We start from the raw sequence: 57671 nt of genomic DNA, 5'->3' as shown, positions 1-57671 counted from the left end.
TACGGGACGGCGCGGTGTACGCGCCCGTCCTGGCGAAGGTCCGCGCGGCGGCCGGGGAGCCCCCGGCCGTGCCCGGCCAGGTACTGATCACCGGCGGCACCGGCGGCCTGGGCGCGCTGGTCGCCCGCCACCTGGTGGCCGAACGCGGCCTGCGGAACCTGCTGCTGGTCAGCCGCCGCGGCCTGGACGCGCCCGGCGCGGCCGACCTGCGCGACGACCTGATGGGGCTGGGCGCGAACGTCGAGATCGCCGCCTGCGACATCGCCGACCGCGACGCGGTGGCCGGGCTGCTCGCGGGCCGTACGGTCGGGGGGGTGGTGCACGCGGCCGGGGTGCTGGACGACGGCGTGATCGAGTCCATGACCCCGGACCGGATGGCCACGGTGTTCCGGCCCAAGGTGGACGCGGCCTGGCACCTGCACGAACTGCTGCCCGACGCGTCGGCGTTCGTGCTGTTCTCCTCGGCCACGGGCGTGCTCGGCGGCCCCGGCCAGGCCAACTACGCCGCCGCCAACGCCTTCCTGGACGCCCTCGCCGAACAGCGCCGGGCGGACGGGCGGGCGGCCGTGTCGCTGGCCTGGGGCCTGTGGGAGCAGGCCACCGGCATGACCGGCGAACTCGCCGGCCGCGACCTGTCCCGCATGGCCCGCGAAAGCGTGCTCGCCCTGACCGAACGCGAAGGGCTGGCCCTGCTGGACGCCGCGCTCGGCCTGGACGCCGCGACGCTCGTCCCGGTGAAGTTCGACCCGGCGTCCATCGCGCACGCGACCTCGCCGATGCTGCGCGGCCTGGCCCCCGCCAGGCGCCGCGCCACCGGCGATGACCCGGCCGACGGCCAGGACCTCCGCCGCCGCCTCGCCGAACTCCCCGGCGCCGAACGCGAGCGCGCCCTGCTCGACCTGGTACGCGCCCAGGTCGCGACGGTACTGGGGCACGCCTCCACCGACGAGGTGTCCGCCGACCGGGCCTTCAAGGAGGTCGGATTCGACTCGCTCACCGCGCTCGAACTCCGCAACCGGCTGGGCGCGGCCGTCGCGCTGCGACTGCCCGCCACCCTCGTCTTCGACTACCCGACCCCGGCCCACCTGGCCGCGTACCTCAAGTCCGAGCTGTTCGAGGACGCCGATCCCGCCCAGGACGTGCTCAAGGACATCGACCGGCTGGAAGCGGCCCTGGCGGGGCTGGCCTCCGGCACGGGCGGCACGGGCGGCTCCCGCATCACCGCGCGCCTGGAGGCGCTGGTCCGCCAATGGCAGGACAAGGACCAGGGCCTGGACGGACTGCCTGTGACCACGACGGACCTGGAGTCGGCCACCGACGACGAGCTGTTCGCGGTGCTCGACGGCGAATTCGGTGTCCACGGCGACGAGAACCTTTGATCGTTGACAGAGATTGGTGTCTCCCATGGCGACTGACGACCAGCTTCGCGAATATCTCAAGCGCGCCGCCGCCGACCTGCAACAGGCCCGCCGCCGGCTGCGCCAGGTGGAGTACAAGGCGCGTGAGCCGATCGCCATCGTCGGCATGTCGTGCCGCTTCCCGGGTGGCGTGACCAGCCCTGAGGGGTTGTGGCGGCTGGTGGACGGGGGCGTGGACGCCATCTCCGCGTTCCCGGCCGATCGCGGGTGGGACATCGACGCGGTGTTCGACCCCGACCGTGGCAAGGCCGGCACGTCGTACGTGCGCGAGGGCGGGTTCCTGTACGACGCGGCGGCGTTCGACTCGGAGTTCTTCGGGATCAGCCCGCGCGAGGCGCTGGCGATGGACCCGCAGCAGCGGTTGCTGCTTGAGGTGTCGTGGGAGGCGCTGGAGCGGGCCGGGATCGACCCGCACGCGCTGCGGGGCAGCCAGACGGGCGTGTTCGCCGGGGTCATGTACGACGACTACGCGACCGGCGGGCCGATCCCCGAGGAACTGCACGGATACATCGGGACCGGGGTGCACGCCAGTGTGCTCTCCGGGCGGGTGTCCTACACGTTCGGGCTGGAAGGGCCCGCGATCACCGTGGACACGGCGTGCTCGTCGTCGCTGGTGACCTTGCACCTGGCGGCGCAGTCGCTGCGGCAGGGGGAGTGCTCGCTGGCGCTGGCGGGCGGCGTCACGGTGATGGCCACGCTGGGGACCTTTGTGGAGTTCAGCCGTCAGTCGGGGCTGGCGCCCGACGGGCGGTCGAAGTCCTTCGCGGCCGCTGCGGACGGGGCGAGCTGGTCCGAGGGCGCGGGCGTGCTCGTGCTGGAACGGCTGTCGGACGCCCGGCGCAACGGACACCAGGTGCTGGCGGTGCTGCGCGGCTCGGCGATCAACCAGGACGGGGCCTCCAACGGGCTGACCGCGCCGAACGGGCCTTCGCAGGAACGGCTGGTACGGCAGGCGCTGGCCAACGCGCAACTCTCGACCGCCGACGTGGACGCGGTGGAGGCGCACGGGACGGGGACCACGCTGGGGGACCCGATCGAGGCGCGGGCGCTGCTGGCGACGTACGGGCAGGATCGGGCCGCCGAGCCGCTGTGGCTGGGGTCGATCAAGTCGAACATCGGGCACACGCAGGCCGCCGCCGGTGTGGCGGGTGTGATCAAGATGGTCATGGCGATGCGGCACGGGGTGTTGCCGCGTACGTTGCACGTCGATGAGCCGACGCCGCATGTGGACTGGTCGGCGGGTGCGGTTGAGCTGCTGGTCGAACCCCGGGAATGGCCTGAGGTGGATCGGCCGCGCCGGGCGGCGGTGTCGTCGTTCGGGATCAGCGGGACGAACGCGCACATCATTCTGGAGCAGGCTCCGGAGGAGGAGCCTGCCGAGGTTCAGTCGTCCGGTGTGCTGCCGGTGGTGGTGTCGGCGCGGAGTGAAGCCGGGTTGCTTGAGCAGGCCGGGCGGCTGGCCGAGCATCTGCGCGAGCATCCTGAGCTGGAACTGTCCGACGTGGCGGTCTCGCTGACGGCGCGGGCGGCGCTGGAACGGCGTGCGGTGGTGGTCGCCGGGGACCGTCAGGCATTGCTCGATGGGCTTGATGGGCTGGTCCCGGGTGCCGAGCCGGTGGGCGGTCGGACCGGGATGCTGTTCTCGGGGCAGGGCTCTCAGCGTCTCGGTATGGGCCGGGAGCTGTACGAGACCTTCCCCGTGTTCGCCGGTGTGGTGGACGAGGTCTGTGCCGTCACGGACCAGGTTTTGGACCGTCCGCTGCGTGAGGTGATGTGGGGGTCGGACGCTTCGGCTCTGGAGCAGACCGCCTATGCGCAGTGCGGGCTGTTCGCCCTTCAGGTCGGGCTGTATCGGCTGGTCGAATCGTGGGGTGTGCTGCCCGATGCGGTGATGGGCCACTCCATCGGCGAGCTGGCCGCCGCGCACGTCGCAGGAGTTTTCTCGCTGAGCGACGCGGCGGCCCTGGTCGCGGCCCGGGGCCGGTTGATGCAGGCCCTGCCCGAAGGCGGGGCGATGCTGGCCGTCGCCGCCGCTGAGGCCGATGTCATCGACGCCATGGCAGGGCTTGATTTGTCGGTCGCCGCCGTGAACGGGCCTGCTGCGGTGGTGGTGTCCGGGTCTCGGGAGGTCTTGGAGGAGTTCGCGGCGAGGGTGGAGTGGCGGTCCCGCTGGCTGCGGGTCTCGCACGCCTTCCATTCGGCGTTGATGGACCCCATGCTCGACGCCTTCGCGGAAGCGGCCTCCCGGGTGACGTACGAGAGCCCGCGTATCCCACTGGTGTCGAACGTGTCGGGGACCTGGGCGGGCCAGGAGGTGGCTTCGCCGGAGTACTGGGTCGAGCATGTGCGCCGGACAGTGCGTTTCGACGATGGCGTGACCGCGATGGCTCACGACGGTGTGACCCGGTTCGTGGAGATCGGCCCCGATGGCGTGCTGTCCGCCATGAACGAGGACCGGTTGTCCGTACCGCTGCTGCGCAAGGACCGCCCCGAGGTCGAGGCCCTGTGGTCCGGCCTTGGCCGCGCCTGGGCCTCCGGCCTGACCGTGGACTGGAAGACCGTCCTCATCGGCCGGGGTCGCCGGGTGGATCTCCCGACGTACGCCTTCCAGCACGAGCGCTACTGGTTGCAGACCAGCAGCGCTAGCGGCGACCCCGCCTCCCTCGGGCAGACGGCGGCGGACCACCCGATGCTCGGCGCGGTGATCACACTGCCCGGTTCCGTCGTGCTGACCGGCCGCCTGTCCGTGCAAGATCAGCCCTGGCTGGCCGACCACACCGTACTCGGCCAGGTCGTCCTCCCCGGCACCGCGTTCGCCGAACTCGCCCTCCAGGCCGCCGACCAGACCGACTGCCGCACGATCGAAGAGCTGACCCTGCACGCCCCCCTCCTCGTCCCCCAGGACGGCGGAGTCGCGATCCAGGTGGTCGTCGAGAACGCGGCGGACGAGGCCGGACGCCGGATGGTGGCCGTCTACAGCCGGGACCGGACCACGACGACCCTGCACGCGTCCGGCACGCTGTCCCCCGACGACCCCCAGGACGTCTGGGAGGAACCGGTCGCCTGGCCCCCGCCCGGGGCCGAGGTCGTGGACGTCGAAGGCGTGTACGACGAAGACCGCCCCGCTGTTGCCCACGGCCCGGCGTTCCAGGGCCTGCGGGCCGCCTGGCGGCGCGGCGACGACCTGTACGCCGAGGTCGCCCTCCCCGACGAGGTGAAGTCCGCAGGCTACGCCCTGCACCCCGCCCTTCTCGACGCCGCCCTGCACGTCAGGACCCTCCTGGACACCACTGAGCCCACCGCCCCGGCCGTCCTGACCGGCCTGCGGCTGCACGCCTCGGACTCCCGCACCCTGCGCGTCCACATCAGCGGCCCCCGCCTGACCGTCACCGACGAGACGGGGCAGCCGGTCGCCGAAGCCACCTCGATCACCCTGCGCCCGCTGCCCGTCGAGCAGATCATCTCCGCGCAGGCCGCGCGGGACGGCTCGCTGGAATCCCTCTACCGGCTGACCTGGTCGCGGCACACCCCGCCCCGGGCCGCCGCCCCGGGCGCGTTCCTGGCGACCGGCCCCGACGCGGCGGCGCTCCAGGCGGCGCTGCCCGGTACGCCGGTCCACCCGGACCTCGCGGCGCTGGCCGAGGCGGGCGTCCCGGAGACCGTGGTGCTGGTGTGCCCGGCTTCGGCGGGCGACGTGCCGGACGCGGTCCGTCAGACGCTCGCGTACGTGCTGGCCGTGACCCAGGAGTGGCTGGCCGACGAGCGGTACGCCGCCGCGCGCCTGGTCATCGCCACCCGGGGAGCGGTCGCCGCGCGGCCGGGCGAAAGCCCGGCCGACCTGGCGCACGCCGCCGTCTGGGGGCTGTTGCGCTCGGCGCAGACCGAGCACCCCGACCGGTTCGTCCTGGCCGACCTGGACGATCTGACCGCGGTGGAGATCGCGGCGTCGGCGGCCGAGCCGGAGCTGGCCGTCCGCGAAGGCCGGGTCCTGGTACCCCGCCTGACCAGGGCGGCGGCGGACGGCGACACCCCCGGCTGGACTCCCGCCGGCACGGTACTGATCACCGGGGCCACCGGCGGCCTGGGCCCCGTGGTGGCCCGGCACTTGGTCGCCGAGCGCGGAGTACGGGACCTGCTGCTGGTCAGCCGCCGCGGCCCGGACGCCCCCGGCGCGGCCGAACTGCGCGACGACCTCACCGCCCTCGGCGCGAACGTCGAGATCGTGGCCTGCGATGTGGCCGACCGCGACGCGCTGGCCGCGCTCCTGGCGGGCCGCGACCTCGACGCCGTGTTCCACGCCGCCGGAGTCCTGGACGACGGCGTCATCGACGCCATGACGCCGGAACGGCTGGCGGCGGTCCTGCGGCCGAAGGCCGACGCGGCCTGGCACCTGCACGAACTGCTGCCGGACGTGTCGGCGTTCGTGCTGTTCTCGTCGGTCGCGGGTGTGCTGGGCGGCCCGGCGCAGGCCAACTACGCCGCCGCCAACGCCTTCCTGGACGCCCTGGCCGAACAGCGCCGGGCCGAAGGCAAGCCCGCCCTGTCCCTCGCGTGGGGTCCATGGGACGAGGAACGCGCCATGGCCGGGCGGCTCGCCGGCGGCGACACGGCCAGGATGCGGGAGTCCGGCGTACTCTCCCTGCCCACGGACGAGGCGCTGGACCTGCTCGACCGCGCGCTGTCCGGGGGCGTCGCGGCGAGCCTGGCCCCCGTCAAGATCGACCACGCGCGGCCGGGGGCGCTGGCCGCCAAGCTGCGCGGCCCCTCGCGCCGGTCGGCGGCGACCGGCTCCTCGCTCGCCCGCCGCCTGGCCGGGCTGGACGAACGCGAGCGCCGCGAGCAGGTGCTCGCCCTGGTACGTACGCACGTCGCGGCCGTGCTCGGCCAGAAGTCCGCGGCGGCCGTCGAACCGGGCCGGGCCTTCCAGGATCTCGGGTTCACCTCACTGGCGGCCGTCGAACTGCGCAACGCCCTCGCCACCGCCACCGGCCTGCGCCTGCCCGCCACGCTGATCTTCGACTACCCGACGCCGCTCGCCCTCACCGGCCACCTGCTCGCGGAGGTGTCGGGGGCCAAGGCCGCGCAGGGCCCCCGCGTGACCACCGCGGCCGACGACGACCCGATCGTGATCGTGGGCATGTCCTGCCGCTACCCGGGCGGGGCCGACAGCCCCGAGGAACTGTGGCGGCTGGTCGCGGGCGGGGTGGACGCCATCTCGCCGTTCCCCGCCGACCGCGGCTGGGACCTCGACGCCCTGTACGACCCGGACCCGGAACGGCCGCACACCACCTACGTCCGCGAAGGCGGATTCGTGGACGGCGTGGGCGACTTTGACAACGCGTTCTTCGGGATCAGCCCGCGCGAGGCGCTGGCCATGGACCCGCAGCAACGGCTGGTGCTGGAGGCGGCCTGGGAGGCGCTGGAGCGGGCCGGGATCGACCCGGCCGGGCTCAGGGGGACGCCCGCGGGCGTGTTCGTCGGCTTCGGGCTGCCCGACTACATGATGGACGGCCAGTTCAGCGTGCCGGAGGACACCGAGGCGTACCTGAGCACCGGCACCTCGGGCTCGGTGATCTCGGGGCGGGTCGCGTACACGCTCGGGCTGGAGGGGCCCGCGGTGTCGGTGGACACGGCGTGCTCGTCGTCCCTGGTGGGGCTGCACCTGGCGGCGCAGTCGCTGCGGCAGGGGGAGTGCTCGATCGCGCTGGCGGGCGGCGTGACGGTGATGTCCACTCCGAGTACGTTCGTCACGTTCAGCAGGCAGCGCGGGCTGTCCCCGGCGGGGCGCTGCGGCGCGTTCTCCGAGAGCGCCGACGGCACCAACTGGGCCGAAGGCGTCGGGCTCGTGGTCCTGGAACGGCTGTCGGACGCCCGGCGTAACGGGCACGAGGTGCTGGCCGTCGTACGCGGGTCGGCGATCAACCAGGACGGGGCCTCCAACGGCCTGACCGCGCCGAACGGGCCCTCCCAGCAGCGCGTCATCCGCCAGGCGCTGGCGAACGCGGGGCTTGAGGCCCACGAGGTGGACGCGGTGGAGGCGCACGGCACCGGTACCACCCTGGGCGACCCGATCGAGGCGCAGGCGCTGCTGGCCACGTACGGGCAGGGGCGGGACGAACCGCTCTGGCTCGGTTCGATCAAGTCGAACATCGGCCACACCCAGGCGGCGGCGGGCGTCGCGGGCCTGATCAAGATGGTCATGGCCCTGCGCCACGAGACCCTGCCGCGCACCCTGCACGTCACCGAGCCCACCACCCACGTCGACTGGTCGGCGGGCAACGTACGACTCCTCACCGACCCCGTCCCCTGGCCCGCCGGCGAACGCCCCCGCCGCGCCGGCATCTCCTCCTTCGGCGTCAGCGGCACCAACGCCCACGTCATCATCGAACAACCCCCCCACCAGGAGGCCCCCCCGACCCGCCCGGACCAGCCGGAGTCGTCGGGCCTGCCGGACCAGCGGAACGGGAAGGACCAGTCGGGCCGGCCTGCTCAGCCGGGCCAGCCGACCCACTCGGGGCGGCCGGCGGCCGTTGTTCCGTGGGTTTTGTCGGCCGCCTCGGAGGCCGCGTTGCGGGCTCAGGCGGGCCGCCTCACCGCCCACCCCGCTGAGGACGCCGATTTGCGGGACGTGGCGTGGTCGCTGGCGAGCACGCGGTCGGCGTTGGGGCGGCGGGCCGTGGTGGTCGGGGCGGAGCGGGAGGCGCTGGCGGGCGGGCTCGCCGCGCTGGAGCGTGGGGAGGGCGCCGACAACGTCGTGGCCGGTGGGCCCGGCGCGCTGGACGAGAGCGCGGCGGCCGGTGGCGTGGTGTTCGTCTTCCCCGGCCAGGGTTCGCAGTGGGCGGGCATGGCCGTGGACCTGCTGGAGTCCTCGCCCGTCTTCGCCGCCCGCCTGGCCGAGTGCGAACGCGAGCTGTCCACCCTGGTGGACTGGTCCCTGACCGCCGTACTGCGCGGCGACCCCGGTGCCCCCGGCCTGGAACGCGTGGACGTCGTGCAGCCCGTCCTGTTCGCCGTGATGGTCTCCCTGGCCGAGACCTGGCGGGCCGCCGGGGTGACCCCGGCCGCGGTCGTCGGCCACAGCCAGGGCGAGATCGCCGCCGCCTGCGTGGCGGGCGCGCTGAGCCTGGCCGACGCCATCCGCGTCGTGACGCTGCGCAGCCGCGCCCTCGGCGTGCTCGCCGGGCGCGGCGGCATGCTCTCCCTCGCCGAGGGCGAGAGCGCCGCCCGCGACCGGCTGGCCCCCTGGGCGGGCCGCGTGTCCATCGCCGTGGTGAACGGCCCCGGCACAGTCGTGGTGTCCGGCGACCCGCAGGCGCTGGACGAGCTGATGGCCCAGGCCACCGAGGACGGCGTACGCGCCCGCCGCCTCCCCGTGGACTACGCCTCGCACTCCCCGCAGGTCGAGGAGATCGCCGACGCCCTGGCCGAGACCCTGGCCGGAGTGTCCCCCGTGCCCGGCACGGTGCCGGTGTACTCCACGGTGTCCGGCGAACGTATCGACGGCTCCGGCATGGACGCCGCCTACTGGTACCGGAACCTGCGCGAGACGGTGAACTTCGAGGCCGCCACCCGGCGGCTGCTCGACGACGGCCACCGCGTGTTCGTCGAGATGACCCCGCACCCCGTGCTCACCGTGGCCGTGCAGGAGACCGCGGAGGCGGCGGGCGTGCCCGCCGCGGCCGTCGGCAGCCTGCGCAGGAACGACGGCGGCCTTGACCGGCTGCTGCTGTCCTTCGCCGAGGCGTGGGTGAACGGCGTGGCCGTGGACTGGCCCGCGCTGACGGCGGGCGGGCGCAGGGTGGACCTGCCGACGTACGCCTTCCAGCGGCAGCGCTACTGGCCCGACGCCGCGCCCGAGGAGGCCGCCGGCGCGACCACCGTGGAGTCCGGCTTCTGGCAGGCCGTCGAACGCGGTGACCTGCAAGCCCTCGCCGCCACCCTGGAGATCGACCACGAGGGGCCGCTCGGCGAGGTACTGCCCGCACTGGCCACCTGGCACCGCAGGCGCAACACCGAGGCCGTGGTGAACGGCCGGCGCTACGAGGTCACCTGGAAGCCGGTGACCGTCACCGGCCCGGACCGGCTCGACGGGACCTGGGTCGTGGTCGGCCCGGACACTCAGGGCGTGCACGAGGTACTGGCCGCGCACGGGGCCGACGTCCTCACCCTGGCCACCACCGAGGCCGACACCGACCGGGACGCCCTCGCCGCCCGGCTGTCCGCCCTGCTCGGCGACCGCGTTCCGGCGGGCGTACTGTGCCTGGCGGCGCTGGACGAGACGCCCCTGACAGATCGGCTCCATGTGCCGGTGGGCCTCGCCGTCACGCTCGCCCTGGTCCAGGCCCTGGACGCCCTCGAACTCCAGACGCGCCTCTGGTGCGCCACCGGCGGCGCGGTGTCCATCGGCCGGTCCGACGCGCTGCGCCGCCCGGCGCAGGCCCAGACCTGGGGTCTCGGCCTGGTCACCGCCCTGGAACGCCCATCCACCTGGGGCGGCCTCATCGACCTCCCCGACGCCTTGGACGGGCGTGCCGCCGACCGCCTCTGCCGGGTCCTCGCCGGTTCGCACGGTGAGGACCAGATCGCGCTGCGCCCGTCCGGGGTGTTCGCCCGCAGGCTGGCGCGGGCCACCGCGCCCGCCGAGGCGCGGCCGTGGACGCCGGGCGGGGCCGTACTGATCACCGGCGGTACCGGCGCGCTCGGCGCGCACGTCGCCAGGGACCTGGCCCGCGCCGGGGCCACCCGGCTGGTCCTCACCAGCAGGCGCGGCGCGGACTCGCCCGGCGCTTCGGACCTGCGCGCCGAACTGGCCGGACTCGGCGCGGACGCCGAGATCGCCGCCTGCGACGTGGCCGACCGCGACCAGGTCGCCGCCCTGCTCGGACGCCTGGCGGCGGAGGGAACGCGGATCACCGCCGTCGTCCACGCCGCCGGGGCGGCCACCTCGGCGACGATCGAGGACACCACCCCGGAGGAACTGGCCGACGCCCTCGCCGCCAAGGCCGGTGGCGCGGCCAACCTGGACGAACTGCTCGGCGACCTGGAGGCGTTCGTCCTGTTCTCCTCCGGCGCGGGCATCTGGGGCAGCGGCGGCCAGGCCGGATACGCCGCCGCCAACGCCTACCTCGACGCGCTCGCGCGGAACCGCGTGGCCAGGGGACTCCCGGCCACCGCCATCGCCTGGGGCCTTTGGGCCGGGGCGGGCATGGGCGAGAGCGTCGCCGCCGACCAGCTCCGCAGGCGCGGCCTCTACGCGATGCCGCCCGAGGAGGCCGTCGCCGCGCTGCGCCTGGTCACCGGCCAGGGCGAGGCCAACGCCGTCGTCGCCGACATCGACTGGGCGCGGTTCGTGCCGGGGTTCACCGCCGCCAGGCAGAGCGCGCTGATCGGCGACCTGCCCGAGGTACGGGCCCTCGCCGCCGAGACCCCGCAGGCCGGGACCGACTCGGGGCTCGCGGGCAGGCTCGCCGGGGTCTCCCGCGCCGAGCGTGACGCCGTGCTGCGCGAGCTGGTGTCCACGCACGTCGCGGCGGTGCTCGGGCTGGGAGGCGCGGACCAGGTCGAGATGAACCGGGCGTTCAAGGAGCTGGGGTTCGACTCGCTGATGGCGGTCGAGCTGCGCAACCGGGCCGCCGCCGCGACCGGCCTGCGGCTGCCCACCACGCTCGTCTTCGACCACCCCAACGCCGCCGCGCTGGCCGCCCACCTCGGCACCCTGCTGCCCGGCGGGGACGACCTGCCCGCCCGCGCCGAGACCGTACCGGCCGCCGCGCTCGACGACGACCCCATCGCGGTCATCGGCATGAGCTGCCGCTACCCCGGTGGCGCGGACACGCCACAGAAGTTGTGGGAACTGGTCGCCGGGGGCGTGGACGCCATCGGCGCGTTCCCCGCCGACCGAGGCTGGAACCTGGACGCGCTCGGCGACGTACAGGTCCGCGAGGGCGGCTTCCTGTACGACGCGGCGATGTTCGACGCGTCCTTCTTCGGGCTCAGCCCGCGCGAGGCGGTCACCATGGACCCGCAGCAGCGGCTCATGCTGGAGACCGCCTGGGAGGCCATCGAGAGCGTCGGCATCGACCCGGCCACGCTGCGCGGCAGCCAGACCGCGGTGTTCACCGGCGTCGGCAACGCCGACTACTCCGACGACGTGGAGGACCTTCCTGAGGAGGCCGAGGGCTACCTGCTCACCGGTACTTCGGGGGCCGTGGTGTCCGGGCGGGTCGCGTACGTGCTGGGCCTGGAAGGGCCCGCCGTGACCGTGGACACCGCCTGCTCGTCCTCCCTGGTCACGCTGCACCTGGGCGTGCAGTCGCTGCGCAACGGGGAGTGCTCGCTGGCGCTCACCGGCGGCGTGGCGGTGATGTCGAGCCCGATGGGGTTCACCGAGTTCGGCAAGCAGGGCGGCCTGGCGGCCGACGGGCGGTGCAAGGCGTTCGGCGCGTCGGCCGACGGCACCGGCTGGGCGGAGGGCGCCGGGGTGCTGGTGCTGGAGCGGCTGTCGGACGCCCGGCGTAACGGGCACCCGGTACTGGCCCTGGTCCGCGGCTCGGCGATCAACCAGGACGGGGCCTCGAACGGGCTGACCGCCCCCAACGGCCTGTCCCAGCAGCGGGTCATCCGGCAGGCGCTGGCCAACGCGGGCCTTACGGCCGGCGACGTGGACGCGGTGGAGGCCCACGGCACCGGCACGGTACTCGGCGACCCGATCGAGGCCGAGGCCCTGCTCACCGCGTACGGCCAGGACCGCGCCGAGCCGCTGTGGCTGGGCACGGTCAAGTCCAACATCGGGCACACCCAGGCGGCGGCGGGCGTCGCCGGTGTGATCAAGATGGTCATGGCGATGCGGCACGGCGTACTCCCCCCGACCCTGCACGCCGACCGGCCCACCCCCCACGTGGACTGGTCCTCCGGCGACGTACGCCTCCTCGCCGAGCCCGTCCCCTGGCACCCCGACGGCCACCCCCGCCGCGCGGGCGTCTCCGCCTTCGGCATCAGCGGCACCAACGCCCACATCATCCTCGAACACCCCGAAACCCCCGCTCCGGCGGTCGAGGACGGTGGGGCGGATCGAACGCTGCCCTATGTGGTGTCCGGGCGGAGTGTGGAGGCGTTGCGGGCGCAGGCCGGGAAGCTGCGGGATCACCTGGCCGCGCATTCCACGCTTGCGCCGGACGCGGTGGCGCGGACGTTGGCCACCGGGCGGACGCACTTCCAGTACCGCGCCGCGGTGGTCGCCGCCGATCGGGCGGCGTTGCTGCGCGATCTCGACGCGCTCGCGCAGGGCACGACCGCCAGTGCGCAGGCGCGGCCCGGTAAGGTCGCGTTCCTGTTCACCGGGCAGGGCAGCCAGCGCGTGGGCATGGGGTCCGAGCTGTACCGGCGGCACCCCGCGTACGCCGAGGCGTTCGACGAGGTGTGCGCGTACCTGGACCGGCACCTGGATCGCCCCCTCCAGGACGTGCTCGCCGACCCCGGCCTGATCAACGAGACCATGTACGCCCAGGCGGCGCTGTTCGCCGTCGAGGTGGCCCTGTACCGGCTGATGGACGGCTGGGGCGTACGCCCCGGCCACCTGCTCGGCCACTCCATCGGCGAACTGGCCGCCGCCCACGTCGCGGGAGTCCTGTCCCTGGAGGACGCGACCCGGCTGGTCGCCGCCCGGGGCAGGCTCATGCAGGCGCAGCCGCGCGGCGGCGCGATGATCGCCGTCCAGGCGGCCGAGACCGAGGTCACCCCGCTGCCCGAGGGCGTCGCGCTGGCCGCCGTCAACGGCCCCGCGTCCGTGGTCGTCTCCGGCGACGAGGAGGCCGTTTCCGCGTTCGCCGCCGGCTGGGCGGCCCAGGGCCGCCGCACCCGCAGGCTGCGGGTCAGCCACGCCTTCCACTCCCACCACATGGACGGCATGCTGGAGGAGTTCCGCCGGGTGGCGGCCGAGCTGACCTTCCGGCCGCCCGCCGTCCCCATCGTCTCCAACCTCACCGGCGCACCCGTGCCGGACGAGGAGCTGTGCTCCCCCGACTACTGGGTACGGCACGTCCGTGAGGCCGTACGCTTCGCCGACGGCATCGACTGGCTGGCCGCCCAAGGTGTCACTGCCTTCCTGGAACTGGGCCCGGACGGCACGCTCACCGCGATGGCCCGGCACTGCGTCACCGAGGACGTCTTCGCCACCTCCGCGCTGCGCGAGTCGCGCCCCGAGGAGCAGACGATCATCCGGGCGGTCGCCGACCTGCACGCCAACGGCGTATCGGTGGACTGGGCGGCCGTACTGGGCGACGGCGAGAAGGCCGCGCTGCCCACGTACGCCTTCCAGCGCACCCGCCACTGGCTGACCGGAGGCCCGAAGCGCGGGTCGGGCGGCGCCGAAGGGCTCGGCCTGGACAGCGTGGATCACCCCATGCTCGGCGCGGCGCTCAGCCTGGCCGACGGCGAAGGCTGGATGTTCACCACCCGCCTGTCGCAGAGCACCCACCCGTGGCTCGCCCACCACGACGTCATGCACATGCCGATCCTGCCCGGCATCGGCCTGCTGGAACTGGCGCTGTCGGCCGGCCGCCGGATCGGCTGCGACCGCGTGGACGAGCTGAACTTCCAGGCCCCGATCATCCTCCCGGAGACCGGCGGCGCGCAGCTCCAGATCCGGATCGGCGCACCCGACCCGGCCGGACGCCGCCCGATCGGCATGCACTACCGCTTCGACGGCGACGCCCGCCCGGACCTGAACGAACCCGGTGAGTGGATCCGCAACGCCACCGGCTTCCTCAGCACGTCGGACGGCACACCGGCACCTGCCACCGGCCTGACCGTGTGGCCGCCGACCGGCGCGGAACCCGTGGACACCACCGACCTGTACGCCCGGCTGGCCCGGCTCAGCTACAACTTCGGCCCGTCGTTCCGCAGCCTGCGGGCCGCGTGGCGGCGCGGCGAGGAATGGTTCACCGAGGTACGGCTGCCCGCCGAGTACCAGGCCGACGCCGCGCTGTTCGCCGTCCACCCGGCCATGCTGGACTCCGCCGGGCACGTCCAACTGGTCGAGGAGGCGGAGAACATCCCCGGCGGCCTGGTGCCGGTGCTGCTCTCGATGCGCGGCGTACGGCTGTACGAGGGCGGCCCGGCCTCCCTCCGGGTACGGTTGGTCCCGCCGGACGCGCACAACCGCAACGACGGCATCGCCATGGAGGTCGCCGACGAGACCGGCAGGCTCGTCGCCACGATCGAGTCGATGGTGGCCAAGGCGGTCGCGCCCAAGCAGTTCAGCAGCGGCCCGGACGGTTCGCTGCTGCGGGTGGAGTGGAACCCGGCGGGCGATCCTTCGCTTGAGACCGACGCGTACGTGCTCAGCGGGGACCGCTTCGACTGGGACGGCCAGGCCCCGGCGACGGTGGTCGCGATGTGCCCGCAGGCCGGGCCGGACGACGGCCCGGAGGCCGTCCACCAGGCGACCCGATGGGCGCTCGGGCTGGTGCAGCGGTGGCTGGCCGACGACCGGTGCTGCGACTCGCGGTTGGTGATCGTGACGCGTGGCGCGGTGGCCGCTACCGCCGGGGAGGTCGTGGAGGACCTGGCGGGTGCGGCGGTCTGGGGTCTGGTGCGGTCGGCGCAGACCGAGCACCCGGGGCGGTTCGTGCTGGCCGACACCGATGGGCCGGTACTGCTGGCGGGCGACGAACCGGAGTACGCGGTCCGGGACGGGCGGGTGCTCGTGCCCCGGCTGGCCCGGGTACGGCCGGCGGGCGAGGAGCCGCCACGGCTGACGGGTCCGGTGCTGGTGACCGGTGGCACGGGCGGACTGGGCGCGCTGGTGGCCCGGCACCTGGTTTCCGTGCACGGGGTTCGGGAACTGCTGCTGGTCGGGCGGCGTGGGCTGGACGCTCCCGGCGCGGCGGAACTGCGTGATGAGCTGGCCGGGCTGGGCGCTTCGGTCGAGATCGCCGCGTGTGATGTGGCCGATCGGGACGCGGTGGCCGGGCTTCTGGCGGGCCGTGCCATAGGTGCCGTGGTCCACGCGGCCGGTGTGCTGGACGACGGTGTGGTGGAGGCTTTGACGCCGGAGCGGCTGAGCACGGTTCTTCGGCCGAAGGTGGACGCGGCCTGGCATTTGCACGAGCTGTTGCCGGATGTGTCGGCGTTCGTGGTGTTCTCGTCGCTGTCGGGGGTGCTGGGTGCGGCCGGGCAGGCGAACTACGCGGCGGGCAACGCGTTCTTGGACGCGCTGGCTTCGCGGCGGCGGGGAGGTCTGTCGCTGGCCTGGGGTCTGTGGGAGCAGGCCGAGGGCATGGGCGGTTCGCTGGCCGACGTGGACCGGTCGCGGGCCGGGCGCGGCGGAGTCCTGGCGCTGAGCGCCGAGGAAGGGCTGGCCCTGCTGGACGCGGCGCTCGGGGTGGACGCCCCGGCGCTGGTGCCGGTGAAGCTGGACCTGGCCGCGCTGCGCGCCCAGGGCGAAGCCGTGCCCAACGCACTGCGCGGCCTGGTACCGGTCAAGCGGGACCGGACCGCTGAGGCGGCGCCGCAGGACGGACTGGGCGCGCGGCTGGCCGGGCTGACCGAGGCCGAACGCGCGCGGGTGGTCATCGACCTGGTTCGGACGCAGGTGGCGTCGGTACTGGGGCACGGGTCGGCGGAGGCCGTGGAAGCGGAACGGGCGTTCTCGGACCTGGGCTTCGACTCGCTGACAGCGGTGGAACTGCGGAACGGGCTGGGCTCGGTGACCGGGCTGCGGCTTCCGGCGACGCTGGTCTTCGACTACCCGTCGCCGAGCGCGTTGGCCGAGTACCTGCTGGGCGAGCTGGCCGGGACCGCGCGTGCGGCGGCTCCGGTGCAGGCTGCGGCGGTGGCCCTCGATGACGATCCCGTGGTGATCGTGGGGATGTCCTGCCGGTACCCGGGCGGGGTGGACTCGCCCGAAGGGCTCTGGCGGCTGGTGGCCGGGGGCGTGGACGCGATCTCCGGGTTCCCCGCGGATCGCGGGTGGCCCACCGACGCGGTGTACGACCCGGAGCCGGGCCTGCCCGGTCACACGTACGTCCGCGACGGCGGGTTCCTGTACGACGCGGCGGAGTTCGATCCGGGGTTCTTCGGGATCAGCCCGCGCGAGGCGCTGGCGATGGACCCGCAGCAGCGGCTGCTGCTCGAAGTTTCCTGGGAGGCGCTGGAGCGGGCCGGGATCGACCCGCACGGGCTGCGCGGCAGCAGGACCGGCGTCTTCGCCGGGGTGATGTACCACGACTACGCCGACTCCAGCAGCAGCGGCAGCGTGGTGTCGGGGCGGGTGTCCTACACGTTCGGGCTGGAAGGTCCGGCGGTGTCGGTGGACACGGCGTGCTCGTCGTCGCTGGTCGCGCTGCACCTGGCCGCGCAGTCGCTGCGGCAAGGGGAGTGCTCGCTGGCGCTCGTCGGCGGTGTGACGGTGATGGCCACGCTGGACTCCTTCGTGGAGTTCTCCCGGCAGCGCGGGCTCGCGCCGGACGGGCGGAGCAAGTCGTTCGCGGCGGCGGCCGATGGCGCGGCCTGGGGCGAGGGCGCCGGGGTCCTGGTGGTCGAGCGGCTGTCGGACGCTCAGCGCAATGGTCACCAGGTACTGGCGGTACTGCGCGGCTCGGCCGTGAACCAGGACGGTGCTTCCAACGGGCTGACCGCGCCGAACGGGCCTTCGCAGGAGCGGGTGATCCGGCAGGCGCTCGCGAACGCCCGACTGGAGACCCGTGATGTGGACGTGGTCGAGGCGCACGGGACTGGGACGACGCTGGGGGACCCGATCGAGGCGCAGGCGTTGCTCGCCACCTATGGACAGGACCGCGAGGAGCCGCTGCGGCTGGGTTCGATCAAGTCCAACATCGGCCACACCCAGGCGGCGGCGGGCGTGGCCGGTGTGATCAAGATGGTAATGGCCATGCGGAACGGCGTACTGCCCCAGACCCTTCACCTGGACGAGCCGACCCCGCATGTGGACTGGTCGGCCGGAGCGGTCGAGCTGCTGGCCGACGCGCAGCAGTGGCCCGAGGTGGATCGGCCGCGCCGGGCGGGGGTGTCCTCGTTCGGGATCAGCGGGACGAACGCGCACGTCATCCTGGAACAGGCCCCGGAAGCGGAGCCCGCCGAATCGCAGCCGTCCGGCGTGGTGCCGGTGGTGGTGTCGGCGCGGAGCGAGGCGGGGCTGCGCGAGCAGGCCGGACGCCTGGCCGAGCACCTGCGTACGCACCCCGAGTTGGAGATCGCCGATGTGGCGGTCTCGCTGACCAATCGGGCGGCGCTGGAGAACAGGTCGGTCCTGGTGGCCGGGGATCGTGATGAGCTGCTGGCCGCGCTGGACGGACTGGTCCCGGGGACCGGGCCGGTGTCGGGCCGGACCGGGATGCTGTTCTCGGGGCAGGGGTCTCAACGGCTGGGGATGGGCCGGGAGCTGTACGAGACCTTCCCGGTGTTCGCCGGGGTCATCGACGAGGCCTGCGCGGTCACCGATCAGATGTTGGACCGGCCGCTGCGCGAGGTGATGTGGGGCACCGATGCTTCGGCTCTGGAGCAGACCGCCTACGCCCAGTGCGGGCTGTTCGCCCTCCAGGTCGGTCTCTATCGGCTGGTCGAATCGTGGGGTGTGCTGCCCGATGCGGTGATGGGCCACTCCATCGGCGAGCTGGCCGCCGCGCACATCGCAGGAGTCTTTTCGCTGACCGATGCGGCGGCGCTCGTCGCGGCCCGGGGCCGGTTGATGCAGGCCCTCCCCGAAGGCGGGGCGATGCTGGCCGTCGCCGCCACTGAGACCGACGTCGCCCAGGCGATAGCGGGACTTGATCTGTCGATCGCGGCGGTGAACGGGCCTTCGGCCGTGGTGGTCTCCGGGGCGCGGGAGGTGCTGGAGGACTTCGCGGCCGGGGTGGAATGGCGGAGCCGGTGGTTGCGCGTCTCGCACGCCTTCCATTCGGGGCTGATGGACCCGATGCTCGACGCCTTCGCCGAGGCGGCTTCCCGGGTGACGTATACGAGCCCGCGTATTCGGCTGGTGTCGAATGTGTCGGGGACCTGGGCGGGCCAGGAGGTGTGTTCGCCGGAGTACTGGGTCGAGCATGTGCGCCGGACAGTGCGTTTTGATGACGGCGTTACGGCGATGGCGGCCGATGGTGTGACCCGGTTCGTGGAGATCGGCCCCGATGGCGTGCTCTCCGCGATGAACGAGGAGCGGCTGTTCGTCCCGCTGCTGCGCAAGGACCGCCCCGAGGTCGAAGCCCTCTGGTCCGGCCTGGGTCGCGCCTGGGCCTCCGGCCTGGCCGTGGACTGGAAGCAGGCGCTCGCCGGCCGGGGTCGCCGGGTGGACCTGCCCACGTACGCCTTCCAGCGCGAACGCTACTGGCTGGAACCGGCGCACGAGGCCGGGGACGTGACCCGGATGGGCCAGCGCCCCGCCGATCACCCCCTGCTGGGCGCGATGATCTCCCTGCCCGGCTCGGGTGGCGTGGTCCTGACCGGCCGCCTGGCCATCGGCGAACAGCCGTGGCTGGCCGACCATGCCGTACTTGGGCAGGTCATCCTGCCCGGCACGGCCTTCGTGGAACTGGCGTTGCAGGCCGCAGACCAGGTCGAGTGCCGGAGCGTCGAGGAATTGACGCTCTACGCGCCGCTGGTGGTGCCCGATCAGGGCGGAATCGCGATTCAGGTAGTGGTCGAGGGCGCGGACGAGGCCGGGCGTCGGCCGGTCGCGGTCTACAGCGTGGCCCCGTCCGGTACGACGTTGCACGCATCCGGCACGGTGACCCCCGACGACAAGCGGGAGGTCTGGGAGGCGACGGCCTGGCCGCCGCAGGGGGCCGAGGCCCTGGACGTCACCGGGGTGTACGACGAACTGGCGGCGGCCGGTTACGGCTACGGCCCGGCCTTCCAGGGGCTGCGGGCCGCCTGGCGGCACGGCGACGACCTGTACGCCGAGGTCGCCATGCCCGACGACGTCACCACCACGGGCTATGGCCTGCATCCCGCCCTGCTGGACGCCGCCATGCACGTCAACTCCCTCGCCGTCCGCGCCATGGACGGGCCGCAGACCCCGATGGTCCCCTTCGCCTGGAGTGGAGTGTCGCTGCACGCGACGGGGGCGTCCGCCGTCCGGGTACGGGTCGTCACCACAGGCGATCAGATGGCGGTCGAGCTGGCCGACCCGGCCGGCAGGCCGGTGGCGTCGATCGGATCGCTGGTCGCCCGGCCGGTGTCCGTCGAGCAGATCCAGGCCGCGCAGACCCGGCAGGGCGATTCGCTCTACCGGCTGGACTGGTCCCCGACCGACCTCCCATCCGACGGGCCGGTGCTGGAGGCGGTGGTGTTGCAGTGTCCGGCCGGTGACGGGCCCGAGGGGGTACGGGCAGCCGTTCAGGAAGTGCTCACCACGCTTCAGGAGTGGGTGAGCGAGGAGCGGTCCCCCGAATCGCGGCTGCTGATCGTGACCCGTGGCGCGGTGGCGGTTTCTGACACCGAAGCCGTGAGCGATCTGGCGGGGGCTGCGGTGTGGGGTCTGGTGCGATCGGCGCAGGCGGAGTACCCGGGCCGGTTCGTGCTGGTGGACACCGATGGCCCGGTCCTGCTGGCCGGGGACGAACCCCAGCTCGCCGTCCGCGACGGACGGGTCCTGATCCCGCGCCTGACCCGGGCGGAGACCACCGAATCCGCAGAGCTGCGGGGCCCGGTGCTGATCACCGGAGGCACGGGCGGTTTGGGCGCGCTGGTCGCCCGCCACCTGGTCACCACCCACGGAATACAGGACGTGGTGCTGGTCAGCCGCAGCGGCCTGGACGCCCCCGGCGCAGCAGAGTTGCGTGATGAGCTGGGCGCGGAAGTCGTGGCCTGTGATGTGACCGACCGCCAAGCGGTGGCCGATCTGCTGGCGGGCCGCAGTTTCGGCACGGTGGTGCACGCGGCCGGGATCGGCTCCAACGCGGTGCTGGCCGAGTTGGCCCCTGAGCAGGTGGAACAGGTGCTGCGGCCGAAGGTGGACGCCGCCTGGCATCTGAACGACATGCTGCCCAGGGAAACGGCGCTGGTGTTGTTCTCCTCGATCGCCTCCCTTGTGGACAACCCCGGCCAGGCCAACTACGCGGCCGGGAACGCGTTCCTGGACGGCCTGGCCCAGCAGGCATGCGCCCAAGGGCGTCCGGCGGTGTCGCTGGCCTGGGGCCTGTGGGGCGGCGACCACGGTCTCGGGAGCCGGCTCGGCGAAACCGAGGTCCAGCGGATCCGCCGCTGGGGCATGGTCCCCTTCGAGGCAGAAGAGGCCCTGTCCCTGCTCGACACCGCGCTGGCGGTCGGCGCGCCCGCGTTGGTGCCGGTCCGGTATGACCTGACGGCGCTGCGTGCCCGCGCCGACACCCTGCCCCACCTGCTGCGCGGCCTGCTGCCCAAGGAACGCCGTACCGCCGCCACGACCGCGACGAACGCCGAAGCGTTCCGCGGAAAGCTGGACGCGCTCTCCCCAGAGGAACGCGACCAGGCGGTACTCGACCTCGTGCGCACCCACGTCGCCACCGTCCTCGGCCACCGCTCCGCCGACGCCATCGGCCCGCAGCGCGCCTTCCAGGAGCTGGGCTTCGACTCCCTCGGCGCGGTGGAGTTGCGCAACGGCCTCAACGCCGCGACCGGCCTGCGCCTGCCCGCCACCGTCATCTTCGACCACCCGAACGCCCAGGCCCTCGCGGAGCGGATCCGCAAGGAGCTGGCCGGGAGCGAGGAGGACGAGGCGATCCGGAAGATCATCGAGTCGATTGCGCTGACCAGCCTGAAGAGTTCCGGCCTGCTGGACCGGCTGATGGAACTGGCCGGCCACAACGGCGGTGCGGCCCAAGCACACAACGGGGGCGACATCGACGACATGGACGCCGAAAGCCTGATCAACCTGGTACTCGACGACACCTCAGGGGAAGCGTGGAAAGCCGATGAGTAAGTCCGAAGAGCGGCTGGTCGAGGCCCTGCGGGCGTCGGCCAAGGAGACCGATCGGCTGCGCAAGGTGGTGGCCGCGTCGCGGGAGCCCATCGCCGTGGTCGGCATGTCGTGCCGGTACCCCGGAGGGGTGGCCTCGCCGGACGATCTGTGGCGGCTCGTGGCCTCGGGGGAGGACGCGATCTCCGAGTTCCCCGGCGACCGTGGCTGGGACGTGGAGACGCTCTACGACCCGGAGGGCGCGCGGCCCGGCAGTTCGTACGTGAACGTGGGCGGGTTCCTGCGGGAGGCCGCCGACTTCGACCCGGTGTTCTTCGGCGTCGGCCCCCGCGAGGCGCTGACCATGGACCCGCAGCAGCGGCTGTTGCTGGAGGCGGCCTGGGAGGCGCTGGAGCACGCCGGGATCGACCCGCACACCAGGCGCGGCACCGACACCGGCGTGTTCGCCGGGGTCATGTACCACGACTACGGCGACAACAGCACGGCGGGCAGCGTGGTCTCCGGCCGGGTCGCCTACACCTTCGGCTTCGAGGGCCCGGCCGTGTCGCTGGACACCGCGTGTTCGTCCTCGCTGGTGGCGCTGCACCTGGCGGTGCAGTCGCTGCGCCAGAGGGAGTGTTCGCTGGCGCTGGCGGGCGGCGTGACGGTGATGTACTCGCCGGTCATGTTCATCGAGTTCAGCAGGCAGCGGGCGCTGGCGGCGGACGGCCGGTGCAAGGCGTTCGCGGCGGCGGCCGACGGGGCCGGCTGGTCGGAGGGCGTCGGGCTGGTCGCGCTGGAACGCCTGTCCGACGCCCGCGCGAACGGGCACCGCGTACTCGCCGTGATCAAGGGCAGCGCCGTCAACCAGGACGGCGCGTCCAACGGCATGATGGCCCCCAACGGGCCTGCCCAGGAGCGCGTGATCCGCCAGGCGCTGGCCAACGCCCGGGTGCCCGCCGACCAGGTGGACGCCGTGGAGGCGCACGGCACCGGCACCAAGCTGGGCGACCCGATCGAGGCGCAGGCGCTGCTGGCCACGTACGGGCAGAACCGGGATCGGCCGCTCGCCATCGGCTCGATCAAGTCCAACATCGGGCACGCGCAGGCGGCGGGCGGCGTCGCCGGTGTGATCAAGATGGTCATGGCGATGCGGAACGGCATGCTGCCCCGCACCCTCCACGTGGACGCGCCGACCCCGCATGTGGACTGGTCGGCGGGCGCGGTCGAACTGCTCACCGAGGAACGCCCCTGGCAGCCGAACGGGCATCCGCGACGGGCCGGGATCTCGTCGTTCGGGGCCAGCGGCACCAACGCGCACATCATCCTGGAGGAGGCCCCGCGCGAGGAGCCGCCCGAGCCGTCGCGGCCCGCCCCCGCGCCGATCGTGCCGCTCGCCCTGTCGGCCCGGACCGAGGCCGCGGTACGCGCCCAGGCCGGACGCCTCGCCGCCCACCTGCGCGCTCACCCCGGCCTCGACCTCACCGACGTCGCCTACTCGCTGGCGACGACCCGGGCCCGCCTCGAACACCGCGCGGTCGTGGCGGGGCTCGACCGGGCCGAGCTGCTGGACGGGCTGTCCGCCCTCGCGGACGGCCACGGCGACGTCGGCCTCGCGCCGCCCGCGCAGCCCAAGCCGGTGTTCGTCTTCCCGGGCCAGGGTTCGCAGTGGGTGGGCATGTGCCTGGAGCTGCTGGAATCCTCGCCCGCGTTCGCCGAGGCCATGGAGGCGTGTGCGGACGCACTCGCTGAGTGGGTGGACTGGCGGCTGCCGGACGTCCTGCGCAGCGCGCCGATGCTGGAACGGGTGGACGTGGTCCAGCCCGTGCTGTGGGCCGTGATGGTGTCGCTGGCCGAGCACTGGCGGGCCCACGGAGTACGTCCCGCCGCCGTCGTGGGGCACTCGCAGGGCGAGATCGCCGCGGCCTGCGTCGCCGGGGCGTTGAGCCTGCGCGACGGGGCCCGGGTGGTGGCGCTGCGCAGCAAGCTGATCGGCGAGACGCTGGCCGGGCTGGGCGGCGGCATGATGTCGGTGGCGCTGGGTGAGGCGGACGTGGCCGGGCTGCTGCGCACGACCGGCCTGCCCGGCCTGTCGGTGGCGGCGGTGAACGGCGCGGCCTCGGTCGTGGTGTCCGGCGACGGGCTGGAGCTGGAAAAGCTGGCCGCCGTACTCGCCGAACGCGACATACGGCACAAGCGCCTCCCGGTGGACTACGCCTCCCACTCCGCGCACGTCGAGACCCTGCGCGACCGGCTCCTCCAGGACCTGGCGCAGGTCGAGCCGCGTACCGCCGACATCCCGTTCTACTCCACCGTGACCGGCGGCCCGCTGGACACGGCCCGGCTCGACGCCGAGTACTGGTACACCAACCTGCGGGAGACGGTCCGCTTCGCGCCCGTCATCGAGACGCTGCTGGAACGCGGCATGCGGGCGTTCGTGGAGTCCAGCCCGCACCCGGTGCTCACCGTCGGCATCACCGAGACCGCCGAGGCGGCCGGGGTGGACGCCCTGGTGGTCGGCACGCTGCGCAGGGACGAGGGCGGGCCGCGGCGGTTCCTCGCCTCGCTGGGCGAGGCGTGGGCGGGCGGGCTGCCCGTGGACTGGGCGGCGGCGACCGGGCCGGGCCGCCGGGTGGAGCTGCCGACGTACGCGTTCCAGCGCGAACGCTACTGGCTGGAACCCACCGCCGAGGCCGGTGACATGTCCGCCGCCGGGCTCACCGCCGCCGATCACCCGCTGCTCGGCGCGGTGCTCACGCTGCCGAGTTCGGTGGTGCTGACCGGGCGGCTTTCGGTCGGGACGCAGCCCTGGCTGGCCGACCACGCCCTGCTCGACCAGGTGATTTTGCCCGGCACGGGGTTCGTGGAGCTGGCCGTCCGCGCCGGGGACGAGGTGGGTTGCGGCGTCGTGGAGGAACTGGCGCTGCACGCGCCGCTGGCGATCCCGGCGGACGGCGGGGTCGCCGTCCAGGTGATCGTGGAGGCGGCCGACGAGGCCGGACGTCGCTCGCTGACCGTACGCGGCCCGGGTGACACTCTGCACGCCTCCGGCGTTCTCGCACCTGGCGGCGGTACCGGGGCCCGCTGGCCGGCCTGGCCGCCCCCGGACGCCGAACCGATCGACCTGACCGGCTTCTACGACGACCTGGCCGACCGAGGCTACGGCTACGGGCCGGTCTTCCAGGGCGTACGGGCCGCGTGGCGCGCTCCGGAGGGCGTGTTCGCCGAGGTCGCCCTGCCCGAGGGCACGCCCGTGGCGGGCGGGCTGCACCCCGCGTTGCTGGACGCGGTGCTGCACGCCGCCGCGCTGCTGGACGGCGGCGAGCGGCAGGAGGACGGGCCGCTGATCCCGTTCGTGTGGAACGGGGTGACGCTGCACGCGGCGGGGGCGTCGAGCGTCCGGGCGAGGATCGTGGCCGCGCCGGACGCGCCGGACGTGCTGTCCATCGACCTCGTGGACACGACCGGCGAGCCGGTGGCCACGATCGACTCGCTGACCATGCGGGCGGTCTCCGCACGGCAACTCGGCGCGGCCCAGGCCGGTGGCGGGCAGTCGCTGTACCGGATCGACTGGGTCGGCGCGGGTCCGGCTTCGGAGGAGCCGGAGGCGGAGGTGTTGCAGTGTCCGGCCGGTGACGGGCCCGAGGGGGTACGGGCAGCCGTTCAGGAAGTGCTCTCCACGCTTCAGGAGTGGGTGAGCGAAGAGCGGTCCGCCGAATCGCGGCTGCTGATCGTGACCCGTGGCGCGGTGGCGGTTGCTGACACCGAAGCCGTGACCGATCTGGCGGGGGCGGCGGTGTGGGGGCTGGTGCGATCGGCGCAGGCGGAGTACCCGGGCCGGTTCGTGCTGGTGGACACCGACGGGCCCGTACTGCTCGCGGGCGACGAGCCACAGCTCGCCGTCCGTGACGGTCGGGTGCTGATCCCGCGCCTGACCCGGGCGGAGACCACCGAATCCGCCGAGCTGCGGGGCCCGGTGCTGATCACCGGCGGCACGGGCGGTTTGGGTGCGCTGGTCGCCCGGCACCTGGTCACCACCCACGGGATACGGGACGTGGTGCTGGTCAGCCGTCGTGGCCTGGACGCCCCCGGCGCGGCGGAATTGCGTGATGAGCTGGGCGCGGAAGTCGTGGCGTGCGATGTGACCGACCGCCAAGCGGTAGCCGAGCTTTTGGCGGGCCGCACGTTCGGGACGGTGGTGCACGCGGCGGGGATCGGCTCCAACGCCGTCCTGGCCGAGTTGACCCCCGAACAGGTGGAACAGGTGCTGCGGCCGAAGGTGGACGCCGCCTGGCACCTGAACGACCTGCTGCCCAGGGAAACGACGCTGGTGTTGTTCTCCTCGATCGCTTCCCTTGTGGACAACCCCGGTCAGGCGAACTACGCGGCCGGGAACGCCTTCCTGGACGGCCTGGCCCAGCAAGCGCGCGCCCAAGGACGTCCTGCGGTGTCCCTGGCCTGGGGCCTGTGGGGCGGCGACCACGGTCTCGGTAGTCAGCTCGGCGAAACCGAAGTCCAGCGGATCCGCCGCTGGGGCATGGTCCCCTTCGAGGCAGAAGAGGCCCTGACCTTGCTCGACACCGCGCTAGGGGCCGGCGTGCCCGCGTTGGTGCCGGTCCGGTATGACCTGACGGCGCTGCGTGCCCGCGCCGACACCCTGCCCCACCTGCTGCGCGGCCTCGTCCCCGCCGCCCGCAGAAGCGCCGCCGGAGGGCAGCAGCTCTCCGCCGAGACCCTGGCCCGCATCCCCGAGGCCGACCGCGACGCCGCCGTACTCGACCTCGTGCGCGCTCACGTCGCCACCGTGCTCGGCCACCGCTCCGCCGACGTCATCGACGTGGACCGCAACTTCCTGGAGCTGGGCTTCGACTCCCTCGGCGCGGTGGAGCTGCGCAACCGGCTCGGCACCGCCATCGGCATGCGCCTGCCCACCATGCTGATCTTCGACCACCCAACCGCTCGCCAGGTCGCCGGGCAACTGCACGCCCGGCTGGCCGCGCAGACCACGGACGCGCCCACCGACGGACCCGACACGGTGAGCGCCCTGTTCCGCGCCGCCGTGGGCGCGGGCAAGGGCGCGGAGGGCCTGGCGTTCCTGCGGGCCGCCGGGGCGCTGCGCCCGACGTTCGGTACGCCGGGCGAACTGCCGCCCACCGTACGGCTCGCCGAAGGCCCGGCGCGGCCCCGGCTGTTCACCGTGGGCTCGCACATCGCCGCGGGCAGCAGCCACCAGTTCGCCCGGATGGCCGCGGGGCTGCGCGGCGTCCGCGACGTGTACTCGCTGCCGATGCCCGGCTTCGCCACCGAGGAGAAGCTGCCCGCCTCGGCCGATGTCCTGCTGGCGAGCTACGCCGAAGCGGTCGTGGAGTACTCCGAGGGCGAGCCCGCCGTGCTGGTCGGCTACTCCGCCGGCGGCATCTTCGCCCACGCCACCGCCCGCCTGCTGGAGGAACGCGGCCACGCCCCGGCCGGGCTCGTGCTGCTGGACACGTACTCGCCGGACAGTTCGGCCATGGGCGCGCTGTGGGCGTCCCTGCTCCAGGGGCTGCTGGACCGGGAGGAGATGTTCGGCCCGTTCAACAGCGCCCGGCTGGCCGGGATGGGCTGGTACTCCGGCCTGCTGGAGACCTGCGAGGTGCGCCCGATCGGCGTGCCCACGCTGTTCGTACGGCCCGAAGCGTGGATCGCCCCCGGCGGCGCCCAGGACGACACCTGGCGGGCGAGCTGGGACGACGCCCACACCACCGTCGAACTGCCCTGCGACCACTTCTCGATCATCGAAGACCAAGCCCACGAGACCGTCACGGTCATCGAAAACTGGCTCACGACGCTGTTGGGAGAGGCGAATGCCCGTCGAATCCGGTGACGCCGCGCTCAGGAGGCAGCTTGACAGCCTGCCCGCGGCCGAGCGCCGCCGTTTCCTCCTCGACCTGATCATCGGGCATGCCGCCGCCGTGCTGCGCGACATCGCCCCGGACGCCCGGGTGGCGGCCGACCGGCCGTTCAAGGAGGCCGGCTTCGACTCTCTCGCGGCCGTCGATCTGCACGCCCGCCTGGTGGAGGCCACCGGGCTGGACCTGCCCGTCACCCTGGCCTACGACCACCCGACGCCCGCCGCCGCGGTGGCGTTCATCGAGAGCGAGGTGCTGGGGCTGGCCGCGCCCGCCGCCGTACGGGTGAACGGCGCGGCCCACGACGGCGAGCCCATCGCGGTCGTCGGCATCGGCTGCCGGTTCCCCGGCGACATCGCCTCGGCCGACGACCTGTGGCGGCTCGTCGTCGAGGAGCGCGAGGTCCTTTCGGACTTCCCCGCCGACCGCGGCTGGAACCTGGACGACCTGTTCGACACGGACCCGGACGCCACCGGCAAGAGCTACGTCCGCCAGGGCGGTTTCCTGAAAAGCGCGACCGAGTTCGACGCGGGGCTGTTCGGGATCAGCCCGCGCGAGGCCACGGCCATGGACCCGCAGCAGCGGCACGTCCTCGAAGTCGCGTGGGAGGCGCTGGAACGCGCGGGCATCGACCCGACCTCGCTGCGCGGCGAGCCCGCGGGCGTGTTCGTCGGGGCCGAGGTCCACGAGTACGGGGTCCGCGTCCATGACGCCCCGGACGGCCTCGACGGCTACCTGATGACCGGCAACGCCCCCAGCGTGATCTCCGGCCGGGTCGCGTACGTGCTCGGCCTGGAAGGCCCGGCCATCACGGTGGACACCGCCTGCTCGGGGGCCATCGTGTCAATGCACCTGGCCTGCCACTCGCTGCGCCAGGGCGAAAGCTCGCTGGCGCTGGTCGGCGGCGTGGCCATCATGGGCAGCCCCGGCATGTTCACCGCCTTCAGCAGGCAGCGCGGGCTGGCCCCGGACGGCCGCTGCAAGCCGTTCGCCGCCGCCGCCGACGGCACCGGCTTCGCCGAGGGCGTCGGCATCCTCGTACTCGAACGCCTCTCCGACGCCCGCCGCAACGGCCACCCGGTGCTCGCCGTCGTCCGTGGCACCTCGATCAACCAGGACGGCGCGTCCAACGGGCTGACCGCGCCGAACGGCCCTTCGCAGCGCCGCTTGGTACGCCAGGCGCTGGCCGACGCGGGCCTCGCCCCGGCGGATGTGGACGTCGTGGAGGCCCACGGCACCGGCACCCGGCTCGGCGACCCCATCGAGGCCCAGGCCCTGATCGCCACCTATGGGCAGGACCGGGACGAGCCGCTGCTGCTCGGGTCGATCAAGTCGAACCTGGGCCACACCCAGGCGGCGGGCGGTGTCGCCAGCGTCATCAAGATGGTGATGGCGATGCGGCACGGCATGCTCCCGGCCACCTTGCATGTGGACGAGCCGACTCCGCATGTGGACTGGTCGGCGGGCGCGGTTGAGCTGCTCACCGAGGCCCGCGAGTGGCCGGAGGTGGACCGGCCGCGCCGGGCGGGGGTGTCGTCGTTCGGGATCAGCGGGACGAACGCGCACGTCATCCTGGAACAGGCCCCGGAAGAGGAACCTGCCGAGTCGCAGCCGTCCGGTGTGCTGCCGTTGATCGTTTCGGCGCGGACCGAAGCCGGGTTGCGTGAGCAGGCCGAGCGGCTTGCCGGGCACCTGCGCGAGCATCCGGAGCTGGAACTGGCCGATGTGGCGGTTTCGCTGACCAACCGGGCCGCGCTGGAACGGCGTGCGGTGGTGGTCACAGGGGACCGTCAGATGATCGATGGCCTGGAGTTCGGCGCGGGGCCGGTGGCGGGGCGGACCGGTCTGTTGTTCTCCGGTCAGGGGTCCCAGCGGCTGGGGATGGGCCGGGAGCTCTATGCGGCTTTCCCGGTGTTCGCCGCCGTGGTGGACGAGGTGTGCGAGGTGGTCGACGGCTACCTTGACCGTCCGCTGCGTGAGGTGATGTGGGGATCGGACGCCGCCGCTCTGGAGCAGACGGCGTACGCCCAGTGCGGGCTGTTCGCCCTCCAGGTCGGGCTGTATCGGCTGGTCGAGTCGTGGGGCGTGGTGCCCGATGCGGTGATGGGGCACTCCATCGGTGAGCTGGCCGCCGCCCATGTGGCCGGGGTGTTCTCCCTGGAGGACGGGGCCGCGCTGGTGGCCGCGCGGGGCACGCTGATGCAGGCCCTCCCGGCAGGCGGGGCGATGCTGGCCGTCGCCGCCGGTGAAGCTCAGGTCATCGAGGCGGCGGCGGGACTCGATCTGTCGATCGCCGCCGTGAACGGGCCTTCGGCCGTGGTGGTGTCCGGCGCTCGGGACGTTCTGGAGGAGTTCGCCGCCGGGGTCGAGTGGCGGTGCCGGTGGCTGCGGGTTTCGCACGCGTTCCACTCGGGGCTGATGGACCCGATGCTGGAGCGGTTCGAGCTTGAGGCCCGCGCGGTCCGGTTCGAGCGTCCGCGCATCCCGCTGGTGTCGAACGTGTCCGGTACCTGGGCGGGGGAGGAGGTGTGCTCGCCGGAGTACTGGGTCCGGCATGTGCGTCAGGCGGTGCGGTTCGGTGACGGCGTGGCCGCGCTGGCGGCGGACGGGGTGACCCGGTTCGTGGAGATCGGCCCCGACGGCGTGCTCACCGGCCTGGCCGAGAACGCCCTGGATGGCGACGGGCGGGTGTTCGTCCCGCTGCTGCGCAAGGACCGCCCCCAGGTCGAGGCGCTGTGGTCGGGCCTGGGCCGCGCCTGGGCCTCCGGCCTGACCGTGGACTGGAAGACCGCGCTCGCCGGGCGGGGCCGTCAGGTGGACCTGCCCACGTACGCCTTCCAGCGCGAACGCTACTGGCTGAGCCCGATCACCGGCACCGGTGACGTGACCGCGCTCGGCGTGCAGAAGGCCGGGCACCCGCTGCTCGGCGCGCTGGTCGCGATGCCCGAGTCGGACGGCCTGGTGCTGACCGGCCGCCTGTCGGCCGGTGACCGGCCATGGCTCGCTGACCACGCCGTACTCGGCCAGATCATGCTCCCCGGCACCGCGTTGGTCGAACTCGCCCTGCACGCCGCCGACCAGGTCGGCTGCCAGGGCGTCGAGGAACTGACCCTCGAAAACCCGCTTGTCCTGCCCGCCCAGGGCGGCCGTACCGTCCGGGTGGTCGTCGCGGCGGCGGAGGAGCCGGGGCGGCACGAGATGGCCGTGTACTCCCGCGCCGCCGACGACGACCCGTGGACCCGCCACGCGTCCGGCCTGCTCGGCACGAACCCGCCCGCGGAGTCCGCCGACCTGACCGCGTGGCCGCCGCCCGCCGCCGAGCCGATCGACGTCTCCGGCCTGTACGAGGCGCTGGCAGCGCGCGGCTACGGATACGGCCCGGTCTTCCGTAGCCTGCGCGCGGCCTGGCTGCGCGGCGGCGAACTCTTCGCTGAGGTGGCCCTGCCCGAGGGGACCGAGGTGGCCGGGTACGGCCTGCACCCGGCCCTGCTCGACGCCGCGCTGCACGCCACCGACCACCTCCAGCCCGGCGGCGACGAGACCGTGTTGCCGTTCGCCTGGACCGGGCTGACCTTGCACGCCACCGACGCCACCACCCTGCGGGTTCGGGTGACGGCCGCCCCGGAGGCCGCCGACGCGCTGACCCTGACCCTCGCCGACGCCGCCGGCTCGCCCGTGGCCTCGGTCCGGTCCCTGACCATGCGCCCGGTGTCCACCGAAACCGGTACCGACGTCCGGCTCTACCGCCACGAGTGGGTCCCGGCCACCTCCCTCCCCGAGACGCCGGGGTCCGAGGTGACGGTGTTCGAGCCACCGGTCACCAGTGACGTCCTGGCAGGCGCGCACGGCGGGGTGGCGAGCACGCTGGACTTGCTGCGGGACTGGCTGGCCGCCGAACGTCCGGCGGGCTCCCGCCTGGCGATCGTGACCAGAAACGCCGCCGCCGTGCGGCCGGGCGAGGACGTCCACGACCTCGCGGGCGCGGCGGTCCGTGGGCTGGTCCGGGCGGCGCAGGACGAGCACCCGGGCCGGTTCGTGCTGGTGGACACCGACGGGCCCGTCCTGCTCGCCGGCGACGAGCCGGAGGTCGCGGTCCGCGACGGCGCGGTGTTCGTCCCCCGCCTGACCCGGGTCCGGCCGGCCGGGGAACCGCCGAGGCCGTCCGGGACGGTACTGATCACGGGTGGCACCGGCGGCCTGGGCGCGCTGGTCGCCCGCCACCTGGTGACCGAGCGCGGCGTGCGCAGCCTGCTGCTGGTCAGCAGGCGCGGTGCGGCCGCGCCGGGCGCGGCCGAGTTGCGCGATGACCTGATGGAGCTGGGCGCGGACGTCGAGATCGCCACCTGCGACATCGCCGACCGCGACGCGGTGGCCGGACTCCTGCACGGACGTGAGGTGGGCGCGGTGGTCCACGCGGCCGGGGTCCTGGACGACGGTGTGATCGAGTCCCTGACGCCCGCCAAGCTCGCCACGGTCCTGCGTCCCAAGGTGGACGGGGCCTGGCACCTGCACGAACTGCTGCCCGATGTGTCGGCGTTCGTGCTGTTCTCCTCCGTGGCGGGCATCATGGACGGCGCCGGCCAGGCCAACTACGCCGCCGCCAACGCCTTCCTTGACGCCCTCGCCCTGCGTCGCCGGGCGAACGGGCAGGCCGGGCAGTCGCTCGCCTGGGGCCTGTGGGGCGGCGGCGCGGGCATGGGCGGCCTGCTCGCCGAGGCCGACGTGGCGCGGATGCGCCGGTCCGGGGTGCTCGAACTGCCCGTCGCGGACGGGCTCGCCCTGTTCGACGCGGCGCTCGCCGCACCGGAGGAGACCTCGCTGGTACCGGTCCGCCTCGACCTCGCCACGCTGCGCGGACGCGGCGGCGAGCTGCCCGCCGTACTGCGCGACCTGGTCCGGGTCCCGGCGGCCCGGCGTACCGCCCGCAGCGCCGACCCGGCCGCCGGGCCGCCCGCCCTGGACCGGCTCGCCGCGCTCTCCGACGCCGAACTCGTGGACCTGGTACGCGGCCACGCCGCCACCGCCCTCGGCCACAGCGGCCCGGAACGGGTGGACCCCGAACACGCCTTCAGCGAGATCGGCTTCGACTCGCTCACCGCCGTGGACTTCCGCAACAAGCTCAACGCCGCCACCGGCCTGCGGCTGTCCGCCACACTGGTCTTCGACTACCCGACCCCGCGCGCCCTGGCCGCCCACATCAGGGCCAAGGCCGTGGGCGCCGCGCCCGCCGCCCCGGCCCCCGTCGCGGTGGCCACGGACGACGACCCGATCGCGATCATCGCGATGAGCTGCCGGTACCCCGGCGGTGTGCGCAGCCCCGAAGACCTCTGGCGGCTGGTTTCCGACCAGGTGGACGCGATCTCCGGCTTCCCCGCCGATCGGGGCTGGGACCTCGACGGGCAGGGCGGCTTCCTGCACGACGCGGCCGACTTCGACGCGGGCCTGTTCGGCATGGGCCCCAGGGAGGCCCTGGGCACCGACCCGCAGCAACGGCTGCTGCTGGAGGCGACCTGGGAGGCGTTCGAGCGGGCCGGGATCGATGCGCACGGGCTGCGCGGCAGCCGGACCGGCGTGTTCGCCGGGGTGATGTACCACGACTGGGCCAGCCGCCTTCGCGAGGTGCCCGACGAACTCGCCAACTACCTCGGCAACGGCAGCCTGGCCAGCGTGGTGTCGGGGCGGGTTTCGTACACGTTCGGGCTGGAGGGTCCGGCGGTGTCGGTGGACACGGCCTGTTCGTCCTCGCTGGTGGCGCTGCACCTGGCGGCGCAGTCGCTGCGGCAGGGGGAGTGCTCGCTGGCGCTGGCCGGTGGGGTGACGGTGATGGCCACGCCTGATTCGTTCGTGGAGTTCGCCCGCCAGGGCGGGCTCGCCTCGGACGGGCGGTCGAAGTCCTTCGCGGGTACGGCGGACGGGGTGAGCTGGTCCGAGGGCGTGGGCGTGCTCGTACTTGAGCGGCTGTCGGACGCCCGGCGCAACGGGCACGAGGTACTGGCGGTGCTGCGTGGCTCGGCGGTGAACCAGGACGGGGCCTCGAATGGCCTGACCGCGCCGAACGGGCCTTCGCAGGAACGGGTGATCCGGCAGGCGCTGGCCAATGCCCGCCTGGATACCTCTGAGGTCGATGTGGTCGAAGCGCATGGGACCGGGACGACCTTGGGCGACCCGATCGAGGCGCAGGCGTTGCTTGCCACGTATGGGCAGGGGCGGTCTGTGCCTCTGCATCTGGGGTCGATCAAGTCGAACATCGGGCACACGCAGGCCGCTGCCGGTGTGGCGGGTGTGATCAAGATGGTTTTGGCGATGCGGCACGGGATGCTTCCCGCCACTTTGCATGTAGATGAGCCGACTCCCCATGTGGACTGGTCGGCGGGCGCGGTGGAGCTGCTGACCGAGCCTCGCGAATGGCCTGACGTGGACCGGCCTCGTCGGGCGGCGGTGTCGTCGTTCGGGATCAGCGGGACGAACGCGCACGTCATCATCGAGCAGGTCCCGGAAGCGGAGGTCGTCGAGTCGCAGCCGTCCGGTGTGGTTCCGCTGATCGTGTCGGCGCGGAGTGAGGCGGGGCTGCGCGAGCAGGCCGTACGCCTGGCCGAGCACCTGCGTGCCCGTCCCGAGCTGGAGATCGCCGACGTGGCGGTTTCGCTGACGGCGCGGGCGGCGTTGGAACGGCGTGCGGTGGTGGTCGCCGGGGACCGTCAGGCGTTGATCGACGGCCTGGACGGGCTGGTCCCGGGTGCCGAGCCGGTGGGCGGCCGGACCGGGATGCTGTTCTCGGGTCAGGGGTCCCAGCGTCTGGGGATGGGCCGGGAGCTGTACGAGACCTTCCCTGTGTTCGCGGCTGTGGTGGACGAGGTCTGCGGGGTGGTCGATCAGGTTTTGGGTCGGCCGCTGTGCGAGGTGATGTGGGGCACCGATGCTTCGGCTCTGGAGCAGACCGCCTATGCCCAGTGCGGGCTGTTCGCCCTGCAAGTCGGCCTGTATCGGCTCGTGGAGTCCTGGGGCGTGGTCCCGGATGCGGTGATGGGTCACTCCATCGGTGAGCTGGCCGCCGCGCACATCGCCGGTGTGTTCTCGCTTCAGGACGCGGCGGCGCTGGTCGCGGCCCGGGGCCGGTTGATGCAGGCCCTCCCCGAAGGCGGGGCGATGCTCGCGGTCGCCGCCGCCGAAGCCGATGTCGCTCAGGCGATAGGCGGACTCGATCTGTCGATCGCGGCGGTGAACGGCCCTTCGGCCGTGGTGGTCTCCGGGGATCGCCAGGTCTTGGAGGAGTTCGTCGCCGGGGTGGAGTGGCGGTGCCGCTGGCTGCGGGTTTCGCACGCGTTCCATTCGGCGCTGATGGACCCGATGCTGGAGGCTTTCGCTCAGGCCGCGGCCCGGGTGACGTACGCGAGCCCGCGCATCCCGCTGATCTCGAACGTGTCCGGGACGTGGGCGGGCCAGGAGGTGTGCTCGCCGGAGTACTGGGTCGAGCATGTCCGCCGCACGGTCCGGTTCGACGATGGCGTGGCCGCGATGGCGGCCGATGGTGTGACCCGCTTCGTGGAGATCGGCCCCGATGGCGTGCTCTCCGCCATGAACGAGGACCGGCTGTCCGTCCCGCTGCTGCGCAAGGACCGCCCCGAGATCGAAGCCCTCTGGTCCGGCCTTGGCCGGGCCTGGGCCACGGGCCTGACCGTGGACTGGAAGCAGGCGCTCGCGGGCCGGGGCCGCCGGGTGGATCTCCCGACCTACGCCTTCCAGCGCGAGCGCTACTGGCTGAACACCGGCGGCGGTACCGGTGACCCCGCCTCCCTCGGACAGACCCCGGCCGAACACCCCCTGCTCGGTGCCGTGATCACCCTGCCCGGCACCGGCGGCGTGGTCCTGACCGGCCGTCTGTCGGTACAAGATCAGCCCTGGCTGGCCGACCACACCGTACTCGGCCAGGTCATCCTCCCCGGCACCGGTTTCGTCGAACTCGCCCTCCAGGCCGCCGCCCAGCTCGACTACGACACCATCGAAGAACTGACCCTGCGCCTCCCCCTCGTCCTCCCCGAAACCCACGCCCGCGTGATTCAAGTGACGGTAGACGGCGAGCGCGGCGTCCAGGTGCACTCCCGCGCCGACGACGACACCACCTGGCTGCTGCACGCCTCCGGTACGCTGACCCGCTCCGCCCAGCCCTTCCCCGTGGACCTGACCACCTGGCCGCCGCCGGACGCCGCCCCCATCCCGGTGGCCGACGCCTACGCCCGGATGGCCGAACGCGGCTACGCCTACGGCCCGGTGTTCCAGGGCCTGCGGGCGGCCTGGCGGCGCGGCGAGGAGCTGTTCGCCGAGGTGGCGCTGCCGGAGGACGCGAGCGCCGGCCGCTACGGCGTTCACCCGGCGCTGCTGGACGCCGCGATGCACGTCGATCTCCTGGAGGACGGCCCGACCCTGCTCCCGTTCGTCTGGAACGGCGTCACTCTGCACGCCCCCGGCGCGGGCGCGCTGCGCGTGCGGCTGGGCCGCCTGGACGGCGATGAGCTGACGTCCATCCATGTGGCCGACTCGTCCGGTGCGCCGGTGGCGTCGGTGACCTCGCTGGTGTCGCGCGCTGTGTCGGCCGAACAGCTCGGCCCGGCGCACGGCGGCTCGCTGTACGGGATCGAGTGGCGTACCGTGCCGCTCCCGGCCCGACACGCGCACGACGTCGTCATCGCCAGGGCCCCGGAACACTCCGGCGACCTGCTGGACCGCACCCACGCCCAAGCCCGCGATACGCTCGCGCTGCTCCAGAACCGCCCGGCCGGTGAACGCAGCCTGGCGGTGGTGACCCGCCACGCGGTCGCCGTCCGCCCGGACGAGACGGTGGACGGCTTGGACCAGTCGCCGATCTGGGGGCTGGTGCGGGCGGCGCAGGCGGAGATGCCGGGCAGGTTCGTGCTGGTGGACACCGATGGCAGCGCGGCGTCGGAGCAGGCGCTGGTGGCGGCGGTCGCGGCGGGCGAGCCGGAACTGGCGCTGCGCGAGGGGCAGGCGTACGTACCCCGCCTGACCCGCATGCCCGACCCCGGCGCCACGCCACAGGGCGACCTGCCGTGGCCGGGCACGGTGCTGGTCACCGGCGGCACCGGCGGGCTGGGCGCGCTGGTGGCCCGGCACCTGGTGGCCGAACGCGGCGTACGTGACCTGCTGCTGGCCAGCCGCCGCGGCCTGGACGCCCCCGGAGCGGCCGGCCTGCGCGACGAACTCGAAGCCCTCGGCGCGAACGTCGAGATCGCGGCCTGCGACGCGGCCGACCGGGAGGCGCTGGCCGCGCTGCTGAAGGGCCGTGACCTGAGCGCGGTCGTCCATGTGGCGGGGGTCGCGGACAGCGGCGTGCTCGGCACGCTCGACGCGGCGGGCCTGGCATCAGCGCTGCGCCCCAAGGCCGACGCCGCCTGGCACCTGCACGAGCTGACCCGCCACCTGGACCTGCGGGCGTTCGTGCTGTTCTCCTCGGCGGGCGGCCTGGTACTGGCCGCGGGCCAGGCCACGTACGCCGCCGCCAACGTCTTCCTGGACGCCCTGGCCCAGCACCGCCGTGCCGCGGGGCTGCCCGCGCAGTCGCTGGCCTGGGGCATGTGGGAGGTGAGCACCGGCCTCGGCGGCGAGCTGACCGACGCCGACCTGCGCCGGATGCGGCGGCTCGGCCTGCCCGCGCTCCCGGCGCGCGACAGCCTGCGCCTCCTGGACGAGGCGCTGGACGCGGGCGCGGCGGTCGTCGTACCGGTCAAGCTGGACCAGGCGGCGCTGCGCGCCCGTACCGACGAGCTTCCGGCGCTGCTGCACGGGTTCGCCCGGGTCGCGCCGCGCCGGGCCGCCGAACCCGAGTCCGGCCCTGACCTGGGGGAGCGGCTGGCCGGTCTGACCGGCCCCGAGCGCGATCGGCTGCTGCTGGACCTGGTGCGCGGCCAGGCCGCCGCCGTACTCGGGCACGGCGGCCCCCAGGACATCGACCCGCTGCGCGGCTTCCTGGAGATGGGGTTCAACTCGCTGACCGCGGTCGAACTGCGCAACCAGCTCGTCGGCGCGACCGGGCTGAGCCTGCCCGCCACGCTGGTGTTCGACCGGCCCACCCCGTCGGCCATCGCCGCCTACCTCGGCGGCCGGTTCACCACGAGCGTGTCCGTGAGTCTCGACGAGGAGATCGACAAGCTGGAGTCCGCGCTGTCCGCGGCGGCCGGGGACGAACGGGCCAGGGCCGCCGCCCGGCTGCGCGCGCTGGCGTCTCAGTGGGGCGGCGACGATCTCGCGGACGCCACCGCCCAGGACTTGTTCGACATTCTCGACGAAGAACTCGGCACCTCGAATTAGGGGGCCTTTCAGGGGCGTTTTAGGGGGCTTCGCCGCGCGAAGCCCGTGCAAAGGTAAGCCAGGCACATGAAATGTTGTAGGGGAGACCGTTTATGTCAGATCAACGCGTTCCCGTGCTCATCGTCGGGGCCGGTCTGTCCGGCTTGTCGACGGCGACGTTCCTGGGGCTGCACGGCGTGCCGGCCTTGGTGGTGGAGCGGCACCCGACCACTTCCCAGCACCCGAAGGCGTACGGCCAGTACCCGCACGTCATGGAGGCGCTGCGGCTCGCCGGGCTGGAGCGGCGCTACCTTGAGGCGTCGGTGCTCCAGGACGTGCGCATCATGATCGGCGTCTCCATGGCGGGCCCGATCTTCCACACGATCGACGAGGCCCTGTGGCCGGACCTGAGCGCGCTCACCACCGCGGCGTGGGGCGGCGCGGGCCAGGACAGGTCCGAGCCGATCCTCGCCGACCGGGCCCGTGAGCTGGGCGCGACGATCCGGTTCAGCACCGAGGTGGTCTCCTTCGAGCAGGACGACGAGGGCGTCACCGTGGTCCTCCGTGACATCCCCACCGGGGAGCGGAGCACGGTACGCGCGGACTACCTGGTCGCGGCGGACGGCCACCGCGGCGGCATCCGCGGGCGGCTCGGCATCGGCGGCCACGGCCGTGGCCTGCTGCACCGGCTGATGGACGTCCACTTCGAGGCCGACGTGCCCGCCGACCTGCCCGCGTCCGGGCATGTGCTGATGCACCTGCAGAACCCGGAGCTGCCCGGCGGGTACGGCGACCTGGGCAACCCGGAGCAGCTCAACCGGTACCTGTTCGGCGTCCGGCTGGACGAGCGGACCCAGGCCGAGGACCTGACCGAGGAGCGCTGGCTGGAGCTGATCAGGATCGCCGTCGGCGTCCCCGACCTGCCGGTGAAGCTGACCCGCAGGGGCGAGGAGCCGGTCGAGATCCGGCACTGGATCGCCGACCGGATCAGGGACGGCCGGGTGTTCCTGGTCGGCGACGCCGTGCGCATCGTGCCGCCGAACGGCGGCTTCGGCGGCAACACCGCCGTCATGGACGGCTTCTACCTGGCGTGGAAGCTCGCCATGGTGGTCAACGGCCAGGCCGGGCCGGGGCTGCTGGACAGCTACGAGCCCGAGCGCTACCCCTACGCCGAGACCATCGCGGCGCACGGCCTGGCCGCGTTCCTCCGCGCCGAGGGCCAGGAGCTGGGCGAGGACGCCATGCAGGCCGACCCCGACCCGGTCTCCCAGCTGTACTTCGGCTACCGCCACATCAGCGACGCCATCGTCCGCGAGGCCGATGACGACGGCGCGCCCATGGAGAACCCGGAGCGGCCCACGGGTCGTCCCGGCTCACGCGCCCCGCACGTCCCGCTCGTCAAGGACGGCGCCGACATCTCCTCCATCGAGCTGCTGGGCAGGTCGTTCGTGCTGCTCACCGGCGCGGAGGGGGAGCCGTGGGCCGCCGCCGCGGCGCAGGCCGCGGCCGAGCTGGGCATCGAGCTGGCGGTCCACCGGATCGGCGGCGACGGTGGCCTGACCGATCCGGCGAACACGTGGGCGACGACCTACGGCGTCACCGAGTCAGGCGCGACGCTGGTCAGACCGGACTTCTACGTTGCCTGGCGCTCGCGCGACGCGAGCGGGACCACCGAACTGACCGGCGCCCTGCGCGCTGTTCTCGACCGCTGACCTCCGCGCCGGGAGCGGCCGCGTCTTGATGCCCACCGGCGGCGGCCCTCCCGGCTGGAACAGCATGGGAAGGTCACTGCGCCCGTTGACGCCGAGCTTGCGGTAGATCCGGGTCAGATGCTGCTCGACCGTGCTGACCGTGATGAACAGCTTCCCGGCGATCTCCCGGTTGGTGTGCCCGGCCGCGGCCAGGGAGGCGACCCGCTGCTCGGCGTCGCTGAGCGCGCGGGCGCTCCTGCCGATCTCGTCCGTGGCCGGCGCGTCCGGGTCCGTGCCGAACGGGATCGACCGGCGCAGCCGTTCGGCGTGGCAGCCGCTGGCGACGCTGTCGGCCATGTTCCCGGTCAGCCGGGCCCTGGCCGCGTCGCCGAGCCGGTCGAAGGCGTGCGTCAGGTCGGTCAGGGCGTAGGCGAGTTCCAGCCGGTCGCCGGAGTCCTGGAGCAGCTTGACGGCCTCCGACAGCAGTTCGGGCCGGTCGGCGGGTTCGCTGGTCGCGGCCATCACGCGCAGCGTGTTGCCGCGCACCCGCGGCGACTCCCCGCCGGGCAGTCCCACCTGCTCCTGGATCAGCTTGCGCGCCCGCTCCGGCTCGCCGATCTTGAGGTACGCCTCCGCGGCTCCCGACCGCCACGGCACCAGCGCCGGGGTGTCCAGGCCCCATTCCCGCATCAGCCGCCCGCACAGCAGGAAGTCCCGCAGGGCGACGTGGACGTGGTTGGTGGCCAGGTAGTAGCGGGCGCGGGCGTACAGGTAGTGCAGGCCGTACCGGGTCTGGAAGATGGCCTCGGGCACCCGCTGGCGCAGGTGCCGCATGGTCACCTCGTGCTTGCCCATCTCGGTCGTGGCGTGCAGCAACGGCGTGACCAGCACACCGATCCACACCCCCCACGCGCGCGGCGGCAGGATGCGCAGCGCCTTGTCGGCGTACTCCTCCGCCTTGGCCAGGTCGCCCTGGCGCAGCGCGATCTCGGCCTGGAAGGCGGTGATCAGCGCCCGCCAGGTGGGGGAGCGGCGCCGGGTGGCCATCTCGTACAGGTGGTCGGCCCACGGCATGGCCAGGTCGGTGCGGTCGGCGTAGATGAGCGTGAACAGGGCGGACTCCACCGTGTCCACGTCGGTGCCGTCCAGGTGCGAGGAGCGCAGGACCTCCTCGGCGCGGCGCAGCACCTCCTCCTTCGGGCCCTCCTTGAGCACCGTGGTCAGGGCGGTGGCCGCCTGCATGTGCAGGCTGGCCGAAGCCGGTGCGGTGCCGGCCACCGGCACGGAGGCCAGCCGTACGTGCGTGAGCATCGCCGGGTACGACGACCGCAGCCACTGCTGGGTGATCTCCAGTTCGGCCGCGTCGTCCTCGTCCAGTTCCTCGGCGGAGGCGGTCAGCCGCTTGAGCGCGTCCGCGGCTTCGTCCACGTTGCCGTGCCACAGCAGGTACCGGACCAGCTTGTGCATGTTGCGCGGCTCGGCGTTGTCCTCCTGGGCCGCGGTGGCGAGCGAGCTGACCAGCCGGGCGGCGGTCGACGGGTTGAGCAGCCACTCGGCTCTGGCCAGCTGTTCGGTGAGCAGCGTGTCATCAGAGTTCTGGGCGGCCAGCCGCAGGCACTGCACGGCCAGTTCGAGCTGGTCGCTCAGCATGGCCTGCTCGCCCGCCTCGCGTAGCGCGTCCGCCGCCCACCCCGGCCGGGCGTAGCCGGCCTCCACGAGGTGGGGGGCGATGGCCGTGGCGGCGACGCCCTCCCCGTAGAGCAGGTGCGCGGCGCGTACGTGCAGGTCGTTGCGCTCCTGCGGGTACAGCTCGTTGAGCACCGCGACCCTGGCCACCTCGTGGCGGAAACTGGGGCCGCCCGGCGCGGCGTCCGCCAGGCCGGTCGTCACCAGCGCCTCCACGGCCCGATCGACCAGGTTGGCGTCCATGTCGAGCAGCGTGGCGATCCGCTCGGCGGTGGCGTTGCCGGCGAGGATCGCGATGGCCCGCGCGACCTTGCGCACGGAGGGGTCGTTGCGGTGCAGCAGCGCCACCACCGCGCGCGAGAAGTTGTCCCCGACCACCGGTTCCGTCGGCTCGACGCCGATCGCGAGCGCCGCCCGGCAGTCCGCGATCAGGGCGTTGACCAGGATGAAGCTGCCCCCGCTCAGTTCGTGACAGCGTACGCCGAGGTGGTCGCCGGCCCTTTCCCCGAGGGCTTGGACCACCATGTCGGCGACCGTCTCCGGAGAGAGCGGGCCCAGTGTGAACCGCCGTGCGTAGGAGTGCCACGGCAGGTCGATGTCGAGCAGCGAGTTGACGCCCGGCTGCTCGGTCGCGGTGAAGACCACCATGATTCCGGCCGTCCGCAACCGTCGTACCAGGTAGAAAAGGAGCTGGATGGACGGCGCGTCGGCGTGGTCGAGGTTGTCGACGATGATCAGTAGCGGTCGCCGCTGGGCGACCCGCAGCAGCGGCAGCCAGAAGCCGTGCGCGATGCGCAGCCACCCGTCGGCCGACGGCGGCTGCTCCAGCATCTGGGCGGTGGCGGCCATCTGGGCCGCCGCCGCCATCTCATCCTGAATCCGGGCCGACTCGACCGAATCGGTGTTGACCAGAGTCAGGTTGTGGTAAATCTGTCCTGCCACGCTGAGCGGCAGGGACTTCTCTGACAATGAGCAGACCGCGCTCAGGCAAGTGACATCGAGCGCCGCGGCGTGCTCCATGAGAGCGTCCGTCAGCGCAGTCTTTCCACAGGCCGCCGGTCCCGTGATCACGGCGATGCGGCCCTGTCCCCCATTGATGCACTCCCCGAGCAGCTCTGCTAGTGCGGTTAAGACGTGTTGCCGGTCCCTGGGCAGCACTGATACCCCTAGTTGTCTGTTACAGCACAACGCTTGGCCAAGGTTGATGTTTCCCCGTTTGACAGATTGATGAAATGTTAAGGTCGCGAAGCATAGGGCTGCGCGTCTGATATGGCCCCGTTCGGAGAAACCCCCCTTCCGCTGCAGGCTATTTGACGGCAGAAAAGGCCGCAAGGCCCACTGTGCGGGTCCCCTCAATCAGGGGTCCCCTATCACTTTCTGTCAATATCCCGTCACGTTCGGTGGTCGAATCACCTATGCCCGCACGCCGAAGGCCCGTCCCCGGCGGGTGCCGGCGGACGGGCCGTCGCGGTAGGGGTCAGTCCACGGTGTGATCCAACTGTAGGCCGCGCGCGGCCGAGAGCGCCTGCCAAAGGCGAGCCGGAGTCGCAAACGTCTGCACGGTCAGCAGCTCGTCGCGGAAGCGTGCTTCGTACACATGTTCAAGCGATGTCAGCAGTTCGACGATGCCGAGCGAGTCAAGACCGAGGTCGCGCAGCTCGGCATCGGCCGAAAGCGCCTCGTCGGGCGCGAGAAAGGGCAGGTAAGGGCGCAGGATTCCTTCAAACCGCGCATCCCATGCAGGCAGCATGTGAGTGATCCTCGGGTCGGCCGGTATTCCTCCCAAAATAATCTCGCAGCGCCTCGGGAAATAACCCCAGACCGCACCCCAGAAAAAACGGGCCCGGGGTATGGGGTCACTAGGGGCTTCGTCGCGGAAGGGATGGGCCTAGCCTTTTCGTGAGGGATTCTCTATTTGCAGAATGCGAGTAAACCCGATGACCGAGGCACGCTTCATCCACTCGCTGCTCGACGAGGCCGCGGCGGCCGGACCGGCGAGCACCGCGGTCCGCGACGCGTCAGGGGCGTGGAGCTACGCGCGGTTGCGGGAGCTGAGCCACGCCGCGGCCGTCTGGCTCCAGACCCACGGCGTACGGCCGGGCGACCGCGTTCTCGTCCAGTTGCCGAGTGAGCGCGAGGCCGTCGCCCTGCTGTACGGGACCTCCCGCGCCGGAGGCGTCCACGTACCGATCAACCCGGCGATGAAGGCGTTCCACCTCGGCCCGGTCATCGAGAACGCCGAACCCCGGCTGATCATCGCCGCCGACGCCAGGGCAGAGGAGCTGTCCAGGCTCGGCGACGTCCCCGTCCACCCGATCGGGCGGGTCTGGGCCGAGGTCGAGGCGCTGGCCGCCCAGGCCGCCCGCGCCGAGCCGCCGCCCGGCCTGGACCCTGGGGCCATCGCCGTGCTCATCTACACCTCGGGCAGCACGGCCGCGCCGAAGGCCGTGGTGTGCCCGCACGCGCAGGTGCTGTTCGCCACCGAGGCGATCACGAGCGAGCTGGGCTACCGCGCCGACGACGTGGTGTTCTGCCGGTTCCCGCTGTCGTGGGACTACGGCCTCTACAAGGTGCTGATGACCTGCGCGTCCCGCTCGCAGATCGTGCTCGCCGACGGCGAGTCGGACCTGCTGCTGCTCAAGCTGATGCGCGAGTGCGGCGCGACCGTCGTACCGATCGTGCCGTCGCTGGCCGCCATGATCATCACGCTGTTGGGGCGGGAGGAGGAACCGCCGCCGCCGGTCCGGCTGTTCACCAACACCGGGGCCGCGCTGCCGCAGTCCACGATCGACGCGCTGCGCGCCGCGTTCCCCGGCGTGCGGGTGGTCCGGCAGTTCGGGCAGACCGAGTGCAAACGCATCTCGATCATGCCGCCCGAGGAGGACCGGGAACGCCCCCGCGCGGTCGGCCGCCCGCTGCCCGGCACCCGGGTGCTCATCCTCGGCGACGCGGGCGAGCCGGTGCCCACCGGCGAGGTCGGCGAGATCGTCGCCACCGGCCCGCACGTCATGCCCGGCTACTGGCGCAACCCGGAGATGACCGCCCGCTCCTTCCGCGCCGACCCGGCCACCGGCGAACCGCGCCTGCACACCGGCGACTACGGCTGGCTGGACGACGACGGCTACCTCTACTTCGAGGGCCGCCGCGACGACATGTTCAAACGCAAGGGGATCAGGATGAGCACGGTCGAGATCGAGGCCGCCGCGATGGACCTGCCCGGCGTACGCGCCGCCGCCGCGCTGCCACCGAACGGCGGCCGCGACCTCGCGCTGTGCGTGGAGACCGACCTCGCCCCGCACACCGTACTGCGCGAACTGGCCCGTCGGCTGGAACCGGCCAAGGTGCCCGCCACCTGCCACACCTTCGAGCAACTGCCGCTGTCGCTGCACGGCAAGAACGCCAGGGCCGAGCTCGCCGCGCTGATCGACGGCGGTGCCCGATGATCGAGCGCGCCGAGCTGGCCGAAGAGTACGGCACCCCGCTCTACGTCTATGACCTCGACCGGATCGCCGCCGCCCGGCGCGACCTGCGCGCCGCGCTGCCCGGCCAGGTCGCGATCTACTACGCCGTCAAGGCCAACCCGCACCCCGACGTGCTGCGCGCCATGCGCGAGGGCGACGGGCCGCCGTGCCGTACCGAGATCAGCTCCACCGGCGAGCTGGCCGCGGTGCTCGACGCCGGGTTCTCCGGCGGCGACTGCCTCTACACCGGCCCCGGCAAGACCACGGCCGAACTGCGCGAGGCCATCGGCCTGGGGGTGCGCACGTTCTCCGTGGAGTCCGCCGGCGACCTGCGCCGGATCGGCGCGGTGGCGGCGCAGCACGGCGTGGTGGCGAACTGCCTGCTGCGCGTCAACAGCGCCTCCGCCGCGGCCACCACCAGCATCAGGATGACCGGCACCCCGTCCCAGTTCGGCTTCGACGCCGAGACCCTGGCCGCTGAGCTTCCCGAGCTGCGCGACGTCCCCGGGGTCCGCCTCGCGGGGGCGCACTTCTTCCCGCTGAGCAACGCCCGCGACGAGGAGAGCCTGATCGCGGAGTTCCGGCACACCATCGCGGGCGCGGCGCGGCTGCGCGAGGAGACCGGCCTGCCGATCGAGCTGCTGGACATCGGCGGCGGCTTCGGCGCCCCGTACGCGAACCCCGGGGAGCGGCCCGCCTACCCCAAGCTGCGTGACGAGCTGGAACGCGCGCTCGACGTCCACATGCCGCACTGGAGGGACGGCTCGCCGGAGATCGCGGTGGAGTCGGGGCGGCACCTGGTGGCCGACTGCGGCGAGCTGATCTGCCAGGTCGTCAACGTCAAGCGGAGCAGGGGCCGGACGTTCGTCATCGTGGACGCGGGCATCAACGCCTTCGGCGGCATGTCCGGCCTGGGCCGCCTGCTGCCGCCGTCGGTGGGACTCTCCCACCCCGGCGGGCCCTCCGCCGGGACCGCCACGATCGTCGGGCCGCTGTGCACGCCCGGCGACGTGATCGGCCGGGAGGTCGAGATGCCGCCGGTCGAGCCCGGCGACATCATCGCGATCCCCAACACCGGCGCGTACGGCGTCACCTCCAGCCTGCTCATGTTCCTGGGGCGGCCCGCGCCGGTGGAGGTGGCGGTACGCGGCGGCGCGGTGGTGTCGGCGTCCCGGCTCGGCCACCACCGTGTCCGGCAGGGGGGCGGATGAGCATCGAACCGGCGGGCCGCGCACGCCCGCCGGACGGTTCCACGCGTACGGCGATCGTCACCACCTTCGCCTCCGACGCGCACACCTGGAACCTGGTCTTCCTGCAGTTGCTGCTGGAGGAGGCGGGCTTCGAGGTGACCAACCTGGGGCCGTGCGTACCGGATGAGGAACTGATCGAGCAGTGCCTGCGCCGCCGCCCCGACCTGCTGGTCACCAGCAGCGTCAACGGCCACGGCTACCAGGACGGGATCCGCCTGATCAAGAAGCTCCGGACCGTCGCCGAGCTGGAGGAGCTGCCCGTGGTGATCGGCGGCAAGCTCGGCATCAACGGCGCGAGCTACGTGGAAGAACTCGTGACCGCCGGATTCGACATGGTCTTCGAGGACGGCACCGCGGCCTTCCACAAGCTGTTGAAGACAGGAGATGCGATGAAGAGAGTCGCGCCCGGCGAACGCGTGCCCACCACGGTGGACGAACTGCCGCGCGAGGGCATGCGTGAGCGGGTCACCGAACTGGAACTGGTACGCGAGAGCGTCCACCGCGGCCCCGACCCCGCCGCCACCGAACGGCAGCACGCCAAGGGCAAGCTGACCGTCAGGGAACGCCTGGACATCCTGCTCGACCCCGGCACGTTCATGGAGGTCGAGGCGCTGCGCAGGCACCAGGCCACCGGCTTCGGCCTGGAACGCCGCCGCCCGCACACCGACGGGGTCGTCGCCGGCTGGGGCCGCGTCCACGGGCGCGAGGTGATGGTGTACGCCCACGACTTCCGCATCTTCGGCGGCGCGCTCGGCGCGGCCCACGCCGAGAAGATCCACAAGGTGATGGACCTCGCCGCCGCCGCCAAGGTCCCGCTGATCAGCCTCAACGACGGCGCGGGCGCGCGCATCCAGGAGGGCGTCACCGCACTGGCCGGGTACGGCGGCATCTTCCAGCGCAATGTGCGCATGTCGGGTGTCATCCCGCAGATCAGCGTCATGCTCGGCCCGTGCGCGGGCGGCGCGGCCTACTCGCCCGCGCTCACCGACTTCGTCTTCATGGTGAACGGCACCTCCCAGATGTTCGTCACCGGCCCGGACGTCGTACGGGCCGTCACCGGCGAGGACATCACCCACGACGCGCTGGGCGGCGCGGAGGTGCACGGCACCCGCACCGGGGTCGCCGGGTTCGTCTACGACGACGAACGGACCTGCCTGAACGACGTCCGCTACCTGCTGTCCCTGCTACCGGCCAGCAACCAGGAACTACCGCCGTCCGTCCCGGCCGCCGACCCGCCGGACCGGCGCAACGACGTACTGCTCGACCTGGTGCCCACGGACCCGGCCCAGAGCTACGACATGGCCGAGGTCATCGCCGAGATCGTGGACGACGGGGAGTTCTTCGAGTTCCACGAGGGCTGGGCGCCCAACCTCATCTGCGGCCTGGCCCGCTTCGACGGCCACGTGACCGGCATCGTCGCCAACCAGCCCCGGCACCTGGCGGGCGTGCTCGACATCAAGGCGTCGGAGAAGGGCGCCCGCTTCATCCAGATGTGCGATGCGTTCAACATCCCCCTCGTCAGCCTGGTCGACGTCCCGGGCTTCCTGCCGGGCACCGACCAGGAGCACGGCGGCATCATCCGGCACGGGGCCAAGCTGCTGTACGCGTACTGTGCGGCGAGCGTCCCGCGCATCCAGGTCATCGTCCGCAAGGCGTACGGCGGGGCGTACATCGTGATGGACTCCCGCTCGATCGGCGCCGACCTGTCGTACGCCTGGCCCACCAACGAGATCGCCGTGATGGGCGCGGAGGGCGCGGCCAACGTCATCTTCCGCAAGGACATCGCCGCCGCCCCCGACCCGGACCGCCAGCGGGCCATCCGCGTCGAGGAATACCAACGCACCTTCATGCACCCGTACTACGCCGCCGAACGCGGCCTCGTCGACGACGTCATCGACCCCACCACCACCCGCCCCACCCTCACCCGAGCCCTCTCCCTCCTCCGCGCCAAACACATCCCGGCCCCATACCGCAAACACGGCAACCCCCCCGCATGAGTGGGGAACCGGAGATCCGGATCGTGGCCGGGGACCCCACGCCTGAGGAGATCTGTGCCCTGATCTGCGCACTCACCCTCAACGCCGCCACCCCACCACCACCCGCACAAGCAGGGGAAATCCCGCCCACCCCACCCTCTGCACGACCGCCCGCCGTACCGGCCAGAGGACGGCCACCCGCCTGGGTCACGACGCCCCCGTCCCCTTGGCCGCCACCCCACACCCCACCGGTCCCGCCTGTTCCCGGCCGCTGAGGGTCGGGCGGTAAATACGTTGCGTAGTCGCCGGCGCGCTGGCTAGCGTGGTGGGCATGGCACACCTGCAGATCTACACGCGGATCCGCCACAGCCGGGCTCTGGCTCGTCAGCGGACGCGATGACCTGACGGCGTCCGCGCGCGCCCAGGGCCCTTTGAGACACATTCGTGCTCAAGGACCCGAAAGGGCAGTGCTGTGGCGCAGAACTACGCGCACGGAAACTATTCACACACCCAGAAGAACGCCAGGAACCGTGGTGGCGGCCGCTCGTCCGTGGATCGGGCGCGGCGTACGTTCTCACAGAATTTCCTGGTCGATCGGCATGCCGTCGAGCTGATGGTCAAGGCCGCCGCGCCCGAAGGGCTGGTCTTGGAACCGGGGCCGGGCGAGGGCGTGCTGACCTTCGCGCTGGCCGAGGCGGGCGCGCGGGTGGTCGGTCATGAGATCGACCCGAGGCTGGCCGGGCGGCTGGCCTCGCGCACGCGTACCGATCCCCGGATCGAGGTGGTCAGGGGCGACTTCACGGCGGCGCGGTCGCCGCGCGAGCCGTTCGCGGTCGTGGGGAACATCCCGTACGGGGTGACCTCCAAGATCGTGGACTGGTGCCTGCGGGCGCCGGAGCTGACGTCGGCGACGCTGCTGACGCAGCTGGAGTACGCGCGCAAGCGCACCGGCGACTACGGCCGGTGGAGCCTGGTCACGGTGGAGTCGTGGCCGTGGTTCGACTGGAAGCTCGGCGACACGGTGGGCCGGGAGAGCTTTCGCCCGGTGCCCGCCGTCGATTCGGCGATCCTGCGCATCGAGCGCAGGCCCGAGCCGCTGGTGGGCGACCGCCGTTCCTATCAGGAACTCGTCGAGCTGGGCTTCGGCGGGGTGGGCGGCTCGGTACGCGCGTCGCTGAAACGCCGCTACTCCGGCGTGGACGCGGCACTCGAAGCGGCCGGAGTGGCCCGCGACACCGTCGTGGGCCACGTCCACCCCGGCCAATGGATCACCTTGTGGCGGCGCCTGTGCCGCTGACCGCCCCGGCGGCTCGCCCCAGCGAGCCGCCGGGCCCCGGCACCGAGCCTGGTGGGCGTGCGTTTTGAGGCTCACCCGCCGACGCGTTCGGTGACGACGTTGAGGCGCTCTTCGAGGTGTGTGCGGGCGTCCTCGGCATTGCCTCCGGCTACGGCGATCATGGCGATTCCCGCAGTGACGATCACGTCGGCGAGTTCCTTCTGTACGTCCTCGCGAGTGCCGTAGACGCCTTTGCGGGGGTTTCGGCCAGTGACGCCGATGTACGCCTGTACGGCCTCGCCGAACTCCTCGGCGATGATGTCGGCCAGGAAGCCCGAGTGCAGGCGGGCGAGGTGATCCCACATGGTGACCGTGAAGCTGTCGCACTCCGCCTAGTCCCGTGGGCCTGTTCCGCCTGGTGAGGCGTCATTTGGCACGCCCTCGCGCGAGGGTCGGGCAGCCTCAAGTTCGGCGCTCAGCGTGCTCATGACGCCTGCGATGATCGACCGCGCCGAGGAGCCGTAGGAGGCGAGGGCGGCGAACCGCTTGAACGTGGCGTCATAGGTTTCGATCTCTTGCGGCTGCGCCAAATTCAACTCCGCGGAGACCGTTTCGACCTGCACGAGCCGATCGTCAAGAATGTGACGACGCAGCCACGGGGAGAGTCAAGGGGGTGTGCCCAGATGGCCGGCAACACAGCCACAACCGCCACACCGGGCACGGCCGGGTGGCCCGTACGCCTCCTGGAGAAGCGCCTTCCTGACCTGCCGACAGCGACTACGCCCCTCGCCTTGCGTGGCTGAGAGCCTTGTCGATCAGGCCGCCAAGGATTTGCAGCTCGCGTTTCTGTCGGTTGGCTTCCCGCTCCTCGTACTCGGCAATGACCTCGTGCAGGGTCTTGGTCTTCTCGGGGGTAAGGACGACCAGCTTCCCGTTGATCCACCGCAAGGCGACGCGTCCCGATACGGCCCAGTCTCGTGATGCCATGGCGGCCGGTCACATCCGTGTCCGGAATTCGTCGTACGCGCCGCGCCTGGCCTCCAGTACGAAACGGCTCCAGGAATCGCCTGTGGTGACGATGTAGGAGCGGGGCCCGGCTATCAGGTCGCCGATGTGCAACCTCAGCAGGTCTTTGTAGCGATCGGGTGCGAACTTGCCCTCCTTCACGGCCGTGAGCCACCGGGTGAAGTCCGTGCGCGAGACATGGACACCGGTGCTGGTCTCGTCGCAGTCATCCCATATCCGGAGCCATCCCCCGGTACCGATCTTGGCGATCTGGACCATCAGAGCCATTACGCGGCTCCCATCTCGAACCAGACCGCCCGCCGACTCGGCAGGTCCTGGTAATGACCCCACCGGCTAGCGATGTGATCGACGATGGCAAGACCACGGCCACCCATTGTGGACTCATCGCTCTCCATGACACGGGGTATGTGAGGTGAGCCGTCGTCGATCACCTCGACATGCGTCCAGGAGTCGAGTGCCACGATGACCAGGGTCACCCGACCGCCTTGGCCGCTTCTGGTGTGCCGGATGGCGTTGCTTACCAGCTCGGAGACCAGCAATAGGAGGTCATCCAAGATCAGGCCGTCGAGATCCTGGTGACGCTCCCATAGGGCACTGACGACGCGCCGGGCGTTGGCGATCTGATCCTGAGTCCCGGGGAAGGTGCATACCGTCCAAATCACATCGTTGTAGGCGTTTATGTCTAGCTGTGGTGAAATAGTCATTGTTGAACCTGCCGTTGTGTCGAAGCGGCTCGGGTTCCCACTTTGATCCAGGTCACAGGCTCGTGTCTTGAGCTATGCGCCGACAACTACCGACGAACTCTTGAGACTTTCGTGTGGGTCGCACGGCTCCTGTGCTAAGTAAGTGTTAGACGCACACTTGAGGAGGTCGAAGCGTGTCGGCGGAGCCCCCCGAATCCCTCGATCCTGCCGTGATGCGGTTCGCGGCTGAGCTGCGCAGGCTGCGGCGTGAGGCCGGCCTATCGCAGGCCCGAGTCGCGCACGCGTGCGGATGCTCAGCAAGCCTGGTTTCGAGTGTCGAACGAGGCGTCCGAATCCCACAGCCTGATTTTGCTGCCGCTCTCGATCGGCTGTTTGAACTAGACGTGCACTTCGTGCGCCTGGCTCGCCGCATCGCGCATCCGCAGACTGGCAGCCCTGAGTGGTACGCCCATTGGCTGGATGAGATCGAGCCCAACGCCGTGATACTCCGGACCTGGGATCCGCTGCTGGTTCCTGGCCTGCTCCAGACTGAGGCGTACGCGCGGGCGGTCTTCCTTGGCCGCTTCTCGATGCCCGAAACGCAGGTTGAAGAGCAGGTCACCGCCCGCATGGCCCGTCAGCAGATACTGAGCCGCGACGCCCCGCCAGACCTCTATGTACTGATGGACGAATGGGTGCTCAAGCGGCCCATCGGTGGCAGAGAGGTCATGTATGGTCAACTTCTCTACCTCGCGGCGGTTGCGCGGCGGCGGCGGGTAACCTTACAACTAGTCCCCTACGACACCGCTTGCACTGACGGCTTGTCGTCTTCCTTCATCATCGCCGAAGGCAAGGATGCGCCGACCACCGCGTCCATAGACTCCGCTGGCGAGGGTGAGGTATCCGCAAAGCCTGAAGTTGTTTCGCTGATCATAGATCGGTATGACAGACTACGGACACAGGCTTACTCGGCAAGTGAGTCACTTGAAAGGATCGAGGAAGCGGTACAGCTATGGAAGCCCGAGACCTGATCCACCCGAACCTCCCCGAGGCGGTGTGGAGGAAGAGTACTCACAGCGGCAACAATGGCGGCAACTGTGTCGAGGTTGCCTCCAACGTCCCCGGCGTCGTCGCGGTACGAGACAGCAAGAACCCCACCGGCCCGGCACTCCGCTTCACTCCTGACGAGTGGCGAACCTTCCTCACAAACATCAAAAGCGGCCAGACCCCCTAGCCGACACCCAGCCGACACCCCGCCAGGCCCCCATTTCTGTGAAATATGGGGGCCCGGCACTCCGCTTCACCCCCGATGAGTGGCGAACCTTCCTCAACGGCGGCCTTGGCGTTGGTGCTGGTAGGGGGTGGGTCAGAGGAGTTCCATGGTTCCTTCTTCGGATTCTTCGGGGTAGCTCAGTTCGCGTTCGACCTGTTCTTGCGCGAAGAATCTGACCAGCTCATGGAAGGTGTAGACGATCTCGTCGGCGTTCTGGGCGAGTACGCGCACGAAATGGTTCTCCACCAGGTGCAGGAGCAGACCGTCCACCATCTCCGAGTCGGACTGCTTTCCCTGGCGCAAGACACCCCGACGTACCTGTGCTACCTGGAGCACGATCAACTCGTCGCCGAGGCAGGGCAGGCACTCGTCGTGCTGGGTGAAGCCGCGACGGTCTACCGTAAGCAACTGCTCGGGGAGGCGATCGATCGACTCGCCTCAGCTGCACCTCTGAGGTCCCTGCGCGTCCGACCTGTTGGTCACCGCCACGTACCCGGCGCGCAGCAATGAACTTGTTCAGCATGTCCGAACCATTGTCCGCGTTGAGCTGTCCGCTCCCGATGGGAAGACGGTGGCTCCGGTGTTGAAGAGATGGGTCATCGTCTGGGACACCCCGGCCGAGCGTCTGGCCATGCTGCTCGCAGCAGCCATTGATCACATGTGTTTGCGACGACTCTGTCATATGCTCGATGTCGGGGGCCATCTCCCTTTCCGTAAACCCGGATTTGGACATACCGCCGACGCTGGCATAAACGGTACTACCGATATCTTTATTCTCATATACGTGGTCAATCCTCTCTATTTGGCGAGCCGGTTCTCCCGAAACGATGCTGCGAATCGTTGCTCGCCTTGACTCCCCTCGCGAGCATGCTAGAAGCTCAGGGAACGTACTAGCTCGTACACACCTGCACGTTAGGAGCACCAGATGACGCTACGGTTCTACGGGAAGGGCGGCAGCGAGCAGGAGAGCTGCCCATCGGTACATGTAGACGACGCCGATGGCAGTCTCGTCATCGTCGGATGGCCAGAAGAGGATCAGCGAGTGCTCGCCGAGATCGAGGCGGTGAGCCACATCGAGCCTCACGAACGAGCCTTCCGGGTGCCGAGGGAGCTGAAGAAGGCGCTGTGGGAGGCATGCGGTGGCAATGATCCACGTTTTGACTGAGCTATTTGCGCAGACTCGGCGATCAGTCACGCACCTGGAGATGCGTGACACGTACGGAATGAGTCGAGGATTCAGAGCATGGCGAGATGGGGCTCCGTTGGAGGAAATCGCCGAGTTCGACTTCTGGCGGCCCTGGAATCAGATGGTTCGCGGCCATGTAGAACGAGGGGTCGAGTTCCGAAGGGCTCGGGTCTTCTCTGAGCCCGCCAGCGACTTCATCAGATACGAGCACCTTGTCACCCCCTTCACCAATCTCACGGCCGGTGAGCATGTCCGGTGGCTCCCTCGGCCGCAGGCCCGGGACATCGCAGTGCCAGGCTGTGACTTCTGGCAGTTCGACGACGGCCTGGTGTGCTGGGTGTTTCAGAGCGGCGATGGCGATCCCGCTGGATACGAGACATCGGACGACCCGGCCGAGACCGAGCTGTGCTCAACCGCATTCCAGGCGGTGTGGAAGCGTGCTACCGACCACGCGGAGTTTCGGCTAGCCTGAACCGCGTTCCGCAATGGCAACATCACCCTCGTCCAGCGCCCGGCAGGCCCGCAAGGCGATCGCTGATCGTTTCCGCGAGATCCTTCGAGACGCCGGGTTCACCAACCGAGCCTTCGCAAGGCTCGCCGGCTGGCACGAATCGCGGGTCTCACGCATCCTTATCGGACGCACCCCTCCAACGGACGATGACATTCGTCTGTGGTGCACCATTTGCAAGGTTCCGCAGGAGATTCCGAACCTGATTGCGGCCTCTCGCAACGCAGAGAACGCCTACGTCGAATGGCGCCGTGTCCAACGAAGCCAGAAGCGAATGCAAGAACTCCGGCTGCCGCTTTACGAGGAGACGACTCTTTTCCGTTTCTACTGCGCTGGAGTCATTCCCTGGCCGTTGCAGACGCCGGCCTATATCCGGGAGGTCATCACGCGCTTCGACTCCTTCCACAACGCTGCTGCGAGCGACATTGAGGCGGCTGTGTGGGCGCGGGTGGCCCGTCGGCGCTTCCTTGAGCCTGGCGCTGGACGTCGCTGCGCGATGCTCGTTGAGGAGCAGGTTCTACGGCACCGCTTCACCGCCGATGACGAAGTGATGCGAGACCAGCTCAGGCATATGCTCATCGGTATGCGGCAACCGAACCTGTCGCTAGGCGTCATCCCTCTCGGAGCTCCTCGCCTACAGCGGCCGACCGAGACGTTCTCCATATACGACAAAGCTCGAGATCGGCGACGTGTGGGCCAAGATCGGACGGCTTCGCCCCGCGACCGCCCCGCCCGCCCCGGCTCGTCGCACGACGGCGTTCGCCGCCATGCGACGGCTCATGAGCGCGGACGCCACCCAGCGGGAAACCGCCGAGCCCGGCTGGTCAGAGCGAGTCGCCGCGTTCGAGGACGCCGGACGCGGCCTGGCACGCCTCGCGGCCGGTGGACGCTTGACCAGAGGCCTTCGTCAGGTCCTCGCCCACCATGCGATCTTCGCGTTCAACCGCGCCTCCGTACCCGTGGCCGAGCAGGCAGCGGCGGCCTGGCTGGGCCGGTACGCCGCCTTCGGAGGCGACACCGACATGTCCGCCCCCCGGTCCTCACTCGCGACCCCTTTCACAAGGATGGAGAGCACCATCACGACAACGGCCGACCCCACGCAACTGCGCGAGGCGATGGTGGCCAGGTTCACCACCTCAGGCCACCTGCGCACTCCGGCGATCACCCAGGCGTTCCGCGACGTCGAGCGCCACCGGTTCATCCCGGACGCTGACGTCTACAGCGCGTACGCCGACGACGCCGTGCCGATCAAGCACGACCCCGGCGGTGAGATGATCTCCTGCATCTCCGCGCCGTCCATCGTCGCCATCCAGCTGGAACAGCTTGACGCCCGGCCCGGCCACAAGGTCCTGGAAGGCGGGGCCGCCACCGGCTACAACGCCACGCTGCTGGGCCGCCTGGTCGCTCCCGGCGGCCACGTGTGGACCGTGGACGTGGACGCCGACCTCGTCGGCACCGCCCGCCGGCACGTGATCGAAGCCGGGATCCGGAACGTGGACGTGGTCCTGGCCGACGCCGCGGCGGGACTGCCGCAGCATGCCCCGTTCGATCGGATCCAGTTCACCGTGGGCGCCGGCGACGTCCCGCTCACCGTCCTCGGCCAGCTCGCCCCCGGCGGCCGTATGGTCCTGCCGATGCGGATCCGCGGCAGCATCAGCCGCTCCTTCGCCTTCGAGGACAACGGCGACGGCACCTGGCGGACGGTCTCCTGCGAGATGGCCACGTTCATCCCGCTGCGCAAGGGCATCGGCGACGACCTCTACATCCGGATCCCGATCACGGGCGAGGGCAACGTCCGGCTGGAAACCTTCAGCGAGCAGCTCGTCGACCGCGCGGCGATGCCGGCCATCCTGGACGCGCCCATCCGAAGTATCTACACCGGCGTGAAGTTCCGGCAGGGCTCCAACTGGGAGTGGCTGTACCTGTGGCTGGCGTGCGTCCTGCCCAACGGCCTGTCCCGGATGCCCGGCCGGCGGCCCGGGTTCGACCCGCACTTCGGGTGGGGTTCCATGGCCGCGCTCGACGGCGAGCACCTGGCGTACCTGACCGTCCGCGAAGGCGAAGACGACCAGGGCCGGTTCTGGGAGATCGGTGTCATCGGCCACGGCATCCATCCCGCCCTGCTGGCCGAGCAGGTCGTGGAAGCGATCCGCGAATGGGACCGCGACCATGGTGGCCAGGCCCCGCCGCCCACCTTCCGGATGGCCACCAGCAGTGCCCGCGACCTGCTGAAGGCCGACGACCCGCGCTTCGTCATCGACAAGACCAACAGCCGTCTCGTCGTGGACTGGCCGTAGAAAGAGCAGCGTGATGATCCCTGCGATCGCCCGCCGGATCCCGCTGGTCTGCGGCCAGACCCCCTAGCCGACACCCAGCCGACACCTCGCCAGGCCCCCATTTCTGTGAAATATGGGGGCCCGGCACTCCGCTTCACCCCCGATGAGTGGCGAACCTTCCTCAACGGCGGCCTTGGCGTTGGTGCTGGTAGGGGGTGGGTCAGAGGAGTTCCATGGTTCCTTCTTCGGATTCTTCGGGGTAGCTCAGTTCGCGTTCGACCTGTTCTTGCGCGAAGAATCTGACCAGCTCATGGAAGGTGTAGACGATCTCGTCGGCGTTCTGGGCGAGTACGCGTACGAAATGGTTCTCCACCAGGTGCAGGAGCAGGCCGTCCACCATCTCCGAGTCGGACTGCAGCAGCTTGGCCACGCCGTGCGCGGTGAAGACCGGGCTGGGCAGCAGGCTGAGCAGGCGTAGCAGGTGGCGTTCCTCCTCGCTGAGCCGCCGGTAGCTGGCCAGCAGCCGGTCGCGTACGTCCATGTCGGCGAAGATGACCTCGTCGAGCCGCCGGGTGGCGCCGATCAGCCGCTCGGCGATCTTTTTGAGCGGCCATCTGGTCGCCGACAGTCGCCCTCCCACCGCCCTTATGGCCAGCGGGAGATTGCCGCAGAGCTGCACGATCAGTTCCGCCGCGCGGGTCTCGCCGCCGGTGAGCGTCCTGCCGATCATGCTTTGCAGGAGTTCGACGCCGTCGGCGGTCGAGGGCAGGTCGAGCTGGAGGTGTACCGCGCTGGCGAGTCCGCCGAGACCGGCGCGTCCCGTGACGATGGCGGCGCTGGGCGGGCAGCCCGGGAGCAGTGGCTGGACCTGGGCGGCGCTCGCCGCGTCGTCCAGGACGATCAGGACCTGGCGCTGCGCCGTCCAGGTCCGGAACGCGCCGATGCGGCCGTCCAGGCTGACCGGGATGCGATCCTCCGGCACTCCCGCGGCGGTGAGGAAGTCGCCCAGGATGTCGGCGGGATCGGCCGGCTTGGACGTGCTCCCGCCGAGCTGCGCGAAGAGCTGCCCATCGGGATAGGACTGCCGCAGGGTGTGCGCCGCGTGTACGGCGAGCACCGTCTTGCCCACCCCCGGCATGCCGCCGATGGCGACCACGGGGGTCGAGTCGGCGCGGGGTTCGACGAGCGCGCCCAGGAGTTTGTCCAGGGCGCCGGACCTGCTGGTGAACCCCACCATGTCGGGTGGAAGCTGGGCCGGGGCCACCGGCCGCCACTCGTCCTGGCTCCGCTCGCCGCCGCCGCCACCGGCGACGGTGATCGTGGCGGTCGGGGGAATGGGCACCTCCAGGGTGTCCTCGGAGGACAGCAGCGCCTGATGTGTGGCCTGTGCCTTGCCGGACGGCTCCACCCCCAGTTCCTCTACCAAAAGCCCGCGCAACCGCTGGTAAACGTCCAGCGCCTCGGGCCGGCGACCCGAGCGATGCAACGCCAGCATCAGCTGGACGTGGAACTCCTCGTGCAGTGGGTAATCACCCACCAGGGTCTTCAACTCGCTGATCGCCTTGCGGTGCCGCCCCAGGCGCAGGTCCACGTCGACCCGCAGCTCCAGAGCGCGCAGCCGGCTCTCCTCCAGCGCCGTCGCGTACGCCGACAGCAGGCTGCCCGCCGTCACGTCGGCGAGCGCGGGGCCGCGCCACAGGGAGAGCGCCTGGGCGAGCCGGTCGGCCGCCGTGCCGGGATCGTCGGCCGAAAGGGCGGCCTGGCCCTCGCCCATCAACCGGTCGAAATGGTGGCTGTCGATGTGCTCGGGCGGCACGGCCAGCATGTAGCCATGTGGCCTGGTCCGTAATATCGCAGACCGCTCGTCGCTGGCG

At 71.9% G+C, this 57671-nt stretch carries 23 protein-coding genes and 3 pseudogenes (2 of these 26 cut by a window edge); 16 read left to right on the top strand and 10 right to left on the bottom strand.

All coding sequences use genetic code 11. The annotated features are described in order from the left end of the window. From DP939_RS47645 to DP939_RS07090, 5 genes are all read left to right on the top strand, one after another. On the top strand, nucleotides 1-1379 hold the 3' portion of the coding sequence (locus DP939_RS47645) for an SDR family NAD(P)-dependent oxidoreductase (protein WP_404828579.1). Its footprint begins 18691 nt before the window's first position; only the last 1379 of its 20070 coding nucleotides appear in the window; its start codon lies off the left edge, out of view; it ends in the stop codon at nucleotides 1377-1379. Between the two features lie 25 nt (nucleotides 1380-1404). After that, nucleotides 1405-21336 (top strand): type I polyketide synthase, encoded by a 19932-nt coding sequence (locus DP939_RS07125; RefSeq protein ID WP_199565000.1) that lies wholly within the window; start codon nucleotides 1405-1407, stop codon nucleotides 21334-21336. Next, nucleotides 21329-27178, top strand: a complete 5850-nt coding sequence (locus tag DP939_RS07120) for a type I polyketide synthase (protein ID WP_113979791.1) — start codon at nucleotides 21329-21331, stop codon at nucleotides 27176-27178. Before DP939_RS07125 ends, DP939_RS07120 begins: the two co-directional genes overlap by 8 nt. Further along, entirely contained in the window at nucleotides 27159-37526 is a 10368-nt protein-coding gene (locus DP939_RS47640; protein ID WP_225878087.1) for a type I polyketide synthase, read from the top strand. The genes DP939_RS07120 and DP939_RS47640 overlap by 20 nt, the downstream gene beginning before the upstream one ends. 92 nt (nucleotides 37527-37618) lie before the next feature. Next, nucleotides 37619-39217 (top strand): FAD-dependent monooxygenase, encoded by a 1599-nt coding sequence (locus DP939_RS07090; RefSeq protein ID WP_113979790.1) that lies wholly within the window; start codon nucleotides 37619-37621, stop codon nucleotides 39215-39217. Here DP939_RS07090 and DP939_RS07085 read toward each other — a convergent pair. Then, on the bottom strand, nucleotides 39110-42040 hold the full coding sequence (locus DP939_RS07085; protein ID WP_158578492.1) for a helix-turn-helix transcriptional regulator: 2931 nt from the start codon (nucleotides 42038-42040) through the stop codon (nucleotides 39110-39112). The genes DP939_RS07090 and DP939_RS07085 overlap by 108 nt on opposite strands. A 319-nt stretch (nucleotides 42041-42359) precedes the next feature. After that, complete coding sequence (locus DP939_RS07080) at nucleotides 42360-42632, bottom strand: phosphopantetheine-binding protein (RefSeq protein ID WP_113979788.1); 273 nt, start codon at nucleotides 42630-42632, stop codon at nucleotides 42360-42362. Nucleotides 42633-42819: 187 nt separating this feature from the next. Here DP939_RS07080 and DP939_RS07075 point away from each other — a divergent pair, with 187 nt between their 5' ends. The 5 genes and pseudogenes from DP939_RS07075 (at nucleotide 42820) to erm (ending at nucleotide 48866) form a co-directional block, all read left to right on the top strand. Further along, nucleotides 42820-44325, top strand: a complete 1506-nt coding sequence (locus tag DP939_RS07075; protein ID WP_113979787.1) for an AMP-binding protein — start codon at nucleotides 42820-42822, stop codon at nucleotides 44323-44325. Then, on the top strand, nucleotides 44322-45554 hold the full coding sequence (locus tag DP939_RS07070) for a type III PLP-dependent enzyme domain-containing protein (protein WP_113979786.1): 1233 nt from the start codon (nucleotides 44322-44324) through the stop codon (nucleotides 45552-45554). Before DP939_RS07075 ends, DP939_RS07070 begins: the two co-directional genes overlap by 4 nt. After that, nucleotides 45551-45952: pseudogene (locus tag DP939_RS47635) on the top strand (cobalamin B12-binding domain-containing protein); the annotation flags it as partial. The gene DP939_RS07070 and the pseudogene DP939_RS47635, both read left to right, overlap by 4 nt. 93 nt (nucleotides 45953-46045) lie before the next feature. Beyond that, nucleotides 46046-47590 carry an acyl-CoA carboxylase subunit beta gene (locus tag DP939_RS07065; RefSeq protein WP_225878113.1) on the top strand — a complete coding sequence of 515 codons (1545 nt, stop codon included), beginning with the start codon at nucleotides 46046-46048 and terminating at the stop codon, nucleotides 47588-47590. A gap of 529 nt (nucleotides 47591-48119) precedes the next feature. Next, a complete protein-coding gene (erm, locus tag DP939_RS07060; RefSeq protein ID WP_404828578.1) occupies nucleotides 48120-48866 on the top strand; it encodes an ErmE/ErmH/ErmO/ErmR family 23S rRNA (adenine(2058)-N(6))-methyltransferase in 747 nt (248 codons plus the stop codon). A gap of 71 nt (nucleotides 48867-48937) precedes the next feature. Here erm and DP939_RS07055 read toward each other — a convergent pair whose 3' ends face one another. The 5 genes from DP939_RS07055 to DP939_RS07040 form a co-directional block, all read right to left on the bottom strand. Further along, on the bottom strand, nucleotides 48938-49210 hold the full coding sequence (locus tag DP939_RS07055; protein WP_113979783.1) for a MazG-like family protein: 273 nt from the start codon (nucleotides 49208-49210) through the stop codon (nucleotides 48938-48940). A gap of 27 nt (nucleotides 49211-49237) precedes the next feature. Then, nucleotides 49238-49468 (bottom strand): hypothetical protein, encoded by a 231-nt coding sequence (locus DP939_RS46755; protein WP_199564998.1) that lies wholly within the window; start codon nucleotides 49466-49468, stop codon nucleotides 49238-49240. A 154-nt stretch (nucleotides 49469-49622) separates the two neighbouring features. Then, nucleotides 49623-49832: a hypothetical protein gene (locus DP939_RS45360; RefSeq protein ID WP_147267907.1), complete on the bottom strand. Its 210-nt coding sequence runs from the start codon at nucleotides 49830-49832 to the stop codon at nucleotides 49623-49625. A gap of 9 nt (nucleotides 49833-49841) precedes the next feature. After that, a complete protein-coding gene (locus tag DP939_RS07045; protein WP_113979782.1) occupies nucleotides 49842-50138 on the bottom strand; it encodes a hypothetical protein in 297 nt (98 codons plus the stop codon). Next, nucleotides 50138-50575 carry an ATP-binding protein gene (locus tag DP939_RS07040; protein WP_113979781.1) on the bottom strand — a complete coding sequence of 146 codons (438 nt, stop codon included), beginning with the start codon at nucleotides 50573-50575 and terminating at the stop codon, nucleotides 50138-50140. Before DP939_RS07040 ends, DP939_RS07045 begins: the two co-directional genes overlap by 1 nt. Nucleotides 50576-50748: 173 nt before the next feature. Here DP939_RS07040 and DP939_RS07035 point away from each other — a divergent pair, with 173 nt between their 5' ends. Both DP939_RS07035 and DP939_RS07030 read left to right on the top strand, forming a co-directional pair. After that, nucleotides 50749-51585, top strand: coding sequence for a helix-turn-helix domain-containing protein (locus tag DP939_RS07035; protein ID WP_113979780.1), 837 nt, complete (start codon nucleotides 50749-50751; stop codon nucleotides 51583-51585). Then, a complete protein-coding gene (locus DP939_RS07030; RefSeq protein ID WP_113979779.1) occupies nucleotides 51567-51788 on the top strand; it encodes a DUF397 domain-containing protein in 222 nt (73 codons plus the stop codon). The genes DP939_RS07035 and DP939_RS07030 overlap by 19 nt, the downstream gene beginning before the upstream one ends. Before the next feature lie 132 nt (nucleotides 51789-51920). Here DP939_RS07030 and DP939_RS07025 read toward each other — a convergent pair whose 3' ends face one another. Then, the gene (locus tag DP939_RS07025; protein WP_147267906.1) at nucleotides 51921-52235 is read right to left on the bottom strand and encodes a hypothetical protein; all 315 of its coding nucleotides are present in this window, start codon (nucleotides 52233-52235) and stop codon (nucleotides 51921-51923) included. Nucleotides 52236-52752: 517 nt separating this feature from the next. On the opposite strand from DP939_RS07025, the gene DP939_RS45355 reads away from it, so the two are divergent. The 4 genes and pseudogenes from DP939_RS45355 to fxlM all read left to right on the top strand — a co-directional run bounded on the left by DP939_RS45355 (nucleotide 52753) and on the right by fxlM (nucleotide 55818). Next, nucleotides 52753-52992: a hypothetical protein gene (locus DP939_RS45355; RefSeq protein ID WP_147267905.1), complete on the top strand. Its 240-nt coding sequence runs from the start codon at nucleotides 52753-52755 to the stop codon at nucleotides 52990-52992. Then, nucleotides 52973-53485, top strand: a complete 513-nt coding sequence (locus tag DP939_RS07020) for a DUF6879 family protein (RefSeq protein WP_113979777.1) — start codon at nucleotides 52973-52975, stop codon at nucleotides 53483-53485. The genes DP939_RS45355 and DP939_RS07020 overlap by 20 nt, the downstream gene beginning before the upstream one ends. Before the next feature lie 13 nt (nucleotides 53486-53498). After that, nucleotides 53499-54155: pseudogene (locus tag DP939_RS49250) on the top strand (Scr1 family TA system antitoxin-like transcriptional regulator); the annotation flags it as partial. Between the two features lie 55 nt (nucleotides 54156-54210). Then, nucleotides 54211-55818, top strand: a complete 1608-nt coding sequence (gene fxlM, locus DP939_RS07015; RefSeq protein ID WP_225878085.1) for a methyltransferase, FxLD system — start codon at nucleotides 54211-54213, stop codon at nucleotides 55816-55818. A gap of 199 nt (nucleotides 55819-56017) precedes the next feature. Here fxlM and DP939_RS07010 read toward each other — a convergent pair whose 3' ends face one another. Beyond that, the gene (locus tag DP939_RS07010) at nucleotides 56018-57622 is read right to left on the bottom strand and encodes a BTAD domain-containing putative transcriptional regulator (protein WP_263972302.1); all 1605 of its coding nucleotides are present in this window, start codon (nucleotides 57620-57622) and stop codon (nucleotides 56018-56020) included. A gap of 6 nt (nucleotides 57623-57628) precedes the next feature. Next, a pseudogene (locus tag DP939_RS49245) lies at nucleotides 57629-57671 on the bottom strand (AfsR/SARP family transcriptional regulator) (its annotated part continues 227 nt past the right edge of the window); the annotation flags it as partial.

Source organism: Spongiactinospora rosea, assembly GCF_003315795.1.
In the GTDB taxonomy this organism is placed as follows: domain Bacteria; phylum Actinomycetota; class Actinomycetes; order Streptosporangiales; family Streptosporangiaceae; genus Spongiactinospora; species Spongiactinospora rosea.
Note: the sequence above shows the minus strand (reverse complement) of the source record. Positions and strands in the feature narration are given on the sequence as shown.

What these genes read in the sequence shown, in the direction of transcription:
- DP939_RS07065 (WP_225878113.1), top strand. Translation starts at nt 46,046, where the DNA reads ATGCGTGAGCGGGTCACCGAACTGGAACTGGTACGCGAGAGCGTCCAC.
- DP939_RS07045 (WP_113979782.1), bottom strand. Translation starts at nt 50,138, where the DNA reads ATGGCTCTGATGGTCCAGATCGCCAAGATCGGTACCGGGGGATGGCTC.
- DP939_RS07010 (WP_263972302.1), bottom strand. Translation starts at nt 57,622, where the DNA reads ATGCTGGCCGTGCCGCCCGAGCACATCGACAGCCACCATTTCGACCGG.
- DP939_RS45360 (WP_147267907.1), bottom strand. Translation starts at nt 49,832, where the DNA reads ATGGCATCACGAGACTGGGCCGTATCGGGACGCGTCGCCTTGCGGTGG.
- DP939_RS07080 (WP_113979788.1), bottom strand. Translation starts at nt 42,632, where the DNA reads ATGCTGCCTGCATGGGATGCGCGGTTTGAAGGAATCCTGCGCCCTTAC.
- DP939_RS07020 (WP_113979777.1), top strand. Translation starts at nt 52,973, where the DNA reads ATGATCCACGTTTTGACTGAGCTATTTGCGCAGACTCGGCGATCAGTC.
- DP939_RS07090 (WP_113979790.1), top strand. Translation starts at nt 37,619, where the DNA reads ATGTCAGATCAACGCGTTCCCGTGCTCATCGTCGGGGCCGGTCTGTCC.
- DP939_RS07040 (WP_113979781.1), bottom strand. Translation starts at nt 50,575, where the DNA reads ATGACTATTTCACCACAGCTAGACATAAACGCCTACAACGATGTGATT.
- DP939_RS07125 (WP_199565000.1), top strand. Translation starts at nt 1,405, where the DNA reads ATGGCGACTGACGACCAGCTTCGCGAATATCTCAAGCGCGCCGCCGCC.
- DP939_RS07075 (WP_113979787.1), top strand. Translation starts at nt 42,820, where the DNA reads ATGACCGAGGCACGCTTCATCCACTCGCTGCTCGACGAGGCCGCGGCG.
- DP939_RS07055 (WP_113979783.1), bottom strand. Translation starts at nt 49,210, where the DNA reads ATGTGGGATCACCTCGCCCGCCTGCACTCGGGCTTCCTGGCCGACATC.
- DP939_RS07030 (WP_113979779.1), top strand. Translation starts at nt 51,567, where the DNA reads ATGGAAGCCCGAGACCTGATCCACCCGAACCTCCCCGAGGCGGTGTGG.
- DP939_RS45355 (WP_147267905.1), top strand. Translation starts at nt 52,753, where the DNA reads ATGACGCTACGGTTCTACGGGAAGGGCGGCAGCGAGCAGGAGAGCTGC.
- DP939_RS47640 (WP_225878087.1), top strand. Translation starts at nt 27,159, where the DNA reads ATGCCCGTCGAATCCGGTGACGCCGCGCTCAGGAGGCAGCTTGACAGC.
- DP939_RS07120 (WP_113979791.1), top strand. Translation starts at nt 21,329, where the DNA reads ATGAGTAAGTCCGAAGAGCGGCTGGTCGAGGCCCTGCGGGCGTCGGCC.
- DP939_RS07070 (WP_113979786.1), top strand. Translation starts at nt 44,322, where the DNA reads ATGATCGAGCGCGCCGAGCTGGCCGAAGAGTACGGCACCCCGCTCTAC.